36 protein-coding genes (2 of these 36 cut by a window edge) are annotated in these 57,671 nt (G+C 55.1%); 17 read left to right on the top strand and 19 right to left on the bottom strand.

The window, feature by feature from the left end:
* Positions 1–425 carry the start of a phosphoribosylaminoimidazolesuccinocarboxamide synthase gene (locus tag FYC48_RS07770; RefSeq protein ID WP_235034137.1) on the bottom strand. The gene continues 481 nt to the left of window position 1, outside the view, so the window shows 425 of its 906 coding nt (coding positions 1–425); it begins with the start codon at positions 423–425; its stop codon lies beyond the left edge, outside the window.
* A 423-nt stretch (positions 426–848) separates the two neighbouring features.
* Between FYC48_RS07770 and FYC48_RS07765 the strand changes: the two genes are divergently transcribed.
* The 3 genes from FYC48_RS07765 (at position 849) to FYC48_RS07755 (ending at position 4,288) form a co-directional block, all read left to right on the top strand.
* Positions 849–2,345 carry an endo-1,4-beta-xylanase gene (locus FYC48_RS07765; RefSeq protein WP_149496123.1) on the top strand — a complete coding sequence of 499 codons (1,497 nt, stop codon included), beginning with the start codon at positions 849–851 and terminating at the stop codon, positions 2,343–2,345.
* Positions 2,346–2,443: 98 nt separating this feature from the next.
* Positions 2,444–3,373, top strand: a complete 930-nt coding sequence (locus FYC48_RS07760) for an SMP-30/gluconolactonase/LRE family protein (protein ID WP_235034136.1) — start codon at positions 2,444–2,446, stop codon at positions 3,371–3,373.
* Between the two features lie 9 nt (positions 3,374–3,382).
* Positions 3,383–4,288, top strand: coding sequence for a dihydrodipicolinate synthase family protein (locus FYC48_RS07755; protein ID WP_149496121.1), 906 nt, complete (start codon positions 3,383–3,385; stop codon positions 4,286–4,288).
* A 119-nt stretch (positions 4,289–4,407) separates the two neighbouring features.
* On the opposite strand, the gene FYC48_RS07750 is transcribed toward FYC48_RS07755, so the two are convergent.
* Positions 4,408–5,355 (bottom strand): SGNH/GDSL hydrolase family protein, encoded by a 948-nt coding sequence (locus FYC48_RS07750; protein ID WP_149496120.1) that lies wholly within the window; start codon positions 5,353–5,355, stop codon positions 4,408–4,410.
* A 191-nt stretch (positions 5,356–5,546) separates the two neighbouring features.
* On the opposite strand from FYC48_RS07750, the gene arfB reads away from it, so the two are divergent.
* Positions 5,547–5,960, top strand: coding sequence for an alternative ribosome rescue aminoacyl-tRNA hydrolase ArfB (arfB, locus tag FYC48_RS07745; protein ID WP_350494697.1), 414 nt, complete (start codon positions 5,547–5,549; stop codon positions 5,958–5,960).
* A 67-nt stretch (positions 5,961–6,027) separates the two neighbouring features.
* Here arfB and uvrA read toward each other — a convergent pair whose 3' ends face one another.
* The gene (gene uvrA, locus FYC48_RS07740; RefSeq protein WP_149496118.1) at positions 6,028–12,450 is read right to left on the bottom strand and encodes an excinuclease ABC subunit UvrA; all 6,423 of its coding nucleotides are present in this window, start codon (positions 12,448–12,450) and stop codon (positions 6,028–6,030) included.
* Positions 12,451–12,722: 272 nt separating this feature from the next.
* Between uvrA and FYC48_RS07735 the strand changes: the two genes are divergently transcribed.
* The 4 genes from FYC48_RS07735 to FYC48_RS07720 all read left to right on the top strand — a co-directional run bounded on the left by FYC48_RS07735 (position 12,723) and on the right by FYC48_RS07720 (position 16,462).
* Entirely contained in the window at positions 12,723–13,976 is a 1,254-nt protein-coding gene (locus FYC48_RS07735; RefSeq protein ID WP_149496117.1) for a M48 family metalloprotease, read from the top strand.
* 426 nt (positions 13,977–14,402) lie between these two features.
* A complete protein-coding gene (locus tag FYC48_RS07730) occupies positions 14,403–14,855 on the top strand; it encodes a hypothetical protein (RefSeq protein WP_149496116.1) in 453 nt (150 codons plus the stop codon).
* Between the two features lie 103 nt (positions 14,856–14,958).
* On the top strand, positions 14,959–15,693 hold the full coding sequence (locus FYC48_RS07725; RefSeq protein ID WP_149496115.1) for a low molecular weight phosphatase family protein: 735 nt from the start codon (positions 14,959–14,961) through the stop codon (positions 15,691–15,693).
* A gap of 46 nt (positions 15,694–15,739) precedes the next feature.
* A complete protein-coding gene (locus FYC48_RS07720) occupies positions 15,740–16,462 on the top strand; it encodes a hypothetical protein (RefSeq protein ID WP_149496114.1) in 723 nt (240 codons plus the stop codon).
* A gap of 214 nt (positions 16,463–16,676) precedes the next feature.
* On the opposite strand, the gene clpB is transcribed toward FYC48_RS07720, so the two are convergent.
* The 3 genes from clpB to FYC48_RS07705 all read right to left on the bottom strand — a co-directional run bounded on the left by clpB (position 16,677) and on the right by FYC48_RS07705 (position 23,733).
* Positions 16,677–19,352, bottom strand: coding sequence for an ATP-dependent chaperone ClpB (clpB, locus tag FYC48_RS07715; protein ID WP_149496113.1), 2,676 nt, complete (start codon positions 19,350–19,352; stop codon positions 16,677–16,679).
* 289 nt (positions 19,353–19,641) lie between these two features.
* Positions 19,642–21,582, bottom strand: a complete 1,941-nt coding sequence (gene dnaK, locus FYC48_RS07710; RefSeq protein ID WP_149496112.1) for a molecular chaperone DnaK — start codon at positions 21,580–21,582, stop codon at positions 19,642–19,644.
* A gap of 501 nt (positions 21,583–22,083) precedes the next feature.
* Positions 22,084–23,733, bottom strand: a complete 1,650-nt coding sequence (locus FYC48_RS07705; protein ID WP_200836558.1) for a sulfatase family protein — start codon at positions 23,731–23,733, stop codon at positions 22,084–22,086.
* A 343-nt stretch (positions 23,734–24,076) separates the two neighbouring features.
* On the opposite strand from FYC48_RS07705, the gene asd reads away from it, so the two are divergent.
* A complete protein-coding gene (gene asd, locus FYC48_RS07700) occupies positions 24,077–24,973 on the top strand; it encodes an archaetidylserine decarboxylase (RefSeq protein WP_149496111.1) in 897 nt (298 codons plus the stop codon).
* Positions 24,974–25,296: 323 nt separating this feature from the next.
* Positions 25,297–26,481, top strand: coding sequence for an AGE family epimerase/isomerase (locus FYC48_RS07695; RefSeq protein WP_149496110.1), 1,185 nt, complete (start codon positions 25,297–25,299; stop codon positions 26,479–26,481).
* A gap of 128 nt (positions 26,482–26,609) precedes the next feature.
* Here FYC48_RS07695 and FYC48_RS07690 read toward each other — a convergent pair whose 3' ends face one another.
* The 5 genes from FYC48_RS07690 to FYC48_RS07670 all read right to left on the bottom strand — a co-directional run bounded on the left by FYC48_RS07690 (position 26,610) and on the right by FYC48_RS07670 (position 33,805).
* A complete protein-coding gene (locus FYC48_RS07690) occupies positions 26,610–27,539 on the bottom strand; it encodes a hypothetical protein (protein ID WP_149496109.1) in 930 nt (309 codons plus the stop codon).
* 186 nt (positions 27,540–27,725) lie between these two features.
* Entirely contained in the window at positions 27,726–29,204 is a 1,479-nt protein-coding gene (locus tag FYC48_RS07685; protein WP_149496108.1) for a DUF389 domain-containing protein, read from the bottom strand.
* Positions 29,201–31,033 carry a sulfatase family protein gene (locus FYC48_RS07680; protein ID WP_149496107.1) on the bottom strand — a complete coding sequence of 611 codons (1,833 nt, stop codon included), beginning with the start codon at positions 31,031–31,033 and terminating at the stop codon, positions 29,201–29,203. The genes FYC48_RS07685 and FYC48_RS07680 overlap by 4 nt, the downstream gene beginning before the upstream one ends.
* Position 31,034: 1 nt before the next feature.
* Complete coding sequence (locus FYC48_RS07675) at positions 31,035–31,649, bottom strand: 3-keto-disaccharide hydrolase (RefSeq protein ID WP_149496106.1); 615 nt, start codon at positions 31,647–31,649, stop codon at positions 31,035–31,037.
* Positions 31,650–31,867: 218 nt separating this feature from the next.
* The gene (locus tag FYC48_RS07670; protein ID WP_149496105.1) at positions 31,868–33,805 is read right to left on the bottom strand and encodes an OPT family oligopeptide transporter; all 1,938 of its coding nucleotides are present in this window, start codon (positions 33,803–33,805) and stop codon (positions 31,868–31,870) included.
* 345 nt (positions 33,806–34,150) lie between these two features.
* Here FYC48_RS07670 and FYC48_RS07665 point away from each other — a divergent pair, with 345 nt between their 5' ends.
* Positions 34,151–36,508: a hypothetical protein gene (locus tag FYC48_RS07665; RefSeq protein WP_149496104.1), complete on the top strand. Its 2,358-nt coding sequence runs from the start codon at positions 34,151–34,153 to the stop codon at positions 36,506–36,508.
* Between the two features lie 70 nt (positions 36,509–36,578).
* Here FYC48_RS07665 and FYC48_RS07660 read toward each other — a convergent pair whose 3' ends face one another.
* Entirely contained in the window at positions 36,579–36,794 is a 216-nt protein-coding gene (locus tag FYC48_RS07660; protein ID WP_149496103.1) for a SlyX family protein, read from the bottom strand.
* 153 nt (positions 36,795–36,947) lie between these two features.
* Between FYC48_RS07660 and FYC48_RS07655 the strand changes: the two genes are divergently transcribed.
* From FYC48_RS07655 to FYC48_RS07645, 3 genes are read left to right on the top strand one after another with little or no spacing between them, the layout of a single operon-like run.
* On the top strand, positions 36,948–38,060 hold the full coding sequence (locus FYC48_RS07655) for a pyridoxal-phosphate-dependent aminotransferase family protein (protein WP_149496102.1): 1,113 nt from the start codon (positions 36,948–36,950) through the stop codon (positions 38,058–38,060).
* A complete protein-coding gene (locus tag FYC48_RS07650) occupies positions 38,057–40,636 on the top strand; it encodes an FAD-binding oxidoreductase (protein WP_149496101.1) in 2,580 nt (859 codons plus the stop codon). Before FYC48_RS07655 ends, FYC48_RS07650 begins: the two co-directional genes overlap by 4 nt.
* Positions 40,637–40,641: 5 nt before the next feature.
* On the top strand, positions 40,642–41,916 hold the full coding sequence (locus FYC48_RS07645; RefSeq protein WP_149496100.1) for a (Fe-S)-binding protein: 1,275 nt from the start codon (positions 40,642–40,644) through the stop codon (positions 41,914–41,916).
* A 49-nt stretch (positions 41,917–41,965) separates the two neighbouring features.
* Here FYC48_RS07645 and FYC48_RS07640 read toward each other — a convergent pair whose 3' ends face one another.
* Both FYC48_RS07640 and FYC48_RS07635 read right to left on the bottom strand, forming a co-directional pair.
* On the bottom strand, positions 41,966–42,211 hold the full coding sequence (locus FYC48_RS07640; protein ID WP_149496099.1) for a hypothetical protein: 246 nt from the start codon (positions 42,209–42,211) through the stop codon (positions 41,966–41,968).
* A 34-nt stretch (positions 42,212–42,245) separates the two neighbouring features.
* Positions 42,246–44,132 (bottom strand): redoxin domain-containing protein, encoded by a 1,887-nt coding sequence (locus tag FYC48_RS07635; protein WP_149496098.1) that lies wholly within the window; start codon positions 44,130–44,132, stop codon positions 42,246–42,248.
* A gap of 476 nt (positions 44,133–44,608) precedes the next feature.
* On the opposite strand from FYC48_RS07635, the gene FYC48_RS07630 reads away from it, so the two are divergent.
* Together FYC48_RS07630 and FYC48_RS07625 are read left to right on the top strand one after the other, a co-directional pair.
* Positions 44,609–45,907, top strand: a complete 1,299-nt coding sequence (locus FYC48_RS07630; RefSeq protein WP_149496097.1) for a hypothetical protein — start codon at positions 44,609–44,611, stop codon at positions 45,905–45,907.
* 525 nt (positions 45,908–46,432) lie between these two features.
* The gene (locus tag FYC48_RS07625; RefSeq protein WP_149496096.1) at positions 46,433–46,933 is read left to right on the top strand and encodes a hypothetical protein; all 501 of its coding nucleotides are present in this window, start codon (positions 46,433–46,435) and stop codon (positions 46,931–46,933) included.
* A gap of 337 nt (positions 46,934–47,270) precedes the next feature.
* Here the strand turns inward: FYC48_RS07625 and FYC48_RS07620 are convergent, their stop codons facing one another.
* From FYC48_RS07620 to topA, 5 genes are all read right to left on the bottom strand, one after another.
* Positions 47,271–49,367, bottom strand: coding sequence for a DUF4340 domain-containing protein (locus FYC48_RS07620; RefSeq protein ID WP_149496095.1), 2,097 nt, complete (start codon positions 49,365–49,367; stop codon positions 47,271–47,273).
* A gap of 103 nt (positions 49,368–49,470) precedes the next feature.
* Complete coding sequence (locus tag FYC48_RS07615; RefSeq protein ID WP_149496094.1) at positions 49,471–52,383, bottom strand: Gldg family protein; 2,913 nt, start codon at positions 52,381–52,383, stop codon at positions 49,471–49,473.
* 111 nt (positions 52,384–52,494) lie between these two features.
* A complete protein-coding gene (locus FYC48_RS07610) occupies positions 52,495–53,259 on the bottom strand; it encodes an ABC transporter ATP-binding protein (protein WP_149496093.1) in 765 nt (254 codons plus the stop codon).
* 610 nt (positions 53,260–53,869) lie between these two features.
* The gene (locus tag FYC48_RS07605) at positions 53,870–54,052 is read right to left on the bottom strand and encodes a DUF6800 family protein (RefSeq protein WP_149496092.1); all 183 of its coding nucleotides are present in this window, start codon (positions 54,050–54,052) and stop codon (positions 53,870–53,872) included.
* Positions 54,053–54,147: 95 nt separating this feature from the next.
* The gene (gene topA, locus FYC48_RS07600; protein ID WP_149496091.1) at positions 54,148–56,925 is read right to left on the bottom strand and encodes a type I DNA topoisomerase; all 2,778 of its coding nucleotides are present in this window, start codon (positions 56,923–56,925) and stop codon (positions 54,148–54,150) included.
* A 412-nt stretch (positions 56,926–57,337) separates the two neighbouring features.
* Between topA and FYC48_RS07595 the strand changes: the two genes are divergently transcribed.
* A protein-coding gene (locus FYC48_RS07595; protein WP_149496090.1) for a hypothetical protein crosses the window boundary here: on the top strand, positions 57,338–57,671 show its 5' portion. The gene runs 2,222 nt beyond the window's last position; 334 of the gene's 2,556 nt are visible here — the first part of the coding sequence; the start codon lies at positions 57,338–57,340; the stop codon falls past the right edge of the window.

Genomic DNA, 57,671 nt, shown 5'->3' with positions numbered 1-57,671 from the left:
CGATTACCGCAGACGGCTTGCGTTGTTTGATATTCCTTCCAGCCACTGCCTTCGAGGTACCCCCGTGCGACGCACTCAAACGGAACCACGTCGGCACGGCGGACCACCATCACGCGACCCTCAAGAGGCTGGACGTCGATCTGGTCGGCGAGTACTTGTGGAACTTCCGTTGAAAGCAGGTGATGGTTAACGTCCAGATGGTCAAACCAGAACACACTCATCTGCGTCAGCAACTTTCCTTTGTCGGGGATCCCGCATGGCAAGATGTAATCGAAAGCACTGATGCGGTCGGTGCTGACCACCAGTAGTTGATCGCCCAGTTCATAAACGTCGCGAACTTTACCGCTTCGCCTTGGAAGTGGCAGTTGGGTTTCCAGTAGCGCGCCGGAGTCATCGAATTGATAGGGTGCCGGAGTCGACATCATTGACCACGTGTATGGGGCGATCGGTGAAGAAAGGGTGAAAGTCGCATTGTTGGGGATCCTCAAAGTGTTCACAAGCGGACCATGGTCGATCTCGGCCCCCCAAAATGTCGGCAAAATGCTGGTCCTGTTGTCGGCCGGCCTACCAGTCGCGTCGCTTCCTAACTCGGGGTAAACTGGTCACCCTGAAACAAGTTCGTTTGCCCTAGGTTCCGATCGACTAGCCCGCGTCTCTTAGAGTCGCGTGGCCCCATCGTCCTTTCGCAGTTGCGAGGGGCGGGGGTCGACGCGACCGAAAAGGCATTCGGATGACCGGAGGCACGACGCTCCCAGTGAGAGTGGATCTTCCTGGACATCACATCAGCCGAGATCCGTTGGGTTTACGTCAGTCAACACGTCAAAGAGCGCCACTTCAAAACTCACACCATGGGGCAATTTCACTTCGCCGTTCCGCCAGATTCCACGCTGTTGCTGAAGCAAACGCTTTGGAAAGACGCGTACATCTGTGGCATCGAGGGCGTCCCTTGGGAGTGTAAGTTATCCAAGGACGACGGCGTCTTGACGATCAAGCGTCCCGTCGAGACATCCGGGAAACTGTATTTGACTTGCCCGACCAAAGGGCTCGGTTACAGGACGCTTTCGACGTGTACTTTGATGCCTGGCGAGCAGCGGTATCCGCTGTTTTTGGAACTCGCGCGTGGCAGTTGTTATCGGGCTCGCGTTCAATCAGATGCTTGGCAACGAGCCGGGTTGTCACTGAGTGATCGGTTTGGCGAATTGCTTCAACGCGGAACCGAACAGTTCCTTGATGCCGCCACGTTACGTGACGATTTAAGTGCTTGCTCGAAAGCTGCCTTGCAAGCGATTGCGACGTTGGAAAATGCGATCGCAGATCTCGGTGAATCGTTTGCGCTACAGTCAATCGCCTTTCGCAAACAACGCGAACCGCAGCTCGGGACACTTCTCGCTGGCAGCGTCGTGCCCCCTTCACCGACTCGGTCGCAGCATTCCTCCCGTTTTAACAAAGCATTCAACACGGCGGCGGTACGGCTGAACTGGTCGTTGATCGAAGAGGAAGCGGGACGCTTCGATTTTGAAAAATGCGATCGTACGATCCAGTGGTGCGGTGAACGCGGGATGAAGGTCCTCTGCGGTCCGCTGTTGGATTTCCGCAGCGAGATGATGCCAGCTTGGTTTTACTTGATCGAAGATAACTTTGAATCGTTCTTGTCGTCGATTACGCAGTACACCGAGCGTGTGGTCAATCGCTATCGCGGATCGGTCCACCTGTGGAATTGTGCGACCGGGTTGAATACGCCCGGGCCGATTCCATTGGACGATGAACAAGTGATGCGATTGGCGGTCGCGATTTTGCAAACCGTCCGACGTGTTGATCCAAATACGCCAGCGATCATTTCGTTCGACCAACCCTTCGGCGAATACTTGGCAAAGCACCGTGACGGAATTTCAGCGTTACATTTTGCCGATGCGATCGCGCGTAGCGGGTTGGGGATGGCGGGGATCGGGTTGGACATCCGTTTGAACTATGCCGCCGATGCGACTCTGCCCCGATCGGCACTCGATTTCGGACAAATGATCGATCGCTGGGCGACGTTGGGCATTCCGATGTTGGTGCAAATGACTATCCCGGGCGATTGCGGCAACGACGCACAGGCACGTGTCAATCGGCCGACATTGATCAACGGGGACAACAAAGCGGAGTTGGCCGCCAATCAGCTTCGCACGGCCGGTCCATTAGTTCGTACACTATTGGCTAAGCACATGGTCCATGGGATCGTCTGGGATGGTTGGGCCGATGATGAACCGCATGTTCAAGCCCACTCTGGCGTGATCGATGCCGCAGGCGACCCGCGTCCTGTCTTGGATTATTTTGAACGCCTACGCGAAGAGTTGCTGACTTAACGCTCTGCCTCGCCACGATATTCGGTTGTCACCGACGAAGCGAGTCATGAGCGATCAGCAAAGCCCACCGACAAGTCACCGGGAGAACACAGATGAAAATGACGCGATGGATATATTGCACCGCAATTTTGTTGATGGGCACGATTGGTAGTGCCCAAGATGAACCGGCGGCGGAGTCGATCGAACCGATCGGCAAAGTTGAATTGGTCCAAGACGGATACGCGTTTACGGAAGGCCCAGCCTGGGAACCGAAATCCAAGTCCTTGTTTTTTTCGGATATCCCGAACAACTCCGTCTTTCGCTTGCGTGAGGACGGATCAATTGATCGGTTCACCGATCAGAGCGGTCACACCAACGGAATCTTGATCGCCTCCGACGGAAAAATCAGGGCCTGCCAGATGGACGGCCAAGTCGTCGAATATGACATCAAGACGGGCGCGGCGACGACCCTTGCGGATAAGTTTGGCGGACGGAGATTCAATGCCCCGAACGATTTGATCGTCGACGCCAATGGTGGGATTTATTTTACCGACCCACTTTTCCGCGCACCAACACCGCTACCGCAAACCATTCAAGCGGTCTATTACATCAGCCCAGCGAGCGATGACGGTGAACCTCGCCGCGTTTCGCGCGTGACGTCTGACATCAAAGCTCCCAATGGCATCGGACTTTCACCCGATGGAAGTCGACTTTATGTTTGCCCTAGCGGACAGTCCGAGATGCTGGTCTATGAAGTGCTCGGGCCTGGAAAACTAAGCCCGGCAAAAACGTTCTGCGAACTCACTCAACCGGAAGGTAAATCCGGTACCGGGGCTGACGGAATTGCGTTGGATGTCCAAGGCAACGTCTATATCACGAGTGATCTAGGCGTTCAAATTTTCTCTCCAGCGGGAAAGCAAATCGGTTTGGTCGAGTTTCCTCAAAAACCCGCAAACGTTAGCTTTGGTGGCGACGACCGGAAGACCATGTACGTGACCGCGCGAACGGGCCTGTATCGTGTCGCAATGCCCATCGCCGGACTCCATTAATCAATCATCATGTTGAACTCAGAATTTGATGCCGCGCATTTGCGTGAAAGTGTTTTTGCCGTACCACCACTGGCTCGAAATGCTGAAGGTGAGGTTTGCTCAGAAGAGAACCGCAAAATCATTCGTTTTCTAGAAGACGGTGGTGTGCGATCGTTGCTCTACGGTGGCAACGCGCTCTTCTATCACATTCGGCTAAGTGAATTCGCGTCAACGCTTCAAATGCTTGCCGAAAACTCCGGCGACCAGACCACCGTCGTCCCTTCGATCGGTCCGGCCTATGGTCTGGCGTGTGACCAGGTCGACGTGCTTCGTGAGTACCCGTTCTCGACGGCGATGTTGTTGCCGTCGCGCGACATTGTCGATCAACATGGGTGTGCGAGTGGTGTGCGTCGATTGGCCGAACGACTCGGCAAGCCTTTGGTGTTGTATTTGAAATTCGATCAATGGCTTGACCCAAAGTTGGTCGCATCCCTCGAAAAAGATGGCGTGATTTCATGGATCAAGTACGCCGTCGTGCTCGACGATCCGTCGGATGATCCCTATTTGAAATCGCTGATCGATGTCTTTCCGACCGAACGCATGGTCAGCGGAATCGGCGAACAGCCGGCGATCGTTCACCTGCGCGATTTTGGTGTGACCGGATTTACCAGCGGCTGTGTTTGTGTTGCTCCGAAGCGAAGTATGGAGATGATGCATGCGATTCATGCCGGCGAATTCGAAACGGCCGAACAGATTCGACAATGGTTTTTGCCGCTAGAAGACCTGCGAAACGAGTACAGCCCTATTCGTGTGTTGCATCACGCGGTAGCCGAGGCGGGCATCGCCCAAACTGGGCCAATGCTTCCGCTGGTCAGCGATTTGGATGAATCAATTGTTCAGAAAATTCGTGGCGCCGTGACAGCGATGAAATCCTGAGTTCGGCTCATCGGCCGACGTGCGTTATCCCCGGTTCCTGCACCGAAACCGTGGCTAACGCCATGCGGCTAATCCTAAACTCAAAGGTTGACGAAGCACTGGCGTCGGGCCATCGTCGTTTACTCTCTTGGCTTCAGGCGTGAATGTTGGACGATCGTGTTTAGAAATGTGCGGCGAATCGCGTCATAGCCACGATCGTTTGGGTCTTCGATATTGCTGTAAAACCAGTAGTGCGGGTCTTCGCGATCATAGGTCGAACGCCAGAATTGCCGGCAATGTGAACCGTGCCCGAGAAAGGTTGCATGCAACGGGACGACAAAAACGTTGTTTCGTTCGGCAGCGACCGAACGGATCGTCTCGTTGTATCGGGCGTGGATCGCCAGCCCGTCGGGCCAGTCGGGAAGAAAGATACTCGGTGCATCGCCTACGCCATCGGTCGGATCATAGATGTCGCCGATGTAGATCTCGCATCCGACCGGAAACTTCTGGTCGATCTCTTCGAACATGGTGCGCAATCGGATCTTAAAGTTGTCAATCCATGGCGCGGCTTGTTTCAGTGTGGCACCGTACATCGCGCATTGGCGAGGAGCGCTTCGGCCGTAACTGTGAATCAGGTCGTTACCGCCTGAGGTCATTAGGACGATTCCGTAGGCTTGTTCTTCGACCGGGATTTCTTCCCGGATGATCTCAAGATGGAGGTCGGACTCCGAACCAGAAATTGCATGATTCTCATGGTCGAGGTTCGGCAGTACCGCCGAAAGACATACGCCTTGCATCGCAGGGAATTCATCCGCAGGATTCTCGAGGATACGGTTGAAAAACGTATGGCTGGGGCTCTTCGCTCCCAGTCCTGCGGTCACACTGTCACCGATTCCAAGGACCTTGACCGCGCGATCAGTCCAGACGTCCTTAAAATCTGCCGCATCGACGGCGGGACCGGCCGGACCTTCACCGATCGGACGGGCGAGCACAAGTTCGATGTAGGCGTAGGCACCGGGAATCGTGATCAAAGCGATCACTAGCAAAATGATACGTCGAACCTTCGTACGTCGAGTCTTGTCGTTCATTGCAAATGTATACAAGAAAAGAAGTCGGACGAAAGTTGCGGTGTTTTCCTTGGCCCGATCAATCGACATCCGCTTTGGCGCTTCAAACTCTCGACGCCGCCTCTATGATAAATCATCGCGATGCGTTTTGATCAAAAGAACTCACGTGAAGACTCCGGTAACGATTTCTTCGATACGCAACTATGAATGATTTGATTGTCAGTTCCTACTTAACGCTCCCTGCTGCCGAATTCACCGTCACGACGGCGCGAAGTAGCGGTCCGGGGGGGCAAAACGTGAACAAGGTAAATTCTAAGGTTATCTTGCATTGGGAATTTGAAGCGACGGAACAGATTTCCGATGAATGGAAGGATCGGTTTCGCCGCAAATTCTCGAACCGAATCAACCGTGACGGTGCCTTGGTCTTGCAGAGTGATCGCCATCGCGAGCAAATGCAAAACCTGGCGGAAGTCCGTGCAAAGCTGGTTGAAATGCTCACCGAAACCAGACGGCCGCCACGGAAACGAAAGCCGACCAAGCCAACCGCCGGAAGTCGCCGTCGCCGCAAAGAGGCGAAGATTCAACAAAGCCAAAAGAAACAACAACGCCGTCAGAAATTCGACTAGCGGTTGGTCAGACTGCTGGCCGTCGGGCCTATCTCGCCATGCATTTCAACTGGATTCGCTAGCCGCATCACTGTAGCACTTGCTTTAGAAAACGTTTGAGTGCCGGCTTGCTTGCTTGACCAAGCCGATTGATCGCCAGGGTCGTTTCACTGTGGCCATCATGGACATCGATTTTTGCGGCGACGAGTTCATCGGTCTCGAGGTTTGCGATCGATTGACGCGAGATAATTCGGACCGCATCAAGATCACGAGTTCGGATCGACAAGCAAACTTGGCCATTGTCATCAACGACATCCACTCGGTTGGAGGCCGCCATCTTAAGTCGATCGGGGCCAGCGATTTTTTCGATTTGGTCAAACAGTCGATCGGGTAACTTCAATGGCCATTCCGGTTTCCTGTTGTTTTCAAATCCTTTTGGCATCGAGTGCCATTTACGGCCGAGCACTTGCCAAACATCGTTGGATTTTCCTCGCGAGCTTACCGGCTCGGACGCCTGGCCGGACGCTTCGGATTGGGGGGGCGCAGCGGTATCAATCGGCGGTTCTTTCTCGATCGAAAGATCGGGGGCAGCATCAGAAGACGTCGCCATGGATGGTTCGTTTGGTGAAACCGGGGCGGCATGCTTCGCAGCTTCTAAGGCATCGGCGAGGAAGGGAGCTGTGACTGACACGTTCGCCCGTTTCTTTCCCTTCGCAGTTGCGGCGAGTTGTTCGGGTGTACCTTCGAAGACGATCTGTCCGCCCGATACGCCCGCCCCCGGCCCCATGTCGACCACCCAGTCGGCGCATTTGATGACGTCCAAGTTGTGCTCGATCACCACACAAGTATTGCCTCGATCAACCAGACGCTGCATGACATCGAGTAGTTTCGCGATGTCATCGAAGTGTAATCCGGTCGTCGGCTCATCTAACAGATACAGAGTTCGGCCGGTGCCCGGTCGTGCTAGCTCGGCGGCAAGTTTCACGCGCTGCGCTTCACCACCGGACAATGTCGGGGCAGATTGTCCGAGAGTCACATAGTCGAGGCCGACATCGCAGAGGGTTTGCAGGACACGAACGATCCGAGGCTCGGACGCGAATAGTTCTACCGCTTCGCCACAAGGCATCTCCAAGACATCGGCAATCGACTTCCCGTGGTACTTGATCGCCAAGACATCATCATTGTACCGACGCGCATTACATTCCTCGCATGGAACCCATACGTCGGGCAGGAAGTGCATCTCAATCCGACGCTGCCCGCTACCCTCGCAAGTTTCGCAGCGTCCTCCGCTGACGTTAAAGCTAAACGTTCGGACGGTGAATCGCTGTTCGGCCGCTTCGGGAATCGAAGCGAACAGCCCACGGATCACATCGAAGACGCCGGTGTAGGTTGCTGGGTTACTGCTCGGCGTATTTCCAATCGGCGATTGGTCGACTCGGATGATTTTATCGATGTGCCGGATTCCTTCGAGGCGGTCGTACCGTCCCGGTTTTTCGCGGGTGCGGTGCAATCGTTTCGCAAGAATCGGATACAACGTGCCTTCGATCAGCGTGCTTTTACCGCTTCCACTAGGCCCAGTGACCGCAGTCATGACGCCGAGCGGAATCTTTAGATCGACGTCGTGCAAATTATGTTCTGACGCACCGTACAGACTTAAGAAATTAACCATCGGTTCGCCGCCCTTGGAATAGACAGGACGTCGTGAAGGGGGGACGGCGATCTGTTTGGTGCCTTGGAGATAGCCACCGGTCACAGATTGTTCGGCAGGAACCAGCGCCTGCGGATCTCCCGAGGCAACGATGCGACCGCCGTGACGCCCGGCGCGGGGGCCAAAGTCACACAAGTAGTCACTGCCGGCGATGACGTCTCGATCGTGTTCGACGACGAGCAACGTGTTGCCAAGGTCTCGCAAGCGATGCAGTGCCGACAACAATCGCAAGTTATCGCGGGGGTGCAATCCAATCGTCGGTTCGTCGAGCACATACAAGACACCGCAAAGGCCACTGCCAAGTTGCGCGGCAAGGCGAATCCGCTGGGCTTCGCCTCCGGAAAGCGTCGCGGCTCCCCGATGCAGCGTTAAGTAATCGAGTCCGACATCGAGCAGAAAACGAACCCGCGAGCTGACTTCGCGGACCAGCTCGCCGGCGATTTTCTTTTCGCGTCGGTCGAGTTTCCAGGTTTTGACCGCCACATCCAAACGTTCCAGTGGCATGTGCACCAAGTCGGCGATCGTCAAACCGCGGAATCGACAAGCGGCCGATTCTTCGCGCAGTCGTGAGCCATGACACGCACTGCAATCAATTTCATCGACAAACTGTTCCAACCGTCCGCGCAGGCCAGGCGTCAGTCGCGAGGCTTCTTCGAGCGCCGGATAGAAACCTTTGAATTGATAACGGAACAAGCGTTCGTTGGAAGTCGAATCAGGATCTGAATCGCGTTCGGTGACTTCGATCCAACGTTTACCCAACCCGTGGAAGAGAATGCGTTTCTGCGTCGCAGTCAGTTCATCATAGGGGACATCGATTGGGACGCCGGTTTGGCGTGAAAGTGCGCGAAGCAGCCACAACGACATCGATTCATCGACATCGGGCCATAAGTAGGCGACACCTTCGGCAAGCGACTGGCGTGGCGACCCGAGCAGTGCGGCGGGGTTCGTGCCACGTTGTTTCCCTAAACCTTCGCACTGCGTGCACCAACCGACCGAACTGTTGAAGGAAAAGTGATGTGGCGTCAGCGTGGGAAACGATCGGCCGCACTGACTGCACACCAAGTGTTGACTGTGTGTGATCGTGTCCCAGTGTTTTTCATCGCGTTCGGGATCAGCAACGGCGATCGAGATGACTCCCAGCCCAAGCGACAGCCCTTGTTCGATACTGTCACTGATTCGTGATCGCTCGTCGGGATTGATGACGACGCGGTCGACGACCACTTCCACGGTTTGCCGGCGACGTGGGTCAAGTGCGGGCGCATCTTCGAGAGACATCGTTTGGCCATCGATTCTGACGCGTGCATAGCCTTGGCTGCGAAGAGATTGCCATGTGTCTTTGGACGCTTCCCCGGCGACGACTTCGATCGGCGCCAAGATCAAGCCACGCGTACCTTCGGGCATCGCCAAGATTTTTTCGGTGATCTCGTCCGGTGTCTGAGTTCCGACTTCGACGTCACAGTCGGGGCAATAGCGAGTTCCCAAGCGTGCCATCAGGATACGAAGGTAATCGTAGACTTCGGTGACCGTCCCGACGGTGCTGCGGGGCGAATGACCGAGGTTCTTTTGCTCGAGGGCGACCGCAGGTGAAAGGCCATCAATCCGTTCCACCTTGGGCTTTTGAACTTGGCCGATAAACTGCCTCGCGTACGAGGACAGCGATTCGACGTAGCGCCGTTGACCTTCGGCATAAATTGTATCCATCGCCATCGAGCTTTTGCCGCTACCGCTCGGGCCACAGAAAACGGTCATGGCATCGCGCGGAATCTCTACGTCGACGGACTTGAGGTTGTGTTGGTCGGCGGCGTGAACAACCAGATGCGTTTTGGCTTGTTCGTTTGGCGGGGCAAGTTCGACGGTCGCTTTACCGCTGCCGCGTTTTTTGCGTTTCTTTGCCGGGCGAATGCCTAGGGTTTTGGCAAGCGACGCGCCGGTATGACTTTCGCTACACTCGGCGACCTCTTGTGGCCGTCCGGCGATGATGACTTTTCCGCCGCCTTCGCCACCTTCTGGGCCGAGATCGATTACATGGTCGGAGGTTTTGATGACGTCCAAGTTGTGTTCGACGATGACCACGGTGTTACCGCGATCGGCCAGCCCGTGGATGACTTTTAACAGCAGTTCGATATCGGCGAAGTGCAGTCCCGTCGTCGGTTCGTCAAGCACATACAGCGTCCGACCTGTTTCTTTCTTGCTGAGCTCACGAGAGAGTTTGATGCGTTGTGCTTCGCCGCCGGACAACGTCGGCGAAGGCTGGCCGAGCTTGAGATATTCCAAGCCGACGTCGACCAACGTTTGCAATTTTTCTGCGATCTTAGGAACGTTCTTAAACAGCTTTAACGCTTCGGCGATGTCCATTTCCAGGACGTCAGCGATCGAAGCACCTTTGAATTCGACCGACAGTGTTTCGCGGTTGTATCGCCGCCCGGCGCAGATCGGACAGGTGACCCAGATGTCGGCCAAGAAGTCCATTTCAAGCTTGGTGGCGCCGTTCCCGTCACAGGCGGCACAGCGTCCGCCGTCGACATTGAAACTGAAACGGCTTGCCGTGTAGCCACGAGTTTTGGCTTCCGGCATCTTCGCGTACAGGTTTCTGATTTCGTCAAAGACTTTGACATAGGTTGCGGGGTTGCTGCGTGGGGTCCGCCCGATCGGTGATTGGTCGATCGCGATCGTCTTATCGAGATGCTCCAGCCCGCTGATCGAATCGTGTTCTCCGACTTCGGCTTCGGCGCCATTGAGCGCGTTCCGAAGCGCGGGTTCAAGGATCCCACCGATCAGCGAACTTTTACCGCTTCCGGAGACCCCGGTCACACAGGTCACTGTTTGCAGCGGGATGCTGACATCAACGTTTTTTAAGTTGTGGAACGTTGCCCCGTGGATCGTCAGTTGTTGCTCATGGTCGGTCGGGCGTAGTCGTGTCGGGACCGCGATCGATTTCTTTCCCGATAAGTACTTGCCTGTTTCACTGCGTGGTTTATCGCCCAATTCATCGGCGGACCCCATGCCGACGATCTTCCCGCCGCGAACACCTGGGCCGGGGCCAAAATCGATGATCCGGTCTGAAGCACGCATCGTATCTTCGTCATGCTCGACAACAATCAGCGTGTTGCCGGCGTCGCGCAAGCGGACCAATGTTTCGATTAGGCGATCGTTGTCGCGGGCGTGTAATCCGATCGACGGTTCGTCCAGGATGTACAGCACACCGACCAATCCGCTTCCAATCTGTCCGGCAAGTCGGATTCGTTGCGATTCGCCACCGGAGAGCGTCGGCGCGGTTCGGGAGAGCGTCAGATAATTCAGTCCGACTCCTAGAAGGAAACCGATCCGCGTTCGGATCTCCTTCAAAGCTTCGGCGGCGATTTTCGTGTCCGTCTCTGTCAGTTCCAAATCGGTAAAGAACTCGTAGAGCCGATCGATCGAAAGATCACACAGGTCTGGGAGCGATCGTTCCGGGCGATCAGCGAACGACTTGCTTTTGGTTGTGATCGTGGTCGCACTGGCCTGACGATTTAATCGTTGCCCATGGCAGTCGACACAATCGATCGTGTCCATGAACTTTTCCAGATGCCGAAGCTGCATCTTGTTGTTTGTCGTCCGGTAACGGTCGAGCAACTCGGGGATAAAGCCATTGAAAGACCCGCTGTACTTTCGGCTACGCTTTCCGCCACGCCAAGTCAATTCGTAAGTCGAATCGCTTCCCCATAGCCACAACTTTCGAGCTTCGGGAGACAGCTCACGCCACTTGGTTTGAAGCATGCTTCCCGGTTCCAATTCCAACGCCTTGTCCATCGCATCGGCAAAGCCTTTGTAGATGTGACGTCGGTATCGTCCGATGTCACCCCACTTTCCGAGTAGCGTGATCGCTCCGTGACGAATTGACTTGCTGTCGTCGGGAATGATTTGCTCGGGGATGAATGTGTAAAGATGCCCCAACCCGTCGCAGGATTCACACATTCCCTGTGGGTTATTAAACGAGAACAGTTGCGGCGTAGGCGGTCGAAAACTGTCGCCGCACGAAGGGCACGAGTAGCGTGAGGAGTAAAGGAGATCCTGCTTGGGTGGTGCCGCCGAATCTGAATTGATTTCCGACAGCGAAACGATCACGGAGGCATCGCCCAATCGAAGCGTTTGGGTAACGGCTTCTTGAATCCGACCGCGATCTCGCTGATCGGCCCCGATGCGATCGACGACCACTTCGACATCATGACGACGCGTTCGGTCAAGCGGCGGCGGGTCCGACAAGCGAATTGTTTCTCCATCCACTCGGGCTCGTGTGAATCCTTGTTTACGGAGATCTTCGAAGAGGTCTTTGAACTCACCCTTTTTGGCTCGAACCAAAGGAGCCAGGATCCAAACATCGGTTTCAGGATCGCAATCGATAATCCGCGAGGTGATCGCATCGGCCGGCTGGGCCGCAATTTCGACGTCACACTTCGGGCACTTTGGTGTGCCGACGCGTGCGAACAGTACACGCAAAAAGTCGTAGATCTCTGTAATCGTTCCGACGGTCGACCGCGGATTGTTGCCGGTCGATTTCTGTGCGATCGAAATCGACGGGCTGAGTCCACTGACCAAGTCCACGTCAGGTTTGGGCATCTGCCCCATAAACTGACGTGCGTAATTGGACAGCGATTCGACGTACCGCCGTTGACCTTCTGCATAAAGCGTGTCGAAAGCCAGCGACGACTTTCCGCTTCCAGAGACTCCGGAGAAACAAATCAGCTCGCCGCGAGGAAGCGTCAGATTGACGTTTCGAAGGTTGTGTTCGCGGGCACCTTTGACCTTGATTTCGGTCGTCGACATGCGGTCTTTATCGGAGATTTTTGGGTTGCAACAGTCCTTTTGCTCCAGTCTACCGGGCCTGGAAGCGTTCAGTCAGCCCACACCGATGGTGACGGGCGGGGCCGCCGACCGATAGGGGACGAGTGTTGGGCGTCATAACCTGCCCGCCCGAACGGTCATTCAGATGTCGAATCGTCGAAAGTTGCGGCGGGCAAGCAAATCATGGAATATTTTGAGGTCTGTCCAGAAGTCACTCGATTTTTTACCGACGAATCCTTCCGCCGTAGTTTTTCGTGCAGCTCTACTATTTTCTTGCCGTCGTCATCTCGCTTAGCTTTGGCACGCTTCCCCAACCGGGGGCAAATCCGGCGATCGATCTTGAACGTTCAGTCGCATTTTCCGCAGCCGTCGTCGGTATTTGGTGGGTGATGTGTTTTCTGTGTGGGCGGTTGGTCTTGAATTTGGTCCGGCAGGGCGAGATCACCGTCGACACCGCTTTTGATTGGTTTGGTCGGCAAACGACCTGTTTACGCTGGCTGTCGTTGGCGATCATCGGTCTGTGTTTAGGGGGATTTGGGCTAGGACGCTGCCTGGACCAACTGCCGGTGGTATCCCAGTCGATGACATTGCATGCGATTGGTCTGTTGTTGCCAACGGTGGCGATCTTGCTCGGCTTGTGGTCGGCCGAACATCGTTTCGCGCAACGTTTGGGTGTCGCCAGGTCGGGCTTTCGTTCAACCGTCGCTTGGCTTGCGCTGATGGCTCGCTCGACGATCGCGTGGATCGTCGTCCCGATTTTATTGATGTTGGTTCTCGTCGATATCGCGTCAATCATCCCGCTCAGTCCGGGCACTCGAATCGGGCTGCTGATCCTGACCATGATTGCGGCGTCCGTCTTTGTGATGCCATGGTTAGTCCGCCGTGCGTTTCCGCAGACATCGATCGACGAAGCAACTTCGAGTTGGATTCATCAGGTCCTTCAAGCGGCTGGTTTGAAACGCTGCAAGTTGATCATTTGGGATACGAAACAACGTAGTTTCAACGCCATGATGGCAGGGTTCTTCGGTCGGTTTCAAATCGTCTTTTTGACTGATCGACTGGTTCGTGATCTCAGCCGTCCGCAGCTCGCGATGGTGATCTTGCATGAAGTCGCGCATGCGAGACGCAAGCACGCGCTAATTCGAGTCTTGGCACTGGCCCCAGCTTGGCTGGGAGGCTTGGCGATTCAGGCCAGCGTTGGAGTGATTTCGCCAAGCGATACCCTGATCCAATGGGCTCCGATGATTGGCAACACGGTCAGTTTGGCGGCGACGGTGTGCATCTTGCGTCAAGTTAGCTATTTCTGTGAATTCGATGCCGATTCTGTCGCTTGCCAGCTAGCGCCGGAAGTTTGTTGGCCGGAATCTTGTGTTCCTGCGTCGGTCGAGGAAGCCGGGCGGACATTATCCTCTGCGCTGGTGAAAGTCACCGATGGCTGTGAAGGGGCCCGCCGCCCGAGTTGGTTGCACCCCGGAGTTTCGCAGCGAATTGATGCCGTCCTAGCGTAACACTCTGGGGTTTGGTAGATCAGGTCCCAGCCGGAGTGTCGTCCCGTCCTGTGGCGAATTGTCGGCGATCTGCTTCCCATTTCCAAAAATGGCGATGCAAAATGCCGGTCAGGGATTCTGGCGAATTTGATTTTTTTGCCCGATTCGGCAAAGCATGTCTTGGTTTCGGGGGGGCGAGATGCCTATGGTGTAGGTGGAAACGGCTCCTAGCAGGTGAGTGTGTATCAGTTGGATCTACGGCGTAGGTCGCCAGATCCAGCAGAGGCAGAGCTTCAAAAGCAAGGCTTCCTATGCAGCGTGTCATCGCCTAACTCCGATCGCTCACGTGCGGGAACGGATCAACCCTCACCGTTCAACCCCCAATGCTGGCGAAACGCTCGCCTGTTCCCCTTAGTCACGCGTCTCTTACAACATCAGGAAAACGAGATGAGAAAGTTTATTGCGTCGGCAGTTGCCGTGCTCGTAGTCGCAGTCGCAACAACCGTGACGGCTGATGTCAGCTTGGAAGGCGTCAAGTGCGTCGTCGCACCTCGCGCTGCGAAGGCTGACAAATCGGCCGAGTACAAAGACGGGAAAGTGTTTTTCTGTTGCGGTAATTGCGAAAGCAAGTTCGAAAAAGACAGTAAGCCGTTTGCGGTCAAAGCCAACCATCAACTGGTTTCGACAAAACAGTACGAACAAAAGGCATGCCCGTTTAGCGGCGGACCCGCGAAGGATTCAACCGCGTTGAAGATCGAAGGCGCGAAGGTTGCGTTTTGCTGTAACAATTGCAAAGGCAAAGTTGAAAAAGCGGAAGACACCGAAGCAAAACTGAAGCTCGTTTTCAATGACAAGGCATTTGAAAACGGCTTTGCAAAAGCGAAGGCTGAGAAAGAATAGGCCTGCCGAACTTGTGTTGCTTTCCGCAGCAAAATTGAACAATCATCACGCCCCGGAGAGTCCTCCGGGGCGTTTTTATTTGCATCTACTTTAAGGTGATTCGATGAAACGATTGATTGCGACTATGCTCATGCTTTCGGGATTGGGCGCCGTCGTCATTGCCGAAACGACCACTGCTCCGTCCGGGGAACGCCAGCGCGAGAACACGCGGCTTGTCGAACCGGTCCGGCCATTCGTTCAGCGAGTTACCGAATCGTTTGATTCTTTACCGACAGGCCGTCAGCAATTGCTCGACCAGATCGCAAAGCACATTGTTGCGACCAGCAACCGCGACGGCCATGTGCAGTTGAATTTTATCTGTACGCACAATTCACGACGCAGTCAATTCGGACAAGTGTGGTGTCAGATCGCGGCGCACCACTACGAAGTCCCTGGCGTCGACGCATTTTCCGGCGGTACAGAAACGACTGCGTGCAACATTCGCACCGTGCGAGCGCTGCGACGCTCAGGCCTCTCGGTCGTCGCGACCGGAGAGAAAGCCAACCCGGTTTATCTCGTTCAATATGCCGACTCGGTCGCACCCCTGAAGTGCTTTTCAAAGCTCTATGAGGATGCCGGCAATGCTTCGACGCCATTCATTGCGATGATGTGCTGTTCCGATGCTGATCGGATTTGTCCGGTTGTTTCTGGTAGCCAGGGACGGTTCGCGCTGCATTATGAAGATCCAAAAGTCGCCGACCGGACGCCGCAAGAGAATGAACGCTACAATGAGCGTTGTTTTCAGATCGCCCAAGAAATGTTTTATCTGATGTCTCAAGTCGCCCAGATGTCGCGGTAACTGTTAGCGATTGATGTGCGATTTACGAACTCTGGGGTGAAGATCAATGATCCAGCCTTCTTTCACGTGGTTCAAGGCCCTCGCGGTGCTCGTCGTGATCACCTTTCAGGCGGCGAGTGCAAATCAAGTCTTGGCGCAAATGGTCCAAGCCGTTTCGCCCGCTATTCAAGGACGGACCGGTTTTTTCGAGTCGACGGGCGTGCGTTGGAACTTGCAAGGGCCAAACTTTTTCGCACAGTTTCCGGGTTGGGGGCAGACTCCGGCTGGAGTCGGCGTACCGAACTCCGGTTTCGATCCGAATTCTGGGCTCCGGACGGGATTTGGATTTTCTAGCGGTAGGACACGCGGGGCGATTGGACTAAGTGCGATTCAAGGCCGTTCGTCGACGCTGCAATCGACGACACCTTCGCTGACGACCACCAATGGCATCCCCGGGGCAATCCAATCGCAAACCATCCGCCCCTTCGTCACCGGCGTGACGCCAATTGTCACTGGCGGTGGTTACGGGCAACCGGTTCATGACAACGTTGCCGCGCAAGCAGCATCAGCGTACCACGCCGCACACAATCAATACTTGCAGTCACGGTTGGCGGCGAACATTCGCGCCCAGCAACGGATTGCCGAAGCGGCATTCGAGCGTGGGTTACGTGCCGAAGCAGATGGTAACCTTCGGATGGCTCGCGCGAATTATCGTAACGCCTTGCGAGCAGACACGGGCCCACTGCGATTGCAGATCTTTGCGAAGTTGCAGCAGTTTCAAACCCGATAGCGGAACGCACCCAGTGTTTGCCTATTTTCTCATCTATCAAGGGATTCGCCATAGGCCATCGAACTTCGCTGTCGATAACCGGCCGCCCACGGTAATCAGCAGTCATTGATTTGAATAGGTGCAGCCCCCTGTATTTCGGACCCCTGTATTTTGGGGCGACTCAAACACACAAACAGCCGGCGCCGTTTGTATGTTTGATCGAATGCCCGAACGTCTACGCCGTCGCATGATCGATCGGCGTTTGACTCCCGAAGGTAAAGTCCAGTCCGTCGTGGTCGACCAAGACGGTGCTTCCTTCCGGAAACGAACTCTTCAGTAGCGCGGTTGCCAATTGGTTTTGGATTTGCCGCTGAATGACTCGCTTCAAGGGGCGAGCCCCGTAGGTCGGGTCGTAACCGACTTTGGCGATTTCGTCGATCGCTGCTTCGGTCACTTCCAAATTCAAACCATTTTCGTGCAAGCGTGTCGCCAGCTGGTCGAGCTGTAGTTTCACAATCTTGCGAATCTCAGTTTGGTCGAGTGGTTTGAAAATGACGGTGTCGTCGATCCGATTCAAAAACTCTGGCAGAAAGCGTGAACGCAGGGCTTCTTGGACGGCCGCATGCATGTCGTCTTCACTGCCGTCGTCGGCTGCGATGCGCTGGATTTCCTGGCTGCCAGCATTGCTGGTCATCACGATCACCGTGTTCGAAAAGTTCACCGTGCGGCCTTGCCCGTCGGTCAAGCGTCCGTCATCGAGCACTTGCAGCAGGATGTTGAACACGTCGGGGTGAGCCTTCTCAATTTCATCGAGGAGTATGACCGCGTAGGGGCGGCGTCGGACGGCTTCGGTTAGCTTTCCGCCTTCTTCGTAGCCGACATAACCGGGCGGTGCGCCGATCATCCGTGCGACGCTGTGCCGCTCCATAAACTCACTCATGTCGATTCGAACCATTGCCGATTCGTCATCGAACATGATTTCTGCCAGTGCCTTACAGAGCTCTGTCTTTCCGACGCCGGTCGGGCCGAGGAATAAAAATGATCCGATCGGTCGATTAGGATCGGACAGACCACTTCGGCTTCGGCGTACCGCGTCACTGACCGCGCGGACGGCTTCGTCCTGGCCGATAACACGTTGGTGTAAACGTTCCTCCATCACGAGCAACTTGGCGCGTTCGGTTTCCATCATGCGGCTCACCGGCACCCCGGTCCACATCGATACAACTTCGGCGATTTCGTCGCTCGTAACTTCCCGTCGCAGCAATCGGCGATGGTGCTCTGGCTTGTCTTCTTCCGAGTCGTTGTTGGCGTCACGGATTTCGATTTCATTGAGCTTGGCTTCGAGTTCTTTTTGGCGCGATTGGACCTCTAGCATTTCGCGGTAGATTGATTCAGGGTTTTCGCCGCGCAGTTGCGTTTGCTTGGCTTCGGCATCAAGGGTTGCGAAACGATGGGCGAGCGTTTCGGCTTCTTGTCGAATCGACTGGACGCCTTCGAGGCCAATCTTCTCGCTTTCCCACTGTTCTCGCAGATCAACAAGCTCTTTGGCGAGGGTCTCCATTTCCGCTTGGATCTCCTCTCGGCTGGCGACGATCGACGCATCATCTGGGTCTTCATCTTGAAGCTGCCGCAGGGCCAATTCAAGCTGACGCAAACGTCGTTGGATACGATCGATCGGTTCGGGAACGCTTTCCTTTTCCATCGCCAATCGGCTTGTCGCTTCGTCAACCAAGTCGATCGCCTTGTCCGGGAGGAAACGATCGGTGATGTAGCGGTTGGCCAGTGTTGCGGCGGCAACCAGCGCGCTATCGGTGATCCGCACCCCGTGATGTGATTCGTAACGCGGTTTTAGTCCACGAAGAATCGCGATGGTGTCATCGACGCTTGGCTCCTCAACAAACACCGGCTGAAAACGGCGTTCGAGTGCGGCGTCTTTTTCGATGTGCTGTCGGTATTCGTCCAGCGTCGTCGCGCCGACGCAGCGAAGTGCGCCACGTGCCAATTCGGGCTTGAGTAGGTTTGCCGCATCGGGAGACCCTTCGGCTTTACCCGCTCCGACGACCAAGTGCAACTCATCGATAAACAAAATGACACGCCCGTCAGAATCTTTGACTTCGCGTAGTACCGCTTTGAGTCGTTCTTCGAAGTCACCTCGGAATTTTGCCCCGGCGACAAGCGCGCCCATATCGAGTGCAATCACCCGTTTATTTTTCAAGCTATGTGGGACATCTGCTTCAAAGATACGTAGCGCCAAACCTTCCGCGATCGCGGTCTTTCCGACCCCTGGCTGACCGATCAGAACAGGATTGTTCTTGGTGCGTCGTGAAAGCACCTGGATGACTCGGCGGATTTCGTTGTCACGACCGATGACCGGATCGAGCTTGCCTTGCGAAGCCAGTTCGGTCAGGTCAACGCCGTACTTTTGAAGTGCCTGATAGGTCTCTTCGGCGTTCTGGTCAGTGACTCGCGCACTGCCGCGGATTTCACTTGCGGCCTTCAATACATCATCGGCATTGATCCCGCAGAGTGACAGCAGGCTCTGGGCCTTGGTTTTGGCTTTGGCCAAGCCCAACAGTAAGTGCTCGGTCGCCACGTATTCGTCTTTCAGAGACTCGGCCGCGGTCGCCGCTTCGTTGAGCGCCGATTGCAGTTCACCGGAGATTCCTGGCTGACGTCCTCCCGTTACCGAAGGCGTTTTTTCCAGTTCGCTCGCGGTCAGTTCACGCAGCTGCTTTGAGTCGACGTTCATCTTGTCCAGTAAGGCGCCCGTGAGGCCGTCCGTTTCGTCCAGCATTGCGCTGAGCAGATGCAGTGACGTGATGTCGGGATTGCCGGCAGAGGTCGCACGGCCTTGCGCTTCGGCGATGAGGCCCTGCGCTTTGGTGGTCAATTTATCGAATCGGAAAGTCATCGCGGTTGCTCCTGCGGTTTGCCGCCTGAGAGGAAATGCTCCTTCGGTGGGCTCGTTCTGTCGGTGGTGAGTGCTGAGCCGGGGACATCCGACGCCGGCACGTTTGGCGAAAGGCTCTTGGGGGTGATTTTTGCCAATGGAACGTGATCAACATTCCGGATTGGTTCTGTCGGTGCGTAAAAAAAGACGGGCGTCGTTGCACCCGTCTGGATTGATCCTCCACGCGGTCGCGTCGGCTGGACAGCTCAGTCGCGACCGTGGAAGGTTCCTTGAATGTCGTTGCCGGACGTTAGCTCTTCACTTCAAAGTCAGCGTCGATTGCATCGTCGTCATCGTTGTCCGAAGCTGCCGCGGCCGCGGCAGGGTCGGCATCACCGGCAGGTGCATCGCCGGCGGCGGCGGTCTTGTCGTACAGGACTTTGCTAAATGCCTTCGCCGCAGTTTCGAGTTCTTCGGTCGCCTGCTTGATCGCATTGACATCTTCGGTTGCCGCCGCAGCCTTCACTTTTTCGATGGCCTTGTTCAACGGTTCCTTGTCGGCATCGGAAAGTTTGTCGGCATGCTCGGACATCTCCTTTTCCAGTTGATGAACTTGCTGATTTGCCTTGTTGCGTGCTTCGGCGAGTTCAAACTGTCGGCGATCTTCCTCGGCGTTGGCCTCGGCATCGCGTCGCATATTTTCGATATCGTCTTCGCTGAGCGCACCGGCTTCTTTGATCTCGACGGAGGCTTCCTTCCCGGTTTTCAGCTCCTTGGCCGAAACACTGAGAATTCCGTTTTGGTCGATATCAAACTTCACCTCGATCTGCGGCACGCCGCGTGGTTGTGGCGGGATGCCTTGCAAATCAAATTCGCCAAGCAATCGGTTGTGTGCGGCCATCTTGCGTTCCCCTTGGAACACGCGGACGGTCACTGCGGTTTGGCTGTCGGCGGCAGTACTGAAGACGTTCTTCTTTTCTACCGGAACAGTCGTATTACGTTCGACGAGCGGAGTCATCACGCCGCCTTCGGTTTCAATTCCCAGCGTCAACGGGGTGACGTCGAGGAGCAATACGTCGGTTCGGTCACCGGCCAAAACGCTTCCTTGAATCGCGGCGCCAACTGCGACCACTTCGTCTGGGTTAACGCCTTGGTGTGGATCTTTGCCGAAGATCTTCTTGACGACTTCGCGGACCTTGGGAACTCGGGTGCTCCCCCCGACCAAGACCACTTCGTCAATTTCGCTTGGGGAGTAACCGGCTTGCTCAAGTGCGTCCATTACCGGGCGGCGGCAACGCTCGACCAAGCTGTCAATCAATTCTTCGAACTTGCTGCGGGTGACCTTCATCGTCAAGTGCTTAGGACCGCTTTGGTCCATCGTGATGAAGGGCAGGTTGATGTCGGTTTCCGGCAGTGACGAAAGTTCCTTCTTGGCCTTTTCACATGCTTCTTGAAGCCGTTGTAGGGCCATTGGGTCGTTGCGAAGATCGATGCCGTTTTCTTTTTTGAATTCGTCGGCAACATGATTGATCAACGCTTCGTCAAAGTCATCGCCCCCGAGGTGTGTGTCACCAGAAGTACTGATGACCTGAAAGACGCGACTTTCGTTTTCTTCGTCACCGCTATCGGCGACTTCCAAAACTGAAACGTCGAACGTACCACCACCGAGGTCGAAGACGATGATCTTTTCGTCCTTCTTTTTATCTAGGCCGTACGCCAACGCCGCGGCGGTCGGCTCGTTGATGATCCGCGCGACTTCCAATCCGGCGATTTGACCGGCGTCTTTGGTCGCTTGACGTTGTGCATCGTTGAAGTACGCGGGGACGGTGATGACGGCCTTATTGACCTTGTGTCCCAAGTACGATTCGGCCGATTCCTTCAACTTGCGAAGAACCTTGGCAGAGATCTCTTGAGGCGTGTGCTCCTCGTCGCCAACTTGGATCTTGACGTATTCGTTGGCGGCACCGCTGATGCCATAGGGCACCATCTTCTCTTCCGATTCGACTTCGTTGTGCCGACGACCCATGAAACGCTTCGCCGAGTAAACCGTACGTTGTGGGTTCGTGACGGCCTGACGACGAGCCGGTTCGCCGACAATCGTTTCCTTCTTGTCGGTAAACGCGACGACGCTTGGGGTCAGTCGGTTTCCTTCAGCATTGGGAATTACTTTCGGCTCACTCCCTTCCATAATCGCGACCACGCTGTTGGTCGTTCCGAGGTCGATGCCGATGATCTTTTCGCCTTGAGCCATTGAATTGCTTCTCCGTGAACGGTTGGGACTCGACTTTCGTAAACGCCGTCAACTTCACGCCGCGAGCTTCAAGTGGAAAAACAAGCGTTCCGAGAAGCGTCAGTCGCAGGTCGCGTGCGTGGCGTTACCTATGGGTTTCGACGATCATTCAGGTCCACGGTTGGCCTGTCGTTTTCGCCGTTCATTCAGTCGATGCGGTAGCAAAGCAAAGGGCGTGCCAGTTGCCGAAGGCACGTCCAGAAACCCTTGCGGTATGCCCTCACTGCCAGGGCTGCAAAGTGGTTTTGGCGGAAGAAATGCAGTTTTTCATGAACCCGACGGACGAAATTTACTTTTCTGGCAGTCATCGAAAAACCGCAAAATCGAACACAAAAAAGCCGGTGCCAGATTGACAGACGCATGCTCGTCTGGGGCAAAGGCCGAATCGGGGTGACTCTCGAGCCTGTGGCAGCGTCTGATTCGGTGGTGGGTTTGCCCGATCCGCAGACGCTGTGTTCTCGCTTACTTGCGACGACCGTCAATCGAACGTTCGGCAGCCTTTAAAACGGTTTCGAAGTCGAAGTAGTCTTCGTCGCGGAGTCCAAGCTGTTTCGGCAGACTCGTGTATTGTTTCCACATCTTTTCGGTTACCAGATCGCGTTTGGCTTCCCAGGTGATGTTCGCGTCAAACAATCGGCCGAACGGCTGGTAGTGATTGTATGGCACCGCCGTCTGCTTGAGATGTGACAACTGGTCCGCATAACGAGATCGCATCGCTTCAAGTTCTGCTTTCTGGTTCGCTTCACCTACGACGTTGATCATCTCGGTTGGGTCGGATGTCAAATCGAACAGTTCCTCGGCGGGGGGCATCGATCGACCACAGCACCAATAGATGTATTTGTGTGTTTTCGTGACCACCGACATTGCATAGGTCGTCGGTGCTCCCCACATCTGAAACAGTGGGATGCTTTGCCGGTCACTGGTCCGTTCCGGCGACCGAACAAAATCAACCAAGCTGATTCCGTCAGTTTGTTTGGGAGGTTGAAGCCCAGCGAGATCTAAAATCGTCGGCGCTATGTCTGCCGTCATCGTCAGTTCGTCGCATTGTTGACCTTTGCCGGGTTCACGAGGATCGACGATGATCAGTGGAACTTTCGAGCCTTCTTCGTAAGGCAGTACCTTTCCACCCATTCCGTGCGAACCACAAAAGAAGCCGTTGTCCGACGTTAGGATAATGACGGTGTTGTTTGCCACCCCGTGCTCGCGCAAGGCGTCTCGCAGCATTCCGATCGCGTAGTCAACACCGTGGATCAACTGATGGTACTTCCGCATCGTTTCCTGGTAGTGATCAGAATCGAAGCCCATATCGCGGAAAAATGTCAGCGATTGTCGACCCAGTCGAGCTTGGAGCGACAAGTGCTTGCCCGCGGTTCTTCCATAGTTTGACGGTCGTTCGAATTGCACGTCACGATAGACATCGTCGAAAAAAGGATCGGGAGTGAAGGGGCGGTGCGGGGCCTTGAAAAATAACGTCAAACAAAAGGGACGTTGATCCGTTTTGCACTCCGCGACAAAGTCTTGGGCGAAAGCGCCGTAGGCTCGCGATGAGTGCGGGTATCGATCGGCATAGCTTGCGAGATACTGATTTTTCGACGTCTGATAACTCGTCTGCCCCGTGCCGCCTGCCCAGGCATCAAATTGATCGACCGGTAAGACTTCGTAGGAACCGACCGAGTCGCTGGATCCTGCACTGATCGGGAAACCAAACTTTCCGCCAAAGCCGGTGCGATACCCGGCATCACGGAGCAGTACCGGATAAGACTGCTCGAACGTCTCCGGATGCATCGGGCCGTGGCCAAAGTTGCAACCCGTTTTGTACTCGTACATTCCCGTCATCACCGACGCACGACTCGCCATGCAAATCGATGTGGAGTTGTAGTGGCGAGTGAATAGCACGCCCTCGTTGGCCAGGCGATCCATGTGAGGCGTGTGGACCTGAGCGTTTCCGGTGACGCCGGTCGATGCGAAGCTTTGGTCGTCTGTGTATAGCAGGATAACGTTGGGCCGTTGTTCCGCGTTGGCAACTGACCCGAGTAACATCAGCCCGAACGTTGAACCGACATAGTAGACGGCAATCCAAATGGTCCGCCACTGATTTGCAAACTCTTTCATGGGACGCATATGTTTCTCAGTGGGGATCGAAAGGGGGACTGCTTTGAAAATGGGCACGACTGATCGAGAAAGCGTGGCTCGTCAGTCGTCAGACGTCGCTGTCGATCTACCTATGCTACCAGGCTGCGGAAAGCTCCGCAGCTACGCGCCGTCGTCCTTTTGAGGTGGAGGGTTGCCTTGCGGCGGATGTTTCGGCAGTTGGTCGAAAGTGGTGGGCCATCTACCGTTCCAGGGCGGAGTCGACCATCGCCCCGAACCCATCCATCCCCTAAGATATCGCCCAACCGCGATCGTTCGGTTCGGTCGTTATTGTGAAACTCGTCGCCGCTTGCTGTAGCGCTTCATGGAAGACATCGTCTATTTTGATCGATACGCCGGTCAAGAAAAAACAGAACTCGTTTATGGCGACCAAGCATTGCGCTGGACCTACGGCACAACGATGGGACGTCTTGCGCTTGCCGCCGTCGTCCGTCGAACTTTTTTTTCAAAGTGGTACGGCTGGCGCATGGATCAGCCATCGACCCGGTCACGCATCGCGGAGTTCGTCGAGACCTATAGTCTGGATGCCGACGAGTTCGAGAAGAAGGTATCGGAGTTTGAAAGCTTTAACGATTTCTTCGCACGTCGATTGAAGAGCGAGGCCCGTCCAATCGAATCTTCACCGGATCGCTTCGTCTTTCCGGCCGATGGACGACACCTTTGCGTTCCAGACCTGTCAAAGGCGGGTGGATTGTTTATCAAGGGCAAGATGTTTTGCTTGACCACATTGCTCGATGATTCGGAGCTGGCAACGCGGTATCAGAACGGAAGTCTGTTGCTATCGCGTTTGTGCCCTACCGACTACCATCGATTTCATTTTCCCGTTGATGGGAAACCTGGAGCGACGCGGCTAATCAACGGTCCACTGTATTCGGTCAATCCGATTGCCTTGTGCAAGAATATCGAAATCCTTGCGACCAACAAACGAACGATTACACAGCTCGAAACACCGAATTTAGGAACGGTGTTGTTACTGGAAATTGGGGCGACGTGTGTGGGGAGTATCCGCCAAACGTTCTCACCCGGAACGGCTGTCTGTAAAGGTGACGAGAAGGGGTATTTTCGATTTGGTGGTTCTTCGACAATCACGATTTTCGAACCCGGACGGATTCAGTTCGATCATGACTTAGTCGAGCAATCGTCAATTCAACGCGAACTGTATGCAAAAATGGGAGACCATGCCGGGCAAATCTTGGCATGAGAGATCCGAGATCACACGTTATTTTCTCTTCTGACTAGCGGCCCAAGAGGCACCGACCGATGGTCTTGGCGTACTGAGTTGTCGAAATCCCGATTGCACCCATTTTCTTCACCGACGAAGATTGTTTACCGGACCATACGGTCATTAGACTAAGCAACGAGCGATCAATTATTGTCGCTCGGCTTTCCGAGCAGTTCGCGGTTTCTTATCGCCCAATCAGCTCGAAAAGCTGAGCGACATTGTCAAGTGCGACGTTTGTTTTCCGCTCATTCCTCATCATGAAGATCTGTCGAAACTGATGACAGATCACGGGCGTAAAACCGATGAAATTCGATGCCGAGCGACTGAACGCTTTAATTACAACGTATCGATTGGGGCTTTTCGAAGACACACTGCCCTTCTGGATTTCCCACGCCGTCGATCATGAACATGGTGGGGTCATGACTTGCCTTGATCGCGACGGGACGGTGATCGATACCGACAAAGGCGTCTGGCAGCAGGGACGTTTTGTCTGGTTACTTGGAGAGCTGTACAATAATGTTCATCAACATCGGCCTTGGTTGGAGTTAGCGCAGGATGGTGCCAGATTTCTAGAGGAATACTGCGTCGATCGCTCCGACGGGCGAATGTGGTTCCAGGTCACTCGAGATGGTAAACCGATCCGCAAACGTCGTTATGCATTTTCGGAGAGTTTCGCAGCGATCGCATTTGGCGAACTCGCTCAAGCGACCGGCGAAAAGCGATATGCCAATCAAGCGATCTCTTGTTTCGAACGCTTTGTAAAGCATCACACAAAACGAAATCAGGCAGAGTCAAAGTTCACCGCAGTTCGCCCGACGAAAAGTCTGGCGTTTCCGATGATTGCGATCGCGACCGCGCGGCAATTGCTTGATTCGATCGGTTACGCCAAGGCAGACCATTGGATCACACGCAGTCTGGATGAAATTTTTCGCCATTTCCTAAAAGCGGAAATACGTTGTGTGATGGAGACCGTGGGGGAAAACGGCGACATCATCGATCATTTTGACGGTCGAACGCTAAATCCAGGGCATGCGATCGAAGCGGCCTGGTTTGTGATGCGTGAGGGTGAGCTGCGACAAGATCAAGAATTAATCGCGACCGGATGTCGAATGCTTGACTGGATGTGGCAACGCGGTTGGGATCAGATGCACGGCGGGATTTTGTACTTCGTCGACGTCAATGGTTTGCCCGTCCAAGAGTACTGGCATGATATGAAGTTTTGGTGGCCACAGTGCGAAGCCATCATCGCGACATTGATGGCCTACCGTTTGACGGGTGATGCGAAATACGCAACCTGGCATGGGCAAATCCACGATTGGTTCCACCAGCATTTTCCTGATGCCGATTCTGGAGAGTGCTTTGGGTATTTGCATCGCGACGGCACGCAAAGTTCTCGCATCAAGGGGAATCTATGGAAAGGCCCATTTCACATCCCAAGAATGCAACTGATGTGTCTGCAAATGTTGCAACCCGATTTCAAACGTTAGCAGCAAGCGTGTTGTCGAACCGGGTTGTAATGATTCGCTCGTCCATGTGCACTATCGCGAGCCGGGGTGGGGGATCGGCGATAGAGGTTCGTCATAAGTGCGTCCGGCTGTTGGTTTTCGGATCGATCTTAGTCGCCTAGTATCTCAGCTACCGAATCGCCTAGCGCGGTCGGCAGTTGGTGAACTCCGTGGTAATTGAAATACACCGATTTGGTACCGCTCGTTTTCGGGACTTCAATATTACCGACACCTTCGATCGCAACTTGTAGCGGCAAATCCGTAAACCGAGCGGGCGTTACGAACCAAGCAAACTGTTCTTCACCTTCACTGGTCGGTAGTGCTTCGACGATCAATAAGAGCTCAGGATCCGTACCCGTAACGAGGGCGAAGATTGCACCATCAAGCACATCGGACTCGGCAGCTCCGGATTCGGGCAATTCAAAACGGTAGACCGGTTTAGAAAGCAATCGCAGGTCTTGTGGATTTTCGTCGAGCAACGTGGAAGCTTTCACGCCTGCCGCGATTTGGCGCATCTGAATCAAACGGTGGACTCGCCGAGCCCGTGGTGCGGCCAAGTCCAAGCGAATGGGTTCGTTTTCGATCGGGGGCGCATTCCAGAGCAAGCGATCCTGATAGTGAAGCGTTGCGGGTTGGCGGTTGACAGTATGGAATCCCATCGCGACGCGACGGGTCACTTGTAAACTGGCGGGATAGTCGTAGGAAAAGATCGTCCCGACAAAGGCTGGCCGGTTGCCTTGGAGCCAAACGAAGAAATCACCTTCGGTTCGACCTATCCGAACGGGATTGTCCCAGCTCAGCATCGCGCGGGGTTGCAGTTCGATCGCGCGCTGGTCACTTCCGATCGGTTTTATGTCGATTCGGCTTGCGACGGTTGCGTAAACTTCGCCCCAGGCTTTGGTGTCGAGCGCGCGTGCGTCGTCTTGTGCCACGGCAGCGGGCGGTTGGGTCAAATACACCGCGGCAACGGTAATCAGCCCACTGCCGATGATTTGAATGGTCAAACGACAACAAAAGGCGTGACTGTTGTTTTTCAGCATGATGTGGCTCCTCATCCGGACGATCTTCGATTGCTCTGGCAGACCGTCATTGATCGTAACAGAAAGAACGCAGACGTTGCCGGGGTAATATCGACGTTTTGTCTAATTTGGGCGCGCGCCATCTTCGATTTCGGGAGTGGATCGTCTACGGTCGTGCCCGTTTGGCTATGATTTGGCGATTCCGATTCAGGACGGTAGCTTGGCATTTAGGACCGCGACTAATACGAGCAAGATCACGAGAATCAGGACGACGATCGCTCGTGATTCCCAACGATCTTGGCGGCGGCGATCCTTTTGTGATCGGACGCGCATGCCGCGAAGCCAAAGCACAAACGAGGATCCGATCATGATCGTCAGTACGTTGATGAATACGACCAATAGCGGACCTATCACGGGGCGGCCTTCCGAGATCGGCGCCCAGATTCCAAACACGAGTTGCAAACCGGCGGTTGAAATCGGCGGAACAAGCGCGGCTGCGATCGCCGCCCCCGCCAAAGCGGACGAAAGGTGGCTACGCGTCCGTGCATAAGCGGCGGCCATTCCGCCGACCAATCCGACGCAAAAATCGATCGGTGACGGATTGCACCGGGCCCACATTTCGGTTGCCTTTTCCGGACTTAGGTCGGGACGGTCAAAAAGCAAAACGAACGCACCGAACAGGATGCTCGAACACAAAGCGCCAACAAACCCGAGGCCGATGGCACAAAACGCGGTCTTAAAAAGTGGTCTGTTTCCTAGCGTGATCGCTTGGCCGGCCCCCATAATCGGTGTCATTAAAGGGGCGATCAGCATCGCGCCGATGATCACTGCCGCGCTGTTTTGTAGCAATCCGAATGCGGCCAAGGTGCTCGACGCACTGATCAGTCCCAAAAATTCCCAGCTCGGGTTCGATCCCGATTCGAGGTCTTCCTGAAGTGCCAGCCGCTGGGAGCGGGTCAGTGGTGGCGTGATCGAATCGGTCCAGCGACGGAAGCGGGTGACTAGATTGGGAACGATGGATTGGCCATCACGGACAAGTAAGACGGATGTCCCAAAGTCATGATCGAGAAGCAATTGGCCGGTACGATAGACCACATCGCTTCGGTCAATCGATTCGATCGGAACGAGGACCAAAGTCTCGGGGTGACTTCCCTGTCGATCGAATGCTCGTCGGACCAAATCTATCCGTTGGGCTAATTCCAAATCAATCGGCGGTAGCGAGTGAGACGCCCAGGTCGAAGGACGCATGCCCAACAACCGCATGCTCAAGCGATTGGTTTCTTTGACATTCGCTTCGAAACCGCCAACGAGGTGAGATTCGTCCACCGGAGGTGCGGCCGCGGGACAAAGCCACACCACCGGGAATGTCGATTTCTCAAACAGTTGCTTCTGCCACGATTCGTGCTGGTCGGCATGCAGAATGACTAGGACACGTGACCCGATTTCGGAGCAACAATCTAGGATTTGGTCAAGGTCCTGCTCCAAGGCGAGCACTTTGGTTGAACCCTGATTTTGACGTTTGAACTTAGCGTCCAAAATCGACTCTGCGTGCCGGCGCAGGACTTCGCAGTCATTGCCAACGGCGATCGGCTGAATCGGGGCATCAAGTGATTCGGCAAAAACGGTTCCCCACTCCGCAGCATTTCGGACGTGCTCTTCGGAGTGAATCAGGATCGTGACACTCATTCGTCGACGTCGACCTTGCCCCGAGTCAGATGCAGCAGATTCTGGGAGTATTCTTTTCCGACAAACGTAGCAATCGAGATCGATTTACCGGCCATTGATTCTGGTATTTTGAAAGTCACCTTCAGCTGGCCGACTCCCGATGCTTGCCGAACGATTCTCTCGATTCGTTTTCCTTGCCCGTCTTTCAGAGTGACATGGAATGATTGCTCGCCGAGTTTTTCGGGAAGCGTGTGATTGACAGTCACAACGTAGTCCTCGCCCGCTGTTGCGCGTGCGGGCACCTTCAGTTTGAAGAGCGAGCGGTCTTGTTTCGGATTTTGTGTGGCATTTCGTTTCGCACGACGGGCGGTCGCTTCGGCTTGTTTTCGGTCGACGTAATCGCTGACGAGTTGGTCGTTGGTCCGATTGGAATAGGCTTGCAAGAAGTGGTCGCCGGTCGATTCGATGTAGTTTTGCATGGCAACCCGGTGTTCGGCGATTTCCTCTTGGTAGCGGGGATCGTCGATCAGGTTGACCAATGCGTCCGGGTCGTTTTCGTAGTCATAGAATTCTTCCCGCACACCGTGGCGGAAAAATTCAAGACGCTCGGCAATCTCCGAATCGGTGGGCGCAAGTTTGACCATCGCTCGATAGGAAAGTGTTCCCGTGGTGGCGGTCTTGAAGACGCGTTTGCCGTCGGGCCAAGCATTGAACAAATATCCGAAACGTTTGGATTGGACGCCACGCATGGGGCTTCGGTTTGATCCCGAGTTTTCGTTGTAGACTTTGTAGACCATGTCGCGATCGGCTTGCGTTTTTCCGCTCAGCGTTGGCGCGAAACTACGACCGTCGAAACCGCCCGGTTGCGGCAGTCCCGCGATGTCTAGAATCGTTGGCAGCAAATCGACTGCGGATACCATATGCCGGCGATCGACCGCACCGGCTTTGGTGATCTCAGGCACGCGAACGATCAGCGGGGTTCGAGTGCTGTGATGCCAAAGCGCAGTTTTTGCGAAAGGCAGCGGCATTCCGTGATCGGATAAAAATAATATTGCCGTCTGACTTTCTAATCCAGATTCGGAGAGAGCTTTCATGATTTGGCCGACGCAATCGTCGGCACGACGCACCGACGAATAATAGTGGGCCAGTTCCAGTCTTACGTCTGGATGATCGAACAGGAAGCCCGGAATGGGGACCTCTTCGGGAGTAAAAACGCGTGACGGAACGTTTGCATCATCGACGACGGCGCCGCCTTTTCCCATCGCATAAAACGGTTTGTGCGGGTCTGAAATGTTGACATTCAAGCAGAATGGTTTGCCCGCTTTGTTCGCCGATGCGATGCCGTGACGTACCGAACGGTAATAGGACTTTGGGTTTTTCATGTCCTGTTGTTTGCCGTCCAGAATCGTCAAGTCATCGTCCCATCCGTACGGTTGATACGGGGTCGAGTGAGAAACTTTTCCTCGGATGGCGACGTAGTAGCCGCCTTGTTTCATCACGTCGACCAAGTGTGGGTGTGACGCATCACGGACTTGATAAAAACCTTCGACCCCGGTGTTGTGTGGGTAGCGCCCCGACCACATCACGTTGCGCGAAGGAAAGCAATTACCGACTTGGACGTGGGCGTAGTGATAGCGCAGCCCGCTTGCCGCTAAGGCATCAATGTTCGGCGTGGTGCCCTCCAGTTCGCACCCGAATGCACCTACCGAATCACAACTCATGTCGTCGACGGTGATCAGCAACAAATTTAGACGTGCCGTTGGATCATCCTGCGCGGCCGCTTTCGAAACGCGGCCGACGAAAGGAAACGCGAGTAAGAGCCCAGCGAGTGCAAGCGAGTATCGAGTCATTTTAGAGTTCTTTGAGCTTCAAGTTACGGAAACGAATCAACATGTGATGACCGGCGTGAAGTTGCAGTCCGATCGGTCCTTTATCGTTGATGGCGATACCGGTGTAGTCGACGAATGCTTCGCCGTTGAGAAACGTCTGGATGCGTTTGTCTTTCAACACGATTCGCAGATGATTCCATTGCCCAACATGATGAACTTTGGCGATCTTGTCCGTTTGTGCGGGGTAGCTGCCGCGTTTGTCTTTTGGGGCGTAGATACAGCCGGTCATGTCTTTCTTCAAGCTACCAGAGATTCCAATTTGAACTTGGTGGCCGTCGCCTCGAAGCATCACCCCGGTGTCGTAGTAATCCGAAGGTGTTTGGTATTCCAACTCCAATTCGTAATTCGTGAATTCGCGGTCCGTCCAAAGGACAGATCCTTTCTCATTGATATTTTCGGCGATGATCACGCCGTCTTCGACTTTCCAGTGACCGTCGGTGTTTTCGGTGGGCTTCACGTTCCAGTTGTTGATCGACTTTCCATCGAAAATCGGAACTTCTTCGGCCGATGTCACTGTGGACAATAGCGTAACGGCGAGTGTGGTCGCCAAAGTTGTCTTCAGGCGTTGCAAGAGCATGAACGATCCGCCTCCGATCGCGGACGAGTGTGTACATGGAACGAGATTGCTTGGTGATGGGCTCCCGACGAATTGCGGAAGGCCATCGACCGTCATTCTAGCTCCATGCGGCACGTCTCGTGTTGGCCTCTCTTCTGTCCTGCCATGTTTTCATCGGAAACCAACCACGCGAACAACGAAGGCGCGTGCCGTTGAAGGGACAGCGTTAGCCGGCAGCGTTACTGGCCGGAACGCAGCGATGAACGCGTCATGGACACGAACGATCCGATGATCAGGGCAGCCACGATCAGAGAGAACGCCAGCTGCATTCCGGCGGGTAAGCCGAGTTCGTAGGACGTGATTCCGATCGCTGCGAGCCCCGCCAAGCCGACGGCCGTAAGCGCCTCTCCGGCGATTACACCCGAAGCGAACAAAATCCCAGGGTGTAAAATTTTGTCGTGTTCATCTTTGGGACGTCCGCGCGTGGCGAGGTGGGCGATCAATCCGCCGATCAGGATCGGAGTTGCCAAACCGAACGGCAAGTACATACCGACCGCGATCGGCATCAGGTGGGCGCGGTGATTGGAGCGTCGCTTCATGACTTCGTCGATGACCAAAATCACACCGCCGATCGCGGCACCGACGCCGATCAGGTGCCACGGCAATTCGCTTTCGCCAGAAAACCCTTTGGCCAGTGATGCGAATAGGCTCGCTTGTGGTGCGGCTAGCTTTTCGCCGCCAATCCCGCCTTCGGTGTTTTCGTGAAGCAGAGTCAAAACCGGAGCCATTACGAATGCGGCGACGAATACACCTGCGATTTGCATCATCTGCTGCCGAAACGGTGTCGCACCGACGATGGAACCGGTCTTGAGGTCATTGCAGACGTCACCACTGGTGCAAGCGACGCAGCAAACGATCGCGGCGATTCCTAGAGTCGATACCATCGCCTCGGTCCCCGATGAACCGTACAGCCACAGCATTCCTCCGGCGACCAGCACTGCCGTGATGGTCATCCCCGAGACGGGGCTGTTGGAATTCCCGACCAAGCCAACGATGTAACTGGCAACGGCGGTGAAGAAGAATCCCATCGCAAGCATCACAACGGTCGACAATATGGTGACGCCCATCGAATCGGTAAAACGATAGTTGATCACGGCGAGCATCGCCGTACAGACGAGTGCTAGGCCAACGATGATGGGGACGGGGAGGTCTTGGTCACCGGCCAGTTTCTTCTCCTGTTTTCCACCGAAGCCGGACCACAATTCTGTCACGGCGGCTTTTAAACCCGCGCGGACGGCGATCAGCGAACTGAGTCCGCCGACGACCATCGCTCCGACACCGACGTAACGAACCTCGCTGCTCCAGATTCTCCATGCCCCGTCGATCGCGGACTCTGTTTCGCTCGCACCGCCAAGCAACGGGATGCCGATTAGCCAACCCAGCGTCCCACCGATAAACACCAGTACGGCAACGTTCAGCCGAACGATGAAACCAACCGCGACAAGCATCGGTGATAGGTCACCGCCGAAGTAAAAGATTCTGCCTCCGGTCGCCGTCGCCGCTTGTAGCGTTTCTGTGACCAGACCCAAAAAGCCCGCGATAATTTTGAATAAGCCACCGAGTAGACCACCGGCAATCAAACGCGCGGCGGCTCCGTGCTGGCCCGACTCACCGGCTTCTAAGACGGCAGCACAGGCGATGCCTTCTGGGTAAGGTAAGTCTTCGTTATTGGAAACAAACACGCGGCGCATCGGGATCATAAACAGAATGCCCAACAAGCCACCGGTAAGTGCGACGATCGTCACCGTCCAAAAATCAAATGATTGCCAGTGCCCGATCAAAATCATCGCGGGCATCGTGAAGATGATGCCTGCCGCCAATGACTCACCCGCCGAGGCGCAGGTTTGGACCTGGTTTGCTTCAAGGATACTCGAACGCTTGAACAACAACTTAAACAACAGCATCGCCATGACGGCGGCGGGGATCGATGCCGAAACGGTCATCCCAGCTTTTAATCCGACATAGACATTGGCCGCACCCATGATGACGGCCAGTAGTAACCCGAGGACGATCACACGCAGGGTTAATTCTGCACGGGAATCATTTGTCTTCGGCCCGTTACTATCGCCACCGTTTTCCGTCGGGTGACTCGCGTAGGGATTCGTCGTCTCTGACATAGCGTTGAATTGATTGCCCAGTGCAAAGTTACCGTTTGGATTCAGATCGAACCGGGACGAATGCCCGTAGACTGATCAATCACAGCCAGTTTTCTGGTTGGAACAAAGCACCGGTCGGTGGTGGATGCTTTCGCAATAGAAGGTTGAAATCAAGAGCGAGACAATATAGCGAACACGCCGATCGTAGCGACGCCGCTGAGCGTGTGTCCTGTTGTGCTGCTGGCGTATTGTCGACGCAGAACTTGCGAATTACTCTGCCCACGGGGGTTCACAATTGGCTACATTGGGTCTCACTGCTAAGCCGCGTCATGCGACGATTCACTACGCTTGCCAGGACAGAAGCCTATGCGATTTTCCGCAGTGCGATGCACCGTCATTGTGTTCTGGGCGATAGCCCAAACGTCTTTTGTGATCGGTCCAGGACACGTCGATGGAGGTGACACGGCAGGACTTGTCGCGTCGGTTGAGCCGAGGCAAAAGGGCGGCCAAAGTCTTGGATCGATCGGGTCAACTGCGGATTTCAAATCGTTTTCAGGTTGCTTTAAATCAAACGCCGATCGAGAACGCTTCAGCAGCGTTGTCGGAAAACTTTCCAAGGTCGCCGATCGATATGATGAATGGGGACTGACCCGGACGACACGTCACTTTGGCGAGTTCGAAGATCTTTCCCACGAAGATGTGATGGGGACCGATTGGGCATCGCAAACGTGCGACCTTGATTACCATGAAAATTTTCTTCGTCAGGGACTGTGTTATCGGGCCGAGCGACTGTCGCCGGAACACCGACGTATGCGATGTTGTTTCGATGGAACGTTGGCGCGAATCCGCAGTCCTTTTGGATTGATTAACGGACCAGAACGTGCAGTGGTCGGCGCGTTTGAAGAATCGTTTCGCTTATCGTGTCCCCATACTGCGATCATCAGCGCGTCTTTGGGGCCATCGATCGAATGGTTGTTCAGTCCGGATCTTGCGGAGCGGATGTTTACGAATCGCTTTGCCCTTGGTCCGATCACCGTTAAGCAAGGCGATATCGATGGGCACTCATGCTATCAGGTGCAGTGGCGGACCATTGCCGAACGAGATGGTCATTTGATTCATTGTGACGTCAGTTTCGCAAAAGATCGCGACTTGCTGCCAATACGCGAACAATTCAAGACGTCGGTCTCGGCATCTGCTCGGGAGATCCGCACCGCAACGACGACGTCATTCCAGCAGGATAGCCGTGGACGATGGTTTCCCCAGCAAGTGATGGTGTCGACCAACTACGGTAAGCTCGCGCACGTGTCGCAGTTGTCGTTCGACCTGAATCGCCAATTTCAAGATCGCTCCGTGTACTCCGATGGCTCCGCGCTTTTGGCCGTGCATGAAAATCCGCCACCGGCCCTGGTCAAGCCTTACGTGTCACCGGAATTATTGACGACGGAACCGGAGCGTGGCTTTCAGTCCGGTCACACGCTGCTTGCCGATCAGGGGCACGTTCTTGTCATGATTATCGCAAGCGTGCTGATCTCGTCGGGGCTGGTGGTCTGGGGGATGTGGCGAACACGAACGGGGGCAGCGTTTCGGCATGCTTGCGATGAGCATCGAGTCATCGTTGGCTTAGTCGGGATCGTTGCTACGGGGGCATTTGGCGGCTTGTGTTCGGTTCCACCGGGATGGACGACGTTTGGTGTCGCGTCAATCTGCACCGGCGTCTTTGGCCTCGGTTGGATCTTGTTGCAAATGTTATTGTTCGGGGAGACTAAGGTCTCGTTGCGCACAACATTCTGTGCCGCGACCGCCTTTGCGATCTTGATCGCCGGTTACAGCATGGGGTTTAAACGTATGAAAGTGCGTGACCGAATGCTTGATGAAATTCGCTATTCCGGGGGCCAGGTCGTCGTCGGGCTTTGGCACCTCGATGAAGAAGGGCTTTTCTTGCCAGCCCCGCTGGCAGAGTTCTTTGGCGAAGCATGGACCGGTCGGGCCCGACGTGCGGCCGTCGAAGCGACCAGCTTCCGAGGCCCCAACGTTGAACGGTGGTGTATGGAGGAACTGCGGTGGTTGGGTGTTGCTTCAGAAATGAACACCGACTTCCAGGTAGACGCAGACGCGCTCCAAGCAATCGGTGACGATGCGATGATGTGGACGTTTCATGCCGACAACGGCTACTTGGACGACGATGGGATGTCAGAATTGTCGCGCTTTGCCAGCTTGGTCGATCTGCATTTTGACTGCCAACAGAAACCGGTCTCCGAGCGAATTGGCGAGCTAAAAAATTTGGAACGAGTTTGGCTTACCGACCCGATTGTCGACGATCAATTGTTCGACAGACTCAGCCGGGCACCGCGTCTGGACAGCGTTTACTTGATCAATCCCGAATTCAGTGTCGAACCACTTCGGCCAGTTGAGCGGAAATTCAAAACCGTCGAAATCCGGCACGCGTCGATCGATCATGAAGACATGCAAAAACTGGGGAAGATCCCGACGTCACTGGCGTTTGTCCATTGCAAGTTTGACTTTGCCAAGACCCACACGCCGGTCGGCATGGATCGAACAAGGACGCTCGTCGTTCACGGTTGTGGGATGGATGACGAATCGCTGGTTGCGATGGGAGATTCGCCGCAACTAACTTGGTTTCATCTTGGCGAAACCAACGTGACCGTTCGAGGGATCGAAGCGTTCAGCAAGGCGCACCCTTCGATTCCGATCACGTTAGAATAACGCTGCGAACGAACTGTAATGGTGTAAATGATCGGCATCGCATCGCTGCGACGATTGCCGTCGCAACGGATCAATAGTGAGGTGGTTTTTCATCGGCCAACTCGCCGCGTGGTTCGACGGCATGTTTCAACCGATCAAGATCTTGTTCCCACTTGAGTGCTTGCTTTAGCAAACGCTGAATATCTCGCGTTTGATCGATCACCACTTGATTTAATTCGTCATACTGACGCTGCAAGTGTGCGAGTTGCGATTCCAATTCGATGATCCGATCTGAATGATCTTTCATTGGTATACTTCGGTTTCCGCTATAAAGTACCGATCCGAATACGTGTTCGCTGATCGCAACGTTCGCTGATCCTAACGGCAAGGCGATCGCTTTGTTCGGTCTTATTCGTATTGTCTCGCTAATCAATCCCGCCTACCACCGCTAACGCCGCAAATGGTTGCCCCGCTTTATCCTCGCCAGCGTCTCTTGATGGGGCCCGGTCCGAGTACCGTTCCCGCACGCATATTGAAGGCCATCTCCTCCCCCACTCTGGGGCATCTTGATCCACAGTACATTGGATTCATGGATGAAACATGCGAGATGATTCGTCAAGTTTATCGCACCAGCAATGCATTGTCGTTCCCCGTATCCGGGACCGGGATGGCCGGAATGGAAACGATCATGGTGAACTTGGTCGAACCCGGTGACGAAGCAATCGTGATGGTCAACGGCGTCTTCGGCGGTCGGATGAAAGACGTACTCAGCCGTTGCGGGGCTCGAGTGCATTCGGTGGAAGTCCCTTGGGGGGAGAGTTTTTCGCGACAGCACTTCGCCGACGCCGTCAAAGAACATCCGAACGCCAAATTGCTAGCCGTCGTTCACGCCGAAACGTCCACCGGCGCGCTGCAAGATCTCTCGGAAGTCGGTGACATTGTCCACCGAGCCGGAATGCTGTTGGCCGTTGACGCCGTAACTTCGATCGGCGGTCACGAGCTAAGAGTCGATGACTGGGGGATCGATGCAATTTATTCGGGAACCCAGAAATGTCTGTCCTGCCCACCGGGGCTCTCACCGGTATCGTTTTCGCCACGCGCCATAGAAGTGATCGAAGCCCGCAAGTCACCCGTGCAAAGCTGGTACCTGGACGTAACCATGCTTAAGAATTATTACACCGGTGCCGGAGGGCGAGCCTATCATCACACAGCTCCGATCAACATGGTTTATGCCCTCCGCGAAGCGCTCTCGATTGTGCTCGAAGAAGGACTTGACGAACGCGTCGAACGCCATCGCCAAATGCACCAGCGACTGCGGCAAGGTCTCGAGTCACTCGGACTGAAGTACATCCCCGAACATTCGCTGCACACGCTCAATTGCGTCTCTGTTCCCGAAGGAATCGACGAAGCGGCAGTGCGAAAACGATTGCTCGATGAGTACGACATCGAAATCGGAGGCGGGCTCGGTGTGTTCGCCGGGAAGGCTTGGCGGATTGGATTGATGGGAGAATCGGCATCCGAGAAAAACATCCTGACACTTCTCGCGGCGCTCGAACAATGTCTTCAATCATGACCGAACTTCGCTCGCTCGCAGAAGTGTTGCCGCCCGGTCGTGTCAGCGATGATCCTTCGTTTCGTGCCGCCTTTGAATCGGATGGGTTGACCGCGTTTCGAAAACGTCCGTTGGGTGTGGTGATTCCTGAATCGCAGGACGAAGTGATCCACGCCGTTCGCTGGTGCGATCGGCATCGTGTCCCATTCGTCGCTCGTGGTAGCGGAACGAGTTTGTCGGGAGGTTCAATGCCGGTCGATGATGGCATCGTGATCTCGCTCAATAAGCTGCGCCGGATTTTCAAAGTCGATCCGGACAACCGTATCGCCGTCGTTGAGCCGGGCGTCATCAACCTGCACGTCTCAAATGCCGCCGCACCGCATGGTTTGTACTATGCCCCGGATCCGTCGAGTCAAAAGATCTGCACGCTCGGTGGGAACATCGCTTTTAACTCGGGCGGTGCACATTGCTTGAAGTACGGCATGACCAGTAATCACGTCATAGGGATGAAGGTCGTTACCGCAAACGGCGAAGTCGCTCACTTCGGTGGCGAATCGGTTGAATCAATCGGCGCCGACATGACGGGGTTGTTCTGTGGAAGCGAGGGGTTGTTTGGGATCGCACTTGAGATCACGCTGCGGCTTTTGCCACGTCCGGAATGTTTTCATACCGTACTGATTGGCTATCGATCGTTGCGCGACGCCGGAGACGCTGTCTCTGCGGTGATCGATGCTGGTCTCTTGCCTGGCGCAATGGAAATCATGGAATCGTTGGCGATCGAAGCCGCCGAGGCTGCGACCGCATGTGGTTATCCTCGAGGTGCCGCTGCAGTGCTGATCGTCGAACTCGAAGGCCCTCGTGAGCGGATCGAGCTTGAAAAGCAACAACTTCACGAAGTCATCGCTCGTACAAACGCATTCGAAACCGTCGTGGCCGCCAACAGCGCCCAGCGTGATGCGATTTGGGGAGGACGCAAAAGTGCGTTTTCCGCTGTCGGTAAGCTAAGTCCCGATTTTCTGGTTCAGGATGGCGTCGTCCCCCGCAAACGGCTCGGCGAAGCACTCGAGAAAATTCAACAGTTCTCCGAAGCATCGGGATTACGATGCGCAAATGTCTTTCATGCCGGTGACGGCAACTTGCATCCGCTGATTCTATTTGATGATTCGATTGAGGGACAACTAGAACAAGCCGAAGCACTTGCCGGGCAAATCCTCTCCCTTTGTGTCGAAATGGGAGGCTCGATCACCGGCGAACATGGCGTGGGAATCGAGAAACGCGAATTCCTTTCGCAGATGTACGATCCGCCTTCAATGGCCGTGATGCACCGAGTCCGCCATGCCTTCGACCCACATCATGTCGCAAATCCGGGGAAAATGTTTCCCCACGGTGACGACGGACGCGAGGAGATTACGAAACCAAAGACGAAAGCGACGTCGTCTGCGACGTGTCCACCAGACCTGCGGGAGCCGATCGAAGTTGACTCCCCGGAACAACTGCGTCAAGCGATCGCGGATCTCGATCAAGTTCTGGTCGTTGGTAATCAAACCAAGTCGCCGCTCTCTCAATTCGTTAACGTACCTCTATTGACGACCCGCACGATCAGCGGAATGACGGAGTACGAACCATCGGAGTTCACGTTTTCGGCACTCGCCGGGACACCGGTCAAACAGATCGTCCGAGAGCTTGCAAAGCAACGGCAGTACTTGCCCTTCGATCCTTTGTTGGTTGAATCGGGCGCGACGATCGGCGGAACGGTTGCGGCCGGACTGAGTGGTCCCGGTCGTCATCGCTACGGCGGGCTTCGCGATTTTGTCCTGGGCGCGACTTTTGTTGATGGCGACGCGACGGTCATTAAATCTGGCGGACGCGTCGTGAAAAATGCTGCCGGGTTTGACCTTCCAAAACTATTCGTTGGCAGTTGTGGGCGACTGGCCGCGATGACCGAATTGACATTCAAGGTTTTCCCCAAGCCGGTCGAACTGCACTCGTATTACCACCGCTGTAAAGACCATGCTTCGGCGTTGCGTTTGGTCGCCGGTCTTGCCCGTGGTCGGTGGGAATTGGACGCGATTGACTACGACGCGAGCAATCGTGCGATCTGGATTCGGATCGGCACGACCATCGGTGTCGCCAAAGCGATGCTCGAAGATATACATCAGGTCTTGTCGGTTACGTTTCAAGCGATCGAGAGAGATCGGATTGAATCGTCGCCACCGACGCCGTGGCTGGAATCGGGACAGTTTGGCTGGCCTGAGCGTCAGCCGAACAGCCTGGTTTGTCAGATCCCGACATCGATCGAAAAAGCGGGATACCTCGCACATTGGTGTGATCAACAATGCGGTCCGAAATCGCCACAGTTGTTTGTTAGCGTTGCCGGGGCTGTCGGTTGGCTCGCCTGTGACACGCTATCGCTGGAATCGCTCAATCAGTTTTTGAAACAGCATTCGATGAAGGCATTGGTAATCACGAGTGCGTTATCGGCCGCCGATATGTCAGCGTTTAGACACCCCGTCATCGCATCGACAGAGTCGCAACCGATTGATTTAGCCGTCAAAGGTTCGCTCGATCGAGTCGCACGTTTTCCTAATTTGATTTAAGTCGTATGCGTCACGAGATCGATCGCGAAAAGTTTGGGGCGATGGGCCCCGTCATGGCTGACGCCGTCAGCCAATGCGTCCACTGTGGATTCTGTCTTTCAGCCTGTCCGACGTATCAGGAACTTGGCCGAGAGACGGACTCACCGCGAGGGCGGATCATTTTGATGAAAGAGGTGCTCGAAGGGACTGTCCCATTGGAATCGGCATCTCCCCATTTGGATGCTTGCTTAGGATGTCTGGGGTGCGTCCCCGCGTGTCCTTCGGAAGTGCCTTACGGTGACTTGATCAGTCCGTTTCGCGCACTTCACGAAAAGCAAAAGCCGAAAACGCTGGGCGATCGCCTCAAGCGACAGCTCGCGCAATCGACTTTGCCCTACCCGACTCGGTTTCGAATGGCGGCGATGTCGGGCAAGCTTGTCAAACCACTTGCGCGATTTTTGCCTCAGCCGCTACGTGTGATGCTGGAAATGCTGCCGAGTCGCTTGCCGCGTCGACAACGGCTCGCGGAAACCTATCCGGCGAAGACGAATCGTCGCGGTCGTGTCGCATTACTCGCCGGGTGTGCCCAGCAAGTCCTCGCGCCTGATATCAATTTGGCAACGATCGAAGTACTCAATCGAAATGGGATCGAAGTCGTGGTCCCCAAAGGCCAAGGCTGCTGCGGGGCATTGTCTTGGCACGTCGGTAACCTTAACGCGGCCCGGCAAATGGCGATCAAGAATCTCGCCGTGTTTGACATGGAAGTCGACGCAGTGGTGACCAATGCGGCGGGATGCGGAAGTGGAATTCACGAGTACCCGTTGATTTTGAAAGGTACCGAGCACGAATCGGCCGCCCGTCGTCTCGCAAAACAAACGATGGATGTGTCGGTGTACTTGGCGTCACTCGATTCTTTGGAGCCAATCCCTAAGCCGCGGTCGGTCAAGACAATTGCCTACCACGATGCGTGTCACTTGGCCAACGCGCAGGGTGTTCGATTTCAGCCGCGGGAACTGCTGGGCAAAATTCCGGGGGTTAACTTAGTCGAAGTTGCGGACGGGCATCTGTGTTGCGGGTCAGCAGGGACGTACAACATTGACCAGCCTGAAATCGCAACGTCGCTCGGCAAGCAGAAGGCAATGCACGTGGATGAAACCGGGGCAAGTGTCGTCGCGATGGGGAACATCGGTTGCATGGCTCAAATTGAAAAGCATCTCGGCGAACGCGGCAGTTTGGTCAAGGTGCGGCACACCATGCAGGTCCTGCGCGACGCTTACTGCCAAACCGAAATGACTTCGTGATCGCTGCCGCGAGGCCGCGATGTTTTGCAAAAAGAATTTCTACCTCTAGCTAGTTGCCGGATGGCGGCCGGTAGGGATTGGCATCTTGATCCGATCCGTCGAATGCGGATGCCGCCGGTGATTTGAGTTCGTTCAAGCGATCGGTACCGATTGGATCGTCGTCGTATTGAGATCCAATCGCCATTAGGCGTTTTTTGCGTTCCTCGAATGCTGATTTCCTGCGTTTGTCCATCGCGGTCATCGCAGGGATTAGAACAAAGACGACTAAGGCAATCAGTAAAATGAGCATCAACATGAATGCCTTCCAATAAGCTCCAGTGTTTGTTCGTTTATTTTGCGATCGTCAGTTGCTTGCCTGGCGTCGCACCGCGCCGCGATTGGGTTTCTGGATCGTATTCTGACTCATGCACAAGATTCAAGAACGCGATGCACATTTCATCGGTAGTCTTTTCACCCCATCCAATCGGTTGCGGAGGATCATGGGGATTGTTGGGGTTGGCTTCGGAGTTATCAAAGGTCGCTTTGAGTTTGACGATCGTACCGGCAGGCAGATGCTGTAGGTCTCGGTAGCGGTACATGGTTTGCCAGTTGAAGTCCCAGTCATCGATCTCAATTAGCGGCAACGTTTTTCCATCGGGTAGGTGGGCGACGACAGACATCGTTTCGCCGATCAAGTGCATGTGAGGAGTGATGCCGTATAAAAAGCTGTCGTTGCGAATCCGGCATTCCGCCTCGACTTGATAGTTTTCTGATCCCGGCGGAATGATGAAGTCGTGGTTGATCGCAAGTTGCATTCGAGTCGGTACGGGGGCCTCTGCTTTGGAGAAATACAGACCGAATTGCGTTTGGTCCTGTTCCTCGAAACCGGTTCGGTAGTAATGCACTTGAACGACAATGTCACACTTTTTAGGCAGCCATTGGCCGGATCCCAGTGGAGTCCGAATCGGCTGCATACCCGGTGCCCATCCACCGAGCATCGATGCCGGATCGAACCCAACGTCGCCAAAACGGGTGTATCCTGGTCCAGGATCTTGAGCGTCTAGTTGTCGAGCCTTTCCGCTTGTATCGACATAGACGATGACATGGTGCACGGTGTTGCGGTTTCCGGGACGCACGTCGATCGCCTCGACGAATCGATCTTGGTCGGCTTCGTAAGGAATGATGAAGTGTCGATAATCGTCTTCGCCTTCCGGCGAAATGGTGTATGGCTCGGGCATCGAAAGGACTAAGTCCGGCGTCCCCGCCGGCCAGAGATCGTTGTAACGCGGCGGCGGTGGCAGTTCGGTTGCGTTCCCGAGCGGCGTATCCTGTTCGACCCAGCGAGCGATCAAGTCGATTTCCGAATCGGAAAGACTAAGGTCGTTGCTGAAGTGCCCCACCGAGGGCGACGCTTTCCAGGGAGGCATGACACGAGATTCGGTGTAGGCGGCAATCTCGGTTCGCCAGCGAACGGCATCGTCGTAATCTTCAATCGCGAAGGGAGCAATTTGGCCTTCGCGGTGACAACTTTGGCATTTGTCTTGCAATATCCGAGCAACATGACCGGAGTAAGTGACCTGGTCATCTTCGCGAATTTCGTCCAAGTGAATGCTGCATCCCATCGACGAAGTACTGGTGACCGTGATCGGGCGATCGGCGAGCAGATCTGTCAGAGCGGTCCGCAAATGCGTTCCTTTGACACGATTTTCATAGCGGTTATCGTCGATCGCGCCCCGATAGCGAATAACCGAGTGCTGATCGATAAGGAACGCCTGCGGAGTCATCGTTGCGCCAAGTCGTTTCGCCAGGTAACCATGGCGGTCGCGAACACATGGAAACGGGAATTTGGCACGGTCCCGATAATCGGTGATTCCTTCGTCGGTCTCGTCGCTATTGGCGAAGACTGCGAACAGTCGAACTCCGTCTCGAACGAAGTCTTCCTGCATCCGATTGAGCCTTGACGTGTATCGCTTCGCGAGCGGACAAACCGTCGAAGAGAAAATGAACACAACCGGTCCGTCTTGGACAACTTCGTTCAAGTAGACCGCTTCACCATCCACCGTTGTGAACGCGAGTCCTTTGAGTGACTGACCAACCTCGACCGCCTTTTCATCGGTCAGCAGATTGTATCCGGAGCGAACCTGTTTACTCGATTCCTCGCATTTGGCGTTGGACGCTGGGAGCAGCAAAACGACTACGCTAACGCACACCGAGACCAAGCATGACCGAGTGTTCATCGTGATTGCGATTGGAACGGGGGATATGGTTGACTTTCACTGACAGCTTAACAGGTTCGGGGGGGCGAGTCAGTGCGAATCGGGCGCGGGTAGATGTGGAAAACATTGCCAAGGAATCGCTTTTGTGCCCGAATTGGGGGCTGAAAATACAAGGCCTGACGAAATTCACTGGGCATCGGGCAAAGCGAAGATGAACCCGCGAACTTCGCGGTTGGTAATTCGAGTGCTTCGCATTGATGACTGTCTTGAGTACGAGCGGTCTGTCGATGCCCGTTAGGCCCGGGGATGACGACACGACGCTGTCTCCCGCCAATCGGCTGATTTCGACCGGCGGATGAAATACCGCATGATTTGCCGGGACCCTCGGGGGATCGGACGCGAACCGTCGCTTCGTGCGCCCTCGAGCACTTGTTTTTATGCCGTACAATAAAGGCATAGAGTTCCCATTTTCCCAATCGACCGATGGCGCATTGACGATGCCACTTTTACCCCTGATTCACTGCCAATTCAATCGACTAGGGCGATCCCTGCTGACCGCCGGCACGCCTCTTTTGCTCTTGGTTGCTGGGAGCGTCGGGTGTGATCGGCTGCCATATTTCGGATCAGAAACTAGCAATACGAGCGCAACATCGCCGGAAGTTGTCGCGGTCGTCTCCGAAACCAGCGGAATTTCAGCCGAGGAAGACTCGGCCAAGCAGCGTATCGGTCGATTGCTGGAAGCGGTGCTGCCGACCCTAGAGGAAACGCGAGTTTTGGTCGATCAGCACGCCGACTTGCCCGATAGCTCATCGATCCCATTCCGAACGGATAAACAATCCAACTCGGCGGCAATCAATGAGTTGCTCGATGAAGCTATCGTCGCATTGAGCCTGTCGGAGGTCAGCGACTATCGCCAGCAGATCCGGCAAGCGACCGAAGCGATCGCGCAGTCGCAAGAAAAAATCGCCGACTATCGGCGGCAACGTCTAAGTGCGGCGTGGGCAAAAGATCAATCGCAACTTGAAAAGGTGAACCCGTTTGAACTTTCCAAAGAAGCAATCGATGAACAAATCAAATCCGAACAAGATTCTATCGAACAGCAACGAGAGCAATTAGCGGCACTCAAGAAAACGTTTGCCGAAGAACTGACCCGCATCGGAATCGAAGTCGACGAAGCAAGCGTTGACTCGCTGCTTTCATCCGTTTCTGGCGATGACATCGTTTCGATGGCGGTGGTATTCGATAACATCAAACAGCTCACCACCCAGCTCCAAGAATTGACCGAACAGAGCGGCGAAGCCTTGGAGACCTCGAAACGGTACTATGGCATGTACGTTGTCTTGGTTCATGTCATGGATCGAATTCAAAAGACATTCATCCGCGACATTAACACCGTTTACATTCCAAAGCTAAACGGATTCTCCGATCAAGCGACGAAGAATATTCAGCAGGCGCAAGTGTTGATCAAGGCCAAAGGCGGTGACGTCGAAACCTTGCGCGGCAACATCGAATCAAACGAATTGACTCGCCATACCGCCAAGTTGTACATCGAGTTTCTAGAGCAGAACGCTGAGCAAATTGCGACCGAAAACAAACGTGCGCAAAAAAATCTTGCCACGGCAATGAATACCTACGACACCGTGAAGCTTTCCAGTGACGTAGCCAAGCTGATGAACAGCGGTCGGCGGGACTTTGACGCATTGATGAAACTGAAGGTGCCATCGTTACGTGAATTCAATAACGATGCGATTCGCAAAGAGTTTCAGCGAATGACCGGTGAGCTGCGATCAAACTAACGCGACGGCCCCTTGAGACGAAAGCCGTAGCCGCTAGACGTAGCCGGTTGCGGGAAGAAAACCCCAACACGGGACTTCAGAACCTCGGCCTCATGTCGAGGGCGAACGTGTGCGTTACGTGACTGATCTGGGGCACGCTTCGACCGGCAATCAAGGGACCGAAACTGGCAACGGAGTTTGGCACCGTTTCTTGGACAGCCGAAAGCTCCGATCATTACTGCTGGCCATCAGAAACCTGGCGCTGGATCTCGATCATTCACGAATGCTGCCGGGGGCCGTGTCCGTTACGCGACAGCAACGGCGCCAACCCTATTGAGATGTCTTCCAATACCGGCCTCGTTCCGGTCATCAGGGTCATTCAAGCAGTGACGCGTCTGCACCGGTAAAACCTTCGGCAACACCGCCATTTTCTCGCTTGGTGGCTGTGAGGCAAACCTAGGTTTCTGCGTTTCACGCGACGATCGCGTTTTACCAACATCGTCGCACTCGTCAGCCGAGTCCCAAGAATCCACAAGAACCCTCGCTATGATCGAAAACTCATTGAAAGGTATGACGCTCACCGGCGATGTTCGCACCGCCTTGCTAACCGCCGATGTGGATGGAAGCGGTGGACAGCAGCAAGCGTCCAACCAAGTGCTGACCCTCGATAACAACGATGTCGTTTATCTACCCTATCGGCCCAACGCAATTAACTACGTGTTGCCTCAGGGACGCGACGTAATCAGCTCAAATTTTTCGGGGTGTTACCTCGCTGCATACAAGCAGAACGGAGCCCTTCGCGTTGCCCATGTCGCAACGCCGTCGTGCAATGCGGCTTGGCAAACACTTAAGGGAACTGTCGAAGTCCTGGCCGAATTTAAACCCAGCGATCACGTCCCAATGGAAGCGTTGCAAAGCATCGCACAAGGCGGTTCGGCCCCGCAGATCCTGGGTATCTACACAACTCAAGGTTACTGCATCGCCGCGGCAGCGACCCAGGGCGGCGGCCAAATGAACGTCACCCACATGACGCTTGTCAAAGCGTGACCGTAGCCATGCGGTCGCTATCACAAGCAAAGTCGCCACGCTCGGTCAGGGCGTCGCACACCAACGCGATCGCGAGGCCGACCCATCGTCGTGCGTCTTGGTGAATTCCCCCGATAACGGAACTAGACGACCAGATCGCTGATTCAATTCAAGTGTTTCGTCAGCATCTGAAATTCGGATCGTCTGTGAAGTGACGGCGTCGCATCATGGACTCGATGTTAGCCAACTTGTGAGCCGGCGGCGCCGGACGGCGCGTACGGTTTGTTGCATGGTTCTTGCAACGTAGGCCCGACGCTAGCGCGTCCGGCTCGTGGTTATCGCCACATTCTCAAATGCCCTAATTGCCAAGGCCTGGCGGAAAGCCCTGGAATCCTCCGGGCGGGCCCGCGGCGGGATTGAAGCTGGGAGCCGCAGGGGCGGCGTCTTCGCTTTCAAACAACTCTTCGCGGCTGATTCGCAGCTTGGAATAAGTCGCTTCGGGGATGACGTAATACCAATCGGCAAACCGCTCGTTAAGAGTTTTGCTTTGGAGTTGAGCTTGCTGAAGTTTCTCTTTTCGTTCTTCCAGCTTGCGCTCATTCTCCTTCGTGATCTTCTCTTGAACGGCAGCCAATCGTTCCAGCTTTTCTTCCTCGGTTTCGGCAACCGGCTGTTCCGCCATCGCGGCAGACTGTTCAGACTCAGAATCTGACGCGGTGGGGGCCTCAGCGTCGGATTTCGCTGCGGTTTGATCCTCAGCCGGTTGGTCCGTATCGGCTTCGTTGGCAGCGTCCTCACCCGAAGGAGTCTCGGTTTGGTCGTCAGCAGCATCCGCTTGTGGCTCTTGGCCTTCACCGGTCACCGTTGACTCGCCTTCACCGCTGACTTCGGTTTCGCCGGCGTCATCGGCGGTCTCCGTGGGCGATTCAATCGTTGATTCACCGCTTGCTGAATTATCTGCCGCCGAATCCTCTTCGGCCATCTCCGCTTCGGGGGCAGCAGCGGTGGCTTCCTCGTCGGTCGAACTCTCTGGGGTATCGGCTTCAGCTTCGGTCATATCCGCTTCGCTGGTTTCCGTTTGGTTGTCCTCTGTGGTCGCGTTCGCATCGGTCGCCGGTGCGGGCGGATCTGGTTGAGCAGGCGTAGGATTCAGCTCGGGGGCGTTTGCGGCAGCCGCTTCGGCTTCGGCACGATCGAGCGCATCGAGTTCTTCGATTGTTTGCGGGATCGGTTTGAGATCCGGCGGCGGGAACTTCGAATCATCAACTTCGGTGGTCACCATGAGGTAACGATTGACGCCACCAGCATCACTTTCGGACTCGTCTTCGTCGTCACCATCCGATTTTTCGGCGGTGCCACTGATGTTGCCAAACCGCAGGATGTACTTGACGCCATCCTTAGTCGTTGCGGTCAACTCACCATTCGCCGAAAGGATTTCGATTTCACCATTTTCGCCGAGCGGAACAGGAATGAATCCGCGGGCGGCCAACTGTAATGCCGAGTCATTGTCGGAGGCAAAATCCTTGTCTGCCTTTAAGTTGGCACTGATACCTTCGGGCTTTCGATTGACGTCGACGAAACGTAAGTCATCGAGCGCGTTAGCCAAGTCGGTCATCTTTTGGCCGTTAAGGCTTTTCCCATCTTCGATTTCGACTTCACTCGGTTCAGCACGAGGGTTTGTCTTGTCGTATTCTTTCAGTGAAGCGAGCTTCCATGTGGTACCGTCTTTTTCCAATTCGACGACATAGTTTTGATCAATTTCGACTCGTCCTTGGAGTCCCAGGTTGGCACTGTAGTCATTGATTTCAACGTTCTCGACATCGATACTGCTCAGTTGCAGCAAGTCCTCTTCGATCCAATCTTCGAAGTCGGTCGTCAAGGGTTGGTCGTCCAACGCGACGACATAGACCGGATCTTGACCCGGCTTACGGACGTAGATCTGACCTTCCTGCCCTTTGACTTCACCGCCGATGATCAAAGACGCCAGTGCTTGCTGTGACTGGTCTTTGAATGTCACCAAACGACCGACGCCTTCGTCGCCGACATCCAGGGTTTCAAGTTTGGGTTCAACGACGCCCATTCCCGAATGGTCTTCGGGGTTGTCGGTCGGAACGTCCAAGACCTTCAGACCGACGAATGCGTTAGCGGCGTCCTTCATCTGTTCGACCGCATCGGCCGGGTAGCCGCCTTTCGATGGAATCGTCCAGACGCCGGTATCGGAATCCTTGCGAACTTCGAAATTCTTCAGTTCGCCCAGCGTTTCGTTGAACGTAACGATCTTTAAACTCGACGCCGCGAGCGCATCTTTGAATTCGGGAAAGAGGAATTCGCCGACGAACCTACCGTAGCCATCTTCGCTTTCGTCATTCGTTTTGGGCCAGACGACAATTGCGGCGATCAAAGCGGTGGCCAAGGCGACGCCCCAAAAGATCCCAGTTTTGTTGGTTTCGTTCACCGTCAAATCTCTTGATTAAAACGTTTTGCTTGGAGGTGTTGGATTGACTCGCCGGCGAAGTTTGAACCGGCGGGTTTTAGTTTGGTAGTGAGTTTCGAACGGACTATTTCAGTCGAGCTTTACTGATGTGTTCCCGTTCTCGCAGACGTCGCGAGGCGAACACGCAAACGCCGACGACTAATGGCGGAATGCAGGGTAAGGCAACCGCGTACGCTTTCACTTGGTTTTGAATCGCGGTGATCTTCTGATCCGATTCTCGCTGAATCCGAGCGATGTTTTGTTCGCCTTCGCGTTCCGCCTTGGCTCGTTTGACGTCCAGGGCTCGTTGAAGTTGACTTTGGATCGTTTGGAACTCGATCGATTTGGCGCTCATCACCGACTGCGGGATGTTGCCGCTTTCGCTCTTCTTTCTTAGTTCCTGGATCTCTTCTTGCAAGTCTTGCAACTCACGGTCCATCGCTTCTTCTGCTTCACGAACCGCGGCCTTGCTTTGTTCCTGAAACTCCTTGCGTTTCTTGCGAACTTCTCTGCTGGCGACCTCCTTTTCCGTGTCGATCATCCGCAGGCTGGCGAAGTGTGGTTCGTGTTTGCGAACCTCGATAAAGTCGGTTTCGCCAGTCAACCAGTCAATGATGTTCAGCAAGAATGTGACGTTCTGAAATTGGAAACGAAGCTCCGCCGCTTGATTGGGGTCGGCACGAATTTGCAGGAACACCTCAAGCATCAGATCGGTATCGGCGACGTAAGCCGCTTTGATCGATCGCGCATTGGACTTGGTTGTCTCGGGATCGGTCCCCTCCGCCGCGTCTTCCTCCGATGACTCGGTCGTTGCCGCTTCACCTTCGATTGTCATCGCCATCACCTGATTGGGATCACTACCCTCGATGGCGTTGGCGAGGCCGGCCATACCGGTTTGCATGAGCTGATTGAGCTTGGCGACGTTGAGCGTTCCGCTAACCGCGCCGGTGCTGAGCAGTGGCGTGTGCTTCAGCGTCGCGTCCTCGGCCGGTGCGATTGTTCCGCCGTAGAGCGCGAGTACTTGTCGCAACCCGTCGGTGATCGGGCTTTGGGAACTCAACGCCTGTCCGGCTTCGACACCCGGTGCGTTTTCATCAATGAATGCCCAAAATGGGTCGACGTTCATTTCCAAGTTCGGGTACGGATTGTAGTCCTGCCAAACGATGTCGCAGTTGTAATAGGGGACGCCGGCTTGACCTTTGCTTTGCAGTTGCAGGACGTTCCAAAGTTCGCGGATGTCGCCTTTGGGTTGTTGTCCGCCGCCGCCGAACATTCCACCACCGGATTGCTTCGGCGAACCAGTCGCGGTGATTTCTGGTCGAGCAAACGGAAACGGGTCTTCGAAGATGGCCGTCGGGATCCCCGATTGAAGTGCTTCGAGGAGTCGTTCGAACTGAGGCGGCGCGAGTGAGGAAGGTTGGACGACCAGGAGTGCGTCGTAGACTTCCGGGTCGACCGGAGCGTCCAAATTGATCTCTTCGACGTCGTATTGCTTGCTCAATTCGTCGATCAAGGGGTGTTTTTCGATGCGCCGCATTTGCATGCCAGCCATCGAAACACCGCCCATCAATTGGGCATCGGTACGGACAACACCGAGACGTTTTCGTTCGCCACGTGCGACGGTGTTGATCGAGCGGACGAGTTCGTATTCGACTGGAATCCCGTATTCGAAAATCGGTACGACGACCTTTTCAAGGCCGGCCCGGAATGCGGCCCCCATGATCAAGCGTTTCTGTTGAAATGAACCCTGCTCGCGAACCATTCGTGTCACCGGTTCGATGCCGAATCGTTCCGAGGCGAGAGCGGCTTCTTCGCTAAAAAGGTCGATGTCGTCTTGAAGATTGACTTCGATGGTACGGCCGTTCGCAGCCGCTTCGCTACGGAATTCTTTCAGCAAGTTGATCAGTTCGTATCGCGTTCGGGCGTACATCTCGGGGATGTCTTTGCTGATGAACGCGTCGATTTTGATCGGGCGATCCGATTCCAGGTTGCGGATCAATTTGCTCGTCGCCGGTGCCAGCGAACTGACTTTGCCTTCGGTCATGTCAAAGCGTTTTGGATCGCGGTGACGGAACAGGGCGACGGCACTGGTCGTGATCAAGATCAACGCCAGGATTCGAGCGACGTAGTGATACGCCATCGTGTTGCCGTCTTTACCACCGGTCCAGTGACGGCGGCCGATCAGCACCATGCAAGCGTAAAGCGCAACGACGGTGACCAGGACAAAGTAGGTGATCGACGAAACACTGATCACGCCGCGACCAAAGTCATCAAACGGACGAGCGATACCGCTCGCTTGGACCGCTTCGGTCAGGTTCACGCCAAACACTTCACGATTGGGGACGACCGAATCGGCAAGCGACGCGAACGCGAGCGGTGCATTGAACAATGCTCCTAAGACAAACCCAACGGTCAGGTTACCTGTCAAGAACGACGCCACCATCCCGATCGCGATCATCGTGATTCCGACGAACCAATATCCTATGTAGGTAGAAAAGATCAGACCGGTGTCCAAGCTGCCTTCGGTAAGCACCGTCAAGGTGACGAAGGTGCTCAACTGGCTGAACAGCAACGACGCGGTAAAAATCGCGGCGGCTGCCATGTACTTTCCGATCACGATGTCAAAGTCATCTGCCGGTAGCGTCAGCAACAATTCGTCCGTTCCCGCCCGTTTCTCCTCGGCCCAGATGCTCATCGTGATCGCCGGGATGAACACCAGCATGATCAACGGGTACCAATAGTTAAGTTGGTCGAGCGTGGCCAGGTTTTGGTTGAAGAACTCATAAGGCCAAAACGCGGCGACCGACGTCAGAAAAACAAAGATGCACAGGAAAACGTAACCGGTCGGGTTGCTAAAGTAGCCGACAAAGTTCCGCTTCATCACCGCAAAGGCGGCGCGTTTGGTTCCTGCGATCAATCCAAAGATGGCCAACACGACGCACATAAAAATGGCGTCCATAATGACCAGATTCAGTAACGCATAAAGGCTGTCGTTCATATCGAATCGAGCAGAAGTAGTGGGGGAATTCGGAGGATGCGGGTAGGGATCACCGGCGTAAATGTCGGCCCGCCAAATGGTCGGAAGGGCATCGCCGGGGCGATGGATTTTTTATGCGGATTCTGCGGAGGCGTGGGCGTCGCTATGGGTCAACCGATAGAACGCTTCGTCCAGGTCGTTGTCGCCGCGAACCCGTAAGCCCTCGACGTCTCCGCTGTACACCATGCGGCCTTCGTTGATCATGACGACTCGGTTGGCCATCGCTTCGACTTCTTGCAAAATGTGAGTCGAGAGCAGGATCGTTTTCGTTTCGGCCAATTTTCGCATCGTTTTACGAACGCCGCGGATTTGGTTCGGGTCTAGACCGGCGGTCGGTTCGTCAAGAATCAACACGTCCGGATCGTGAAGCAACGCTTGACTCATCCCGACCCGTTGCTTGAAACCCTTGGAAAGCTTGCTGATCGGTTTGTACATCACCGAGGAAAGGTCGCAGATGTCGACGACCGCTTCTATCCGATCGCGTTTCTTCGCACCAACCAACCCGCGGGCTTCGGCAAAGAAGTCGAGCATTCCCGACGGAGTCATCTCCATGTACAGCGGCCCGCTTTCGGGGAGGTAACCCAGGTGCCGGCTACCTTCGATGCGCTCGTGCATCATGTTGTGGCCAGCAATCCGTGCTTCGCCCTCGCTGGGGGCGATATAGCCGGTGAGCATCTTCATCGTCGTACTCTTGCCGGCACCGTTGGGCCCCAAAAATGCGACGAGTTCACCCTGCATGACTGAAAACGTCACTTCACGCGAGGCGGCGAATGGGCCGTAGAACTTGCTCAGTCCGTCGGCTTCGATCATCGGACGCCGCTGATCGTTCTCTAACATGATCGTCCTGTGTTGTGGAATGAGATTCAGACGTTAGCCGACACCTACGCCGGATGCCCGAAGAGGGTTCAGCCAAAGATAGAAGAATTTTCTGGCCGAAGAGGTAGGAGGGGGGGGCGGTTCGGCGGCGAATGCGAAGGACGCGTCGTTTCGCTTGTGCGATGCCTTTGAAGGAAGGCGGGGGCGTGACATCGGCGGTGATGCCACGACTTTCGATTTCCGGCTTGCCGCCAGGATGGGCCGGAGCCCGAATTCTCCCGCGGGCAGAGTGATTGCCTGACCCACACGCGAGCGTTCTTTGGTGAGCGCGACGGCGCGAGCCGCACGGCCAATACGTCTTGGCGACACCAAGACGCGGCGCAATCGCGTTCGGCTCATCAGCCGCCGGGCGTTAGTCGCGGTTACTGCACCGAAACCGTCGCGAGCACCATGCGGCGAATCCTAAAATCAAAGGTTGACGAAGCACGAATGCACCGTTCCTTGAGCACGATTTCCTCGAACGCGACTGAAACCGCCTCGCGGCATCCATCACTGCGGTAAGGACACCGATCGCAGGACCGAAGCGTATGCCCGGCTGACGTTGTCCCGAATCCGCTGCACCGACACTACGTTAGGCGTTGAGGCCTTCGCGTTCGATGATGACGTCCGCGCCGGGGGTCAGCGCGCGCAGTTTGCGAGCGACTTCGCCCTTTTCCATCGAGCCGGATTTGGCACGAGCGAGCAGTTTTGCCACTTTTTTGCGGCGGGTTCGTAGACGACGGATCTCGCGACGGCGTTCGATGCCACTTGGCATAGGATGCTCCAAAAGCGGGTATTTACGGGGTTGTTTGTATTTGGGCCGCGAAGTTTAGTCGGTTTTTGCTCGCGGCGGAACTCGGTATCCGTGGATCAGGCCTTCTTCTTGGCCCCTTTTTTCTTCGACGCCTTTTTCTTAGCCGCCTTCTTTTTGGTGGCCTTTTTCTTGGTTGTTTTCTTTTTAGCGGCTTTCTTTTTCGTCGCTTTTTTCTTGGTCGCCTTCTTTTTCTTTTTCTTCTTTCCGCCTCCCTTGGCGGCCCGCTCGGCGAGTAGGTCGAGGGCGGTTTCGAACGTCATCTCCTTGGGGTCTGTCCCCTTGGGCAGCGACGCGTTCGTTTCGCCGTCGGTCACGTAGGGGCCATAGCGTCCGTCGAGCACTTTGACCTCGCCTTCGGTGACCGGCGATTTATTTTCAAAGATTTTGATCGGTTCCTTCGGGGCGGAGCGTCCGCGGCGTTTGGGTTCCCGCAGCAGCTTGATCGCTTCGTCGAGTGTAACTTCCAGTGGCGAGACGCCTTCGGGCAACGAACGCGTTTCTTTTTCGCATTTGACGTACGGCCCATAGCGTCCGTCGAATGCCTGGATCGGTTGGTCGTTGTCGGGGAAATTGCCCAGCGTTCGCGGCAGCTCGAGCAGCTTACAGGCCATTTCCAGGCTTAGGTCTTCGGCCGACATGCCACGCAGCAACGACTGGTTTTTCTTTTCCGGGTCGTCAGGCTCACCCAATTGGATGTAGGGGCCAAAGCGTCCGATTTTGACGTAAATCGGCTTTCCTGTTTCGGGGTGTGTCCCCAAAGGCTCTTCTTCGATCTGGCCGGCTTCGAGCAATTCGAGGGCTTTGGTAAGGTCCAGTTCGTCAGGCGGCATGCCGTCCGGGATCGGTGCCTTGCGTTCGCCTTGCTCCAAGAATGGGCCGTATTTGCCAACGCGGACGAATACCTCTTCGCGAAATTCGCCTTCTTCGGGCACTCCGACCAAGAAGCGGGCGGTCTTTCGCGGATCGATTTCTTCGAGCTTTTTTTCCAGTCGCGGTTTCAAGGCGACATTGTGGTTGACCTTGCCGGTGGCGTTAGCGATGTTCTGATCGGCGTCGGCCGCCGCTGCTTCGTCACCAAAATAGAACCGACGCAGATATTCCAGTGCGCCGCCTTCGTTACGACTGATGGAGTCCAGGAAGTCCTCCATGTCGGCGGTAAATTGGTAATCGACGAGCGTTCCAAAGTGCTCTTCCATCAACCGCGTGACGCTGAACGCACGCCAGCTCGGGACGAGGGCGTTGCCCTTTTTGTAGATGTAATTACGGCGTTCGTCGGTGATGGTGCCAATGATTGACGCAAACGTACTGGGGCGACCGATGCCTTTTTCTTCCAGTGTCCGGGTAAGAGAAGCTTCGGTGAACCGCGCCGGCGGCTGAGTCGTGTGGCTCTTCGGATCCATCGACTTCGGTGCAAGCGGATCGTTCTCGCTGACGTTGGGAAGCAACCGTTCCTTGTCGGCCAATTCCGCTTCCGGATTGTCACTCCCTTCGACGTAGGCACGCAGGAACCCTTCAAACAGAATGCTGGTTCCGGTTGCGGTGAACGTTGCTTCACCGCCTTCGATGACGACGCTGATCCGTTGTTTTTTGGCGTCCGCCATTTGGCAGGCGACCGTTCGTTTCCAAATCAGATCGTAAAGTCGGAATTGGTCGCTATCTAATTTGCCCCGGACCGATTCGGGGGTTCGGAAACTGGTTCCCGCCGGGCGGATCGCTTCGTGGGCTTCCTGCGCATTTTTGACCTTGCCTTTGTAAACACGCACGTCCGGATGCAAGTAGTTTTCGCCGTACTCGCTGCGGACAAGCGATCGAGCCGCCGAGACCGCTTCCTTGCTGAGTATCGTGCTGTCGGTACGCATGTACGTGATGTAACCGTTTTCGTACAGGCGTTGGGCGGCATTCATCGTCCGCTTGGCACCGAAGCCAAGTTTGCGGTTCGCTTCTTGCTGAAGCGTGCTGGTGGTGAAGGGGGCTCGCGGCCGTTCGGAAAACGGTTTGACCTCGACCTTCGTGACCGAGAATGCGGTGGTGCGAAGCCGTTCGGCGAGATCGTTCGTTTCCTGCTCGGTAAGCAGCAACAGGTTGTCACGGGTCGGCTTGCCCGTCTCACTATCGAAGTCTTTTCCTGCCGGGACGCGTTTGTCTTGGTAGCGGGTCAGTGTGGCGACCATCGATTCGTTGGCTTCGGTATTGAAGACAGCGTCGATATCCCAGTAAGTCGCGCGGACGAAGGCCATCCGCTCCCGTTCGCGTTCGACAATCAGCCGGACGGCAACACTTTGGACACGCCCGGCGCTGGTGCCTTTTCCGACTTTTCGCCACAGCAATTGCGACATGTCGTAGCCGTAGAGACGGTCGATGATCCGGCGGGTTTCTTGGGCTCGGACCAATCCCTCGTCGATCTGGCGGGTGTGCTCGAGTGCGTCCCCGATCGCCTCTTTGGTGATTTCATGGAAAACGAGGCGGTGGACCGGGACTTTTGGTTTGAGCAACTCGTGAAGGTGCCAGCTAATCGCTTCTCCTTCGCGGTCTTCATCGGTCGCGAGATAGAGGCTGTCGGCTTCCTTGAGTGCCGCCTTCAGCATGCTGACGTGTTTTTTCTTGTCCGTTGGGACGATGTACAACGGCTCAAAGTCTTCGTCGACGTTGACCCCCAGGTAGGCCCAGGGTTTGTCGCGGTACTTGTCCGGGACGTCTTTTTTTCCTTCGGGCAAGTCGCGAACATGTCCAATGCTGGCCTCGACCTGGTAACCACTGCCCAGAAATTTGGAAATCGTTCGTGCTTTCGCGGGTGATTCGACGATCACCAGACTCTTGCCGCTGCTCTTGGCCATTAAAAAGATGCTCTGCTCAGGAAGGCTCTGTTGCAGGAATGCTGCTCAGGGACGGTAGAACGGAACCGGTCGGTTTAGTGGTAGCGGGGGTAACCTACCTTCGTCAATCCGCTCTGTCCGAATAAGATTCTCTCGGTCGGCTGTCCGCGACCAGAGAGTTTTTCACAAAGACAAGCGATTTTTCGAGTCGTCGGCAATTCTGACCCCCGACTTGGAAAAAGTTTGGAAAGTCGGCAAGTATCACAAACTGTCCGCGACTGGTGAAGCTGGAACGTTTACAAAAGCGGTGGATCTGTGACGATAAGGGCGAGTTTGGCCCAATTCCCGCTTGACCCTTGAAAACTCGCGGCGATACGCTTTCCGCTTCCATTTGACCGGTTCGATTCCCTTTCACTGCTAAAAAGTCCCCGCTATGAATCCCCTGGAGCTGTTTCGACGCAATCAAAAGGTCATGATGACCGGCTTGATCCTGCTGGCCATGTTTGCCTTCGTCGTGCTACCGGCGGTTTCTCAGTACATGCGAAGCTCCGGACCGGGGATGACTGACCCGGTGTTGGCTGAATTCGAAGGCGTGTCGCTGAACGCCAGCCGAGTCTCTGCCTTTACACGAAACCACTACTCGACCGTCCAGTATTTGCGAAAGCTGGCCCAGTTGACGATCAGCCGCGGCGGAACGCCCGAGATTTTTACTGTCGATCCGCAAACCCAGCAAATTCAATCGGTCGGTATCCAGCAGACACCCAGCG

The organism is Roseiconus lacunae (genome assembly GCF_008312935.1).
Lineage (GTDB): Bacteria > Planctomycetota > Planctomycetia > Pirellulales > Pirellulaceae > Stieleria > Stieleria lacunae.
The sequence above is the reverse complement of the archived record's forward strand: the minus strand, read 5'-3'. Positions and strand labels throughout refer to the sequence as shown.

Coding starts and splice junctions, on each gene's coding strand:
- dnaK (WP_149496112.1), bottom strand. CDS start 21,582: ATGGCTCAAGGCGAAAAGATCATCGGCATCGACCTCGGAACGACCAAC.
- FYC48_RS07690 (WP_149496109.1), bottom strand. CDS start 27,539: ATGCTGAAAAACAACAGTCACGCCTTTTGTTGTCGTTTGACCATTCAA.
- FYC48_RS07670 (WP_149496105.1), bottom strand. CDS start 33,805: ATGTCAGAGACGACGAATCCCTACGCGAGTCACCCGACGGAAAACGGT.
- FYC48_RS07755 (WP_149496121.1), top strand. CDS start 3,383: ATGTTGAACTCAGAATTTGATGCCGCGCATTTGCGTGAAAGTGTTTTT.
- topA (WP_149496091.1), bottom strand. CDS start 56,925: ATGGCCAAGAGCAGCGGCAAGAGTCTGGTGATCGTCGAATCACCCGCG.
- FYC48_RS07675 (WP_149496106.1), bottom strand. CDS start 31,649: ATGCTCTTGCAACGCCTGAAGACAACTTTGGCGACCACACTCGCCGTT.
- clpB (WP_149496113.1), bottom strand. CDS start 19,352: ATGACTTTCCGATTCGATAAATTGACCACCAAAGCGCAGGGCCTCATC.
- FYC48_RS07720 (WP_149496114.1), top strand. CDS start 15,740: ATGATCCAGCCTTCTTTCACGTGGTTCAAGGCCCTCGCGGTGCTCGTC.
- asd (WP_149496111.1), top strand. CDS start 24,077: ATGGAAGACATCGTCTATTTTGATCGATACGCCGGTCAAGAAAAAACA.
- FYC48_RS07640 (WP_149496099.1), bottom strand. CDS start 42,211: ATGTTGATGCTCATTTTACTGATTGCCTTAGTCGTCTTTGTTCTAATC.
- FYC48_RS07730 (WP_149496116.1), top strand. CDS start 14,403: ATGAGAAAGTTTATTGCGTCGGCAGTTGCCGTGCTCGTAGTCGCAGTC.
- FYC48_RS07630 (WP_149496097.1), top strand. CDS start 44,609: ATGCCACTTTTACCCCTGATTCACTGCCAATTCAATCGACTAGGGCGA.
- FYC48_RS07635 (WP_149496098.1), bottom strand. CDS start 44,132: ATGAACACTCGGTCATGCTTGGTCTCGGTGTGCGTTAGCGTAGTCGTT.
- FYC48_RS07660 (WP_149496103.1), bottom strand. CDS start 36,794: ATGAAAGATCATTCAGATCGGATCATCGAATTGGAATCGCAACTCGCA.
- FYC48_RS07665 (WP_149496104.1), top strand. CDS start 34,151: ATGCGATTTTCCGCAGTGCGATGCACCGTCATTGTGTTCTGGGCGATA.
- FYC48_RS07650 (WP_149496101.1), top strand. CDS start 38,057: ATGACCGAACTTCGCTCGCTCGCAGAAGTGTTGCCGCCCGGTCGTGTC.
- FYC48_RS07655 (WP_149496102.1), top strand. CDS start 36,948: ATGGTTGCCCCGCTTTATCCTCGCCAGCGTCTCTTGATGGGGCCCGGT.
- FYC48_RS07705 (WP_200836558.1), bottom strand. CDS start 23,733: ATGAAAGAGTTTGCAAATCAGTGGCGGACCATTTGGATTGCCGTCTAC.
- FYC48_RS07645 (WP_149496100.1), top strand. CDS start 40,642: ATGCGTCACGAGATCGATCGCGAAAAGTTTGGGGCGATGGGCCCCGTC.
- FYC48_RS07760 (WP_235034136.1), top strand. CDS start 2,444: ATGACGCGATGGATATATTGCACCGCAATTTTGTTGATGGGCACGATT.
- FYC48_RS07615 (WP_149496094.1), bottom strand. CDS start 52,383: ATGAACGACAGCCTTTATGCGTTACTGAATCTGGTCATTATGGACGCC.
- FYC48_RS07765 (WP_149496123.1), top strand. CDS start 849: ATGGGGCAATTTCACTTCGCCGTTCCGCCAGATTCCACGCTGTTGCTG.
- FYC48_RS07750 (WP_149496120.1), bottom strand. CDS start 5,355: ATGAACGACAAGACTCGACGTACGAAGGTTCGACGTATCATTTTGCTA.
- FYC48_RS07685 (WP_149496108.1), bottom strand. CDS start 29,204: ATGAGTGTCACGATCCTGATTCACTCCGAAGAGCACGTCCGAAATGCT.
- FYC48_RS07625 (WP_149496096.1), top strand. CDS start 46,433: ATGATCGAAAACTCATTGAAAGGTATGACGCTCACCGGCGATGTTCGC.
- uvrA (WP_149496118.1), bottom strand. CDS start 12,450: ATGTCGACGACCGAAATCAAGGTCAAAGGTGCCCGCGAACACAACCTT.
- FYC48_RS07605 (WP_149496092.1), bottom strand. CDS start 54,052: ATGCCAAGTGGCATCGAACGCCGTCGCGAGATCCGTCGTCTACGAACC.
- FYC48_RS07725 (WP_149496115.1), top strand. CDS start 14,959: ATGAAACGATTGATTGCGACTATGCTCATGCTTTCGGGATTGGGCGCC.
- FYC48_RS07610 (WP_149496093.1), bottom strand. CDS start 53,259: ATGTTAGAGAACGATCAGCGGCGTCCGATGATCGAAGCCGACGGACTG.
- FYC48_RS07695 (WP_149496110.1), top strand. CDS start 25,297: ATGAAATTCGATGCCGAGCGACTGAACGCTTTAATTACAACGTATCGA.
- FYC48_RS07680 (WP_149496107.1), bottom strand. CDS start 31,033: ATGACTCGATACTCGCTTGCACTCGCTGGGCTCTTACTCGCGTTTCCT.